The organism is Sphingomonas eleionomae, from assembly GCF_049889035.1.
Lineage (GTDB): Bacteria > Pseudomonadota > Alphaproteobacteria > Sphingomonadales > Sphingomonadaceae > Sphingomonas.
Window position 1 is genome coordinate 623,672 of the sequence record NZ_JBLTWP010000001.1, and the last position, 57,494, is coordinate 681,165.

General features: G+C 64.0%; 51 protein-coding genes and 2 tRNA genes (2 of these 53 running past the window's edge). 24 read left to right on the forward strand and 29 right to left on the reverse strand.

The features are described from left to right. Positions 1-820: the start of an SIR2 family protein gene (locus ACNI3Q_RS02815; RefSeq protein ID WP_426273907.1), read on the reverse strand. The gene continues 1,553 nt to the left of window position 1, outside the view; 820 of the gene's 2,373 nt are visible here — the first part of the coding sequence; the start codon lies at positions 818-820; its stop codon lies off the left edge, out of view. A 1,100-nt stretch (positions 821-1,920) separates the two neighbouring features. Here ACNI3Q_RS02815 and ACNI3Q_RS02820 point away from each other — a divergent pair. From ACNI3Q_RS02820 to ACNI3Q_RS02835, 4 genes are all read left to right on the forward strand, one after another. Then, the gene (locus ACNI3Q_RS02820; RefSeq protein WP_426273908.1) at positions 1,921-2,376 is read left to right on the forward strand and encodes a BglII/BstYI family type II restriction endonuclease; all 456 of its coding nucleotides are present in this window, start codon (positions 1,921-1,923) and stop codon (positions 2,374-2,376) included. 2 nt (positions 2,377-2,378) lie between these two features. Then, positions 2,379-3,686: a hypothetical protein gene (locus ACNI3Q_RS02825; protein WP_426273909.1), complete on the forward strand. Its 1,308-nt coding sequence runs from the start codon at positions 2,379-2,381 to the stop codon at positions 3,684-3,686. Between the two features lie 76 nt (positions 3,687-3,762). Continuing rightward, complete coding sequence (locus ACNI3Q_RS02830; RefSeq protein WP_426273910.1) at positions 3,763-5,508, forward strand: DEAD/DEAH box helicase; 1,746 nt, start codon at positions 3,763-3,765, stop codon at positions 5,506-5,508. Further along, the gene (locus ACNI3Q_RS02835; RefSeq protein ID WP_426273911.1) at positions 5,505-6,365 is read left to right on the forward strand and encodes a protein NO VEIN domain-containing protein; all 861 of its coding nucleotides are present in this window, start codon (positions 5,505-5,507) and stop codon (positions 6,363-6,365) included. Before ACNI3Q_RS02830 ends, ACNI3Q_RS02835 begins: the two co-directional genes overlap by 4 nt. Here ACNI3Q_RS02835 and ACNI3Q_RS02840 read toward each other — a convergent pair whose 3' ends face one another. The 3 genes from ACNI3Q_RS02840 to ACNI3Q_RS02850 form a co-directional block, all read right to left on the reverse strand. Continuing rightward, positions 6,366-7,991: a DNA cytosine methyltransferase gene (locus ACNI3Q_RS02840; protein ID WP_426273912.1), complete on the reverse strand. Its 1,626-nt coding sequence runs from the start codon at positions 7,989-7,991 to the stop codon at positions 6,366-6,368. A 118-nt stretch (positions 7,992-8,109) separates the two neighbouring features. Then, complete coding sequence (locus ACNI3Q_RS02845) at positions 8,110-9,033, reverse strand: HEPN domain-containing protein (RefSeq protein WP_426273913.1); 924 nt, start codon at positions 9,031-9,033, stop codon at positions 8,110-8,112. A 52-nt stretch (positions 9,034-9,085) separates the two neighbouring features. Continuing rightward, positions 9,086-9,316 carry a hypothetical protein gene (locus ACNI3Q_RS02850; protein ID WP_426273914.1) on the reverse strand — a complete coding sequence of 77 codons (231 nt, stop codon included), beginning with the start codon at positions 9,314-9,316 and terminating at the stop codon, positions 9,086-9,088. 414 nt (positions 9,317-9,730) lie between these two features. Between ACNI3Q_RS02850 and ACNI3Q_RS02855 the strand changes: the two genes are divergently transcribed. Beyond that, positions 9,731-9,931, forward strand: coding sequence for a helix-turn-helix transcriptional regulator (locus tag ACNI3Q_RS02855; RefSeq protein ID WP_426273915.1), 201 nt, complete (start codon positions 9,731-9,733; stop codon positions 9,929-9,931). A 179-nt stretch (positions 9,932-10,110) separates the two neighbouring features. On the opposite strand, the gene ACNI3Q_RS02860 is transcribed toward ACNI3Q_RS02855, so the two are convergent. From ACNI3Q_RS02860 to ACNI3Q_RS02885, 6 genes are all read right to left on the reverse strand, one after another. Beyond that, positions 10,111-10,186 (reverse strand) — tRNA-Lys (locus ACNI3Q_RS02860). A 102-nt stretch (positions 10,187-10,288) separates the two neighbouring features. Further along, positions 10,289-11,401 (reverse strand): rod shape-determining protein RodA, encoded by a 1,113-nt coding sequence (gene rodA, locus ACNI3Q_RS02865; protein WP_426273916.1) that lies wholly within the window; start codon positions 11,399-11,401, stop codon positions 10,289-10,291. Further along, positions 11,398-13,356: a penicillin-binding protein 2 gene (gene mrdA / locus ACNI3Q_RS02870; RefSeq protein ID WP_426273917.1), complete on the reverse strand. Its 1,959-nt coding sequence runs from the start codon at positions 13,354-13,356 to the stop codon at positions 11,398-11,400. Before mrdA ends, rodA begins: the two co-directional genes overlap by 4 nt. After that, on the reverse strand, positions 13,353-13,865 hold the full coding sequence (mreD, locus tag ACNI3Q_RS02875; RefSeq protein ID WP_426273918.1) for a rod shape-determining protein MreD: 513 nt from the start codon (positions 13,863-13,865) through the stop codon (positions 13,353-13,355). Before mreD ends, mrdA begins: the two co-directional genes overlap by 4 nt. Beyond that, positions 13,862-14,752 (reverse strand): rod shape-determining protein MreC, encoded by an 891-nt coding sequence (gene mreC / locus ACNI3Q_RS02880; protein ID WP_260019559.1) that lies wholly within the window; start codon positions 14,750-14,752, stop codon positions 13,862-13,864. The genes mreD and mreC overlap by 4 nt, the downstream gene beginning before the upstream one ends. A gap of 16 nt (positions 14,753-14,768) precedes the next feature. Continuing rightward, complete coding sequence (locus ACNI3Q_RS02885; protein ID WP_260019558.1) at positions 14,769-15,812, reverse strand: rod shape-determining protein; 1,044 nt, start codon at positions 15,810-15,812, stop codon at positions 14,769-14,771. A 150-nt stretch (positions 15,813-15,962) separates the two neighbouring features. Between ACNI3Q_RS02885 and mutL the strand changes: the two genes are divergently transcribed. The 3 genes from mutL (at position 15,963) to ACNI3Q_RS02900 (ending at position 18,555) form a co-directional block, all read left to right on the forward strand. Continuing rightward, on the forward strand, positions 15,963-17,774 hold the full coding sequence (gene mutL, locus ACNI3Q_RS02890; protein ID WP_426273919.1) for a DNA mismatch repair endonuclease MutL: 1,812 nt from the start codon (positions 15,963-15,965) through the stop codon (positions 17,772-17,774). An 89-nt stretch (positions 17,775-17,863) separates the two neighbouring features. Continuing rightward, positions 17,864-18,094, forward strand: coding sequence for a 50S ribosomal protein L31 (rpmE, locus tag ACNI3Q_RS02895; protein ID WP_260019556.1), 231 nt, complete (start codon positions 17,864-17,866; stop codon positions 18,092-18,094). A 122-nt stretch (positions 18,095-18,216) separates the two neighbouring features. Next, the gene (locus ACNI3Q_RS02900) at positions 18,217-18,555 is read left to right on the forward strand and encodes a PilZ domain-containing protein (RefSeq protein ID WP_426273920.1); all 339 of its coding nucleotides are present in this window, start codon (positions 18,217-18,219) and stop codon (positions 18,553-18,555) included. 15 nt (positions 18,556-18,570) lie between these two features. On the opposite strand, the gene ACNI3Q_RS02905 is transcribed toward ACNI3Q_RS02900, so the two are convergent. Together ACNI3Q_RS02905 and ACNI3Q_RS02910 are read right to left on the reverse strand one after the other, a co-directional pair. Continuing rightward, positions 18,571-19,305, reverse strand: coding sequence for a sulfite exporter TauE/SafE family protein (locus tag ACNI3Q_RS02905; protein ID WP_426273921.1), 735 nt, complete (start codon positions 19,303-19,305; stop codon positions 18,571-18,573). A gap of 31 nt (positions 19,306-19,336) precedes the next feature. Next, positions 19,337-19,426 (reverse strand) — tRNA-Ser (locus ACNI3Q_RS02910). Positions 19,427-19,548: 122 nt separating this feature from the next. On the opposite strand from ACNI3Q_RS02910, the gene ACNI3Q_RS02915 reads away from it, so the two are divergent. From ACNI3Q_RS02915 to mazG, 10 genes are all read left to right on the forward strand, one after another. Next, positions 19,549-20,568 (forward strand): lytic murein transglycosylase, encoded by a 1,020-nt coding sequence (locus ACNI3Q_RS02915; RefSeq protein ID WP_426273922.1) that lies wholly within the window; start codon positions 19,549-19,551, stop codon positions 20,566-20,568. Position 20,569: 1 nt separating this feature from the next. Further along, complete coding sequence (locus tag ACNI3Q_RS02920; protein ID WP_426273923.1) at positions 20,570-21,460, forward strand: SPOR domain-containing protein; 891 nt, start codon at positions 20,570-20,572, stop codon at positions 21,458-21,460. A gap of 37 nt (positions 21,461-21,497) precedes the next feature. Next, positions 21,498-22,658: a D-alanyl-D-alanine carboxypeptidase family protein gene (locus tag ACNI3Q_RS02925; protein ID WP_426273924.1), complete on the forward strand. Its 1,161-nt coding sequence runs from the start codon at positions 21,498-21,500 to the stop codon at positions 22,656-22,658. Positions 22,659-22,662: 4 nt separating this feature from the next. Then, complete coding sequence (gene tmk / locus ACNI3Q_RS02930) at positions 22,663-23,310, forward strand: dTMP kinase (RefSeq protein ID WP_426273925.1); 648 nt, start codon at positions 22,663-22,665, stop codon at positions 23,308-23,310. Then, complete coding sequence (locus ACNI3Q_RS02935) at positions 23,307-24,299, forward strand: DNA polymerase III subunit delta' (RefSeq protein WP_426273926.1); 993 nt, start codon at positions 23,307-23,309, stop codon at positions 24,297-24,299. Before tmk ends, ACNI3Q_RS02935 begins: the two co-directional genes overlap by 4 nt. 39 nt (positions 24,300-24,338) lie before the next feature. Beyond that, complete coding sequence (metG, locus tag ACNI3Q_RS02940) at positions 24,339-25,895, forward strand: methionine--tRNA ligase (RefSeq protein WP_426273927.1); 1,557 nt, start codon at positions 24,339-24,341, stop codon at positions 25,893-25,895. Further along, complete coding sequence (locus ACNI3Q_RS02945; protein WP_426273928.1) at positions 25,892-26,674, forward strand: TatD family hydrolase; 783 nt, start codon at positions 25,892-25,894, stop codon at positions 26,672-26,674. The genes metG and ACNI3Q_RS02945 overlap by 4 nt, the downstream gene beginning before the upstream one ends. Continuing rightward, entirely contained in the window at positions 26,671-27,438 is a 768-nt protein-coding gene (locus ACNI3Q_RS02950) for an MBL fold metallo-hydrolase (protein ID WP_426273929.1), read from the forward strand. The genes ACNI3Q_RS02945 and ACNI3Q_RS02950 overlap by 4 nt, the downstream gene beginning before the upstream one ends. Further along, positions 27,435-28,037: a retropepsin-like aspartic protease family protein gene (locus tag ACNI3Q_RS02955; protein ID WP_426273930.1), complete on the forward strand. Its 603-nt coding sequence runs from the start codon at positions 27,435-27,437 to the stop codon at positions 28,035-28,037. Before ACNI3Q_RS02950 ends, ACNI3Q_RS02955 begins: the two co-directional genes overlap by 4 nt. Before the next feature lie 139 nt (positions 28,038-28,176). Next, positions 28,177-28,920, forward strand: a complete 744-nt coding sequence (mazG, locus tag ACNI3Q_RS02960; protein WP_426273931.1) for a nucleoside triphosphate pyrophosphohydrolase — start codon at positions 28,177-28,179, stop codon at positions 28,918-28,920. Positions 28,921-28,930: 10 nt separating this feature from the next. Here mazG and ACNI3Q_RS02965 read toward each other — a convergent pair whose 3' ends face one another. From ACNI3Q_RS02965 to recR, 3 genes are all read right to left on the reverse strand, one after another. Beyond that, a complete protein-coding gene (locus ACNI3Q_RS02965) occupies positions 28,931-30,397 on the reverse strand; it encodes a DNA recombination protein RmuC (RefSeq protein WP_426273932.1) in 1,467 nt (488 codons plus the stop codon). Positions 30,398-30,500: 103 nt separating this feature from the next. Further along, positions 30,501-31,028 carry a peptide deformylase gene (def, locus tag ACNI3Q_RS02970; RefSeq protein WP_426273933.1) on the reverse strand — a complete coding sequence of 176 codons (528 nt, stop codon included), beginning with the start codon at positions 31,026-31,028 and terminating at the stop codon, positions 30,501-30,503. A gap of 31 nt (positions 31,029-31,059) precedes the next feature. Next, positions 31,060-31,656 (reverse strand): recombination mediator RecR, encoded by a 597-nt coding sequence (recR, locus tag ACNI3Q_RS02975; RefSeq protein ID WP_426273934.1) that lies wholly within the window; start codon positions 31,654-31,656, stop codon positions 31,060-31,062. 51 nt (positions 31,657-31,707) lie between these two features. Between recR and fmt the strand changes: the two genes are divergently transcribed. Both fmt and truA read left to right on the forward strand, forming a co-directional pair. Next, positions 31,708-32,616 (forward strand): methionyl-tRNA formyltransferase, encoded by a 909-nt coding sequence (gene fmt, locus ACNI3Q_RS02980; protein WP_426273935.1) that lies wholly within the window; start codon positions 31,708-31,710, stop codon positions 32,614-32,616. Then, positions 32,613-33,353 carry a tRNA pseudouridine(38-40) synthase TruA gene (truA, locus tag ACNI3Q_RS02985; protein ID WP_426273936.1) on the forward strand — a complete coding sequence of 247 codons (741 nt, stop codon included), beginning with the start codon at positions 32,613-32,615 and terminating at the stop codon, positions 33,351-33,353. Before fmt ends, truA begins: the two co-directional genes overlap by 4 nt. Here the strand turns inward: truA and ACNI3Q_RS02990 are convergent. From ACNI3Q_RS02990 to ACNI3Q_RS03040, 11 genes are all read right to left on the reverse strand, one after another. Continuing rightward, positions 33,344-34,552, reverse strand: coding sequence for a class I SAM-dependent RNA methyltransferase (locus ACNI3Q_RS02990; RefSeq protein ID WP_426273937.1), 1,209 nt, complete (start codon positions 34,550-34,552; stop codon positions 33,344-33,346). The two genes, truA and ACNI3Q_RS02990, sit on opposite strands and share 10 nt — an antisense overlap. A gap of 145 nt (positions 34,553-34,697) precedes the next feature. Next, a complete protein-coding gene (locus ACNI3Q_RS02995; protein ID WP_426273938.1) occupies positions 34,698-37,730 on the reverse strand; it encodes a TonB-dependent receptor domain-containing protein in 3,033 nt (1,010 codons plus the stop codon). 41 nt (positions 37,731-37,771) lie between these two features. Beyond that, positions 37,772-38,770: a glycosylasparaginase gene (locus ACNI3Q_RS03000; protein WP_426273939.1), complete on the reverse strand. Its 999-nt coding sequence runs from the start codon at positions 38,768-38,770 to the stop codon at positions 37,772-37,774. Continuing rightward, entirely contained in the window at positions 38,767-39,279 is a 513-nt protein-coding gene (locus ACNI3Q_RS03005; protein ID WP_426273940.1) for a glycosyl hydrolase family 95 catalytic domain-containing protein, read from the reverse strand. The genes ACNI3Q_RS03000 and ACNI3Q_RS03005 overlap by 4 nt, the downstream gene beginning before the upstream one ends. Before the next feature lie 450 nt (positions 39,280-39,729). Then, the gene (locus ACNI3Q_RS03010) at positions 39,730-40,113 is read right to left on the reverse strand and encodes a hypothetical protein (RefSeq protein ID WP_426273941.1); all 384 of its coding nucleotides are present in this window, start codon (positions 40,111-40,113) and stop codon (positions 39,730-39,732) included. Further along, entirely contained in the window at positions 40,100-41,821 is a 1,722-nt protein-coding gene (ilvD, locus tag ACNI3Q_RS03015) for a dihydroxy-acid dehydratase (RefSeq protein ID WP_426273942.1), read from the reverse strand. The genes ACNI3Q_RS03010 and ilvD overlap by 14 nt, the downstream gene beginning before the upstream one ends. An 11-nt stretch (positions 41,822-41,832) precedes the next feature. Continuing rightward, positions 41,833-42,567, reverse strand: a complete 735-nt coding sequence (locus tag ACNI3Q_RS03020) for an N-formylglutamate amidohydrolase (protein WP_426273943.1) — start codon at positions 42,565-42,567, stop codon at positions 41,833-41,835. Beyond that, on the reverse strand, positions 42,564-43,298 hold the full coding sequence (locus tag ACNI3Q_RS03025; RefSeq protein WP_426273944.1) for an enoyl-CoA hydratase/isomerase family protein: 735 nt from the start codon (positions 43,296-43,298) through the stop codon (positions 42,564-42,566). The genes ACNI3Q_RS03020 and ACNI3Q_RS03025 overlap by 4 nt, the downstream gene beginning before the upstream one ends. Before the next feature lie 144 nt (positions 43,299-43,442). Beyond that, positions 43,443-44,273 carry a 4-(cytidine 5'-diphospho)-2-C-methyl-D-erythritol kinase gene (locus tag ACNI3Q_RS03030; RefSeq protein ID WP_426273945.1) on the reverse strand — a complete coding sequence of 277 codons (831 nt, stop codon included), beginning with the start codon at positions 44,271-44,273 and terminating at the stop codon, positions 43,443-43,445. Between the two features lie 3 nt (positions 44,274-44,276). Then, positions 44,277-45,815, reverse strand: coding sequence for a tetratricopeptide repeat protein (locus tag ACNI3Q_RS03035; protein ID WP_426273946.1), 1,539 nt, complete (start codon positions 45,813-45,815; stop codon positions 44,277-44,279). A 64-nt stretch (positions 45,816-45,879) separates the two neighbouring features. After that, positions 45,880-47,541 carry an electron transfer flavoprotein-ubiquinone oxidoreductase gene (locus ACNI3Q_RS03040; RefSeq protein WP_426273947.1) on the reverse strand — a complete coding sequence of 554 codons (1,662 nt, stop codon included), beginning with the start codon at positions 47,539-47,541 and terminating at the stop codon, positions 45,880-45,882. A 118-nt stretch (positions 47,542-47,659) separates the two neighbouring features. On the opposite strand from ACNI3Q_RS03040, the gene ACNI3Q_RS03045 reads away from it, so the two are divergent. The 3 genes from ACNI3Q_RS03045 to moaB are packed head-to-tail and all read left to right on the forward strand — an operon-like array spanning position 47,660 to position 50,677. Continuing rightward, the gene (locus tag ACNI3Q_RS03045) at positions 47,660-48,385 is read left to right on the forward strand and encodes a uracil-DNA glycosylase family protein (protein ID WP_426273948.1); all 726 of its coding nucleotides are present in this window, start codon (positions 47,660-47,662) and stop codon (positions 48,383-48,385) included. Continuing rightward, a complete protein-coding gene (locus tag ACNI3Q_RS03050) occupies positions 48,346-50,160 on the forward strand; it encodes a lytic transglycosylase domain-containing protein (RefSeq protein ID WP_426273949.1) in 1,815 nt (604 codons plus the stop codon). The genes ACNI3Q_RS03045 and ACNI3Q_RS03050 overlap by 40 nt, the downstream gene beginning before the upstream one ends. Then, complete coding sequence (gene moaB / locus ACNI3Q_RS03055) at positions 50,150-50,677, forward strand: molybdenum cofactor biosynthesis protein B (RefSeq protein WP_426273950.1); 528 nt, start codon at positions 50,150-50,152, stop codon at positions 50,675-50,677. Before ACNI3Q_RS03050 ends, moaB begins: the two co-directional genes overlap by 11 nt. Here moaB and ACNI3Q_RS03060 read toward each other — a convergent pair. Next, entirely contained in the window at positions 50,611-51,939 is a 1,329-nt protein-coding gene (locus ACNI3Q_RS03060) for a hypothetical protein (protein WP_426273951.1), read from the reverse strand. The two genes, moaB and ACNI3Q_RS03060, sit on opposite strands and share 67 nt — an antisense overlap. 136 nt (positions 51,940-52,075) lie before the next feature. Here ACNI3Q_RS03060 and ACNI3Q_RS03065 point away from each other — a divergent pair, with 136 nt between their 5' ends. Beyond that, on the forward strand, positions 52,076-53,146 hold the full coding sequence (locus ACNI3Q_RS03065; RefSeq protein WP_426273952.1) for a PA0069 family radical SAM protein: 1,071 nt from the start codon (positions 52,076-52,078) through the stop codon (positions 53,144-53,146). On the opposite strand, the gene ACNI3Q_RS03070 is transcribed toward ACNI3Q_RS03065, so the two are convergent. Next, a complete protein-coding gene (locus ACNI3Q_RS03070) occupies positions 53,147-54,754 on the reverse strand; it encodes a long-chain fatty acid--CoA ligase (protein WP_426273953.1) in 1,608 nt (535 codons plus the stop codon). A gap of 16 nt (positions 54,755-54,770) precedes the next feature. Next, on the reverse strand, positions 54,771-57,494 hold the 3' portion of the coding sequence (gene dnaE / locus ACNI3Q_RS03075) for a DNA polymerase III subunit alpha (RefSeq protein ID WP_426273954.1). The gene runs 777 nt beyond the window's last position; only the last 2,724 of its 3,501 coding nucleotides appear in the window; its start codon lies off the right edge, out of view; the stop codon is at positions 54,771-54,773.

A 57,494-nucleotide genomic window follows, 5' to 3' on the forward strand; every position in this document is an offset into this window, starting at 1 on the left:
TCGGCGCGAGCGAGCGGAAGGATCGCAAACTGTCGAGTGTGGGAGCGGTGGAGCGCGGAGCGTGCGCAAGCGCTTCCGCGAAACCGTCAGTTCCGATAAACATCGTGCGCCCGTACTGGGCGGTACGTCGCACGAACGTCTTGTTGGGATCGCGACCTTGGATGAAGATCGTCCGCTCAGCCAGCTTCGGATTGGCCATCAGCAGGCCGGCGATGTGGTAGTCGGCGAGGCTGTAGCCGACGATGTATAGGGCGCTAGCGAAGGCGAGATCGCGTTGGAACTGGTCGTACCACGGCGAGCGGACGACATACTGATTCACGTAAGAACCCTCGCCGAGAACAAGGCTCTCCATCACGTTCTCGGGCGTGATCAACCGGATACTGCCGTGGAGATGCACGACCGCCCCATGAGGTAGTTTGTTCGGAACTGCCTCCGAGACGTCGAATGCGTTCGGGGCTGCCTTTTTGTTTAACCGGTGCAGCTCGACTGCATCATCATAGTTGGTCGAATAGATGCGCCGCCACGGCTCGTTGAGGACGGCCGTCTGTCCGGCGGTCAGTTTGGTCAGCCGAAAAATCCTGTAGAGTTCATCGCGAAGCTTCCGCGAATCATCCTCGGCGAACTCCTCGCTGAGAACTTGAAGATCATAGTCCGTATCCGCCGGCAGCTTGAGTTGCTCGATGAAGTGGCGACGCAGCCCCTTCCCATTCGGCGGGCTCGCTTGCGCGATGCTCGTGGCGCCGAGGCTGAATCCGGACCCAAGGAAAAGGATTGAGGATTCTGGATCGACCTCTCCAAGTTCATCAATATCCCGTGCCATTATCCCCCTTTCGCACGATAGTGTGACGTATTGTTCGCGACCGCAACTCTGCCCCTCAATCGTTCCTCCGCGCGGTCGACAGCCATTCCAAATTAGATGCGAGATCGTCACTTCTTTGAAGTCGGGCGGAGTCCGCTTCAGCGTGACCGCATCCCAACAACCGCCCGACGGTTTCCGGCCCATCCGCGGTCATCATTGGTCCCGTTTTCGCTGACCTTGAATGACCAGTTTCAGCGAAACCGGGCATCTACATGCACCATAGCGATCGGCGGCTGTTTCATTTTTTTAGGGGATTGATAGATTTGCGAGGTTTGAGGGATGGTGTGTTAGCGGGTGTGGTTTTGTTTTCATAGCGGCGCTGATCAGCTTTTCTGTTGATTTTTCGATCGGCTTGGGTCTTGGCTTGAGTACGATGCTATCTTTTCTCAATTTGTTTAAAGTCAATCTTGCACGCAAAATTTGCCTGGTTTTAGAGTGTAGCGTTAATACGTAACAATCCGCGCGTTTCAACAGTTAAGTAAATCATCATTACCGTTCCGGTTTGGCAACGATAACTGCCTTAGTCGAGCTTGAGTCTGGCGAAGAGTGGTAGATGGTTGGCGACCTTTGTGCCGTCATCTTTATATATGACCTCAATTTCCGTAACGCTATTTGGCGATACGCGACCTTGCACAGTCGTGTTGACGAGAAGCTTGCTGTCTAGCCGGAGGTCGGTAGCGGTATGACGGTGCAGTGCTTCGACGAGCAAGCCATGTCGGCAGATGGCGCATAGTTGAGTCTGGCCGCTCTCGTTATTTGATAGACCGGCCTGACGCCGTGATCGTGAAAACCGTGATCTGGGACTTCTCGCTACCGAGGCTCGCCGGGACCGCTAAACATCAATCCCATCGTCGCCGACAATTTTGCGATCGGCGAGACGATTGCCAGCTCCAAAATATTCTGACCTGCTTCTAATAACATCAACTGCTAGAGGGCCTAGTGCACATTGATGTGTTGAACGCCGTTGACCTGCGCTACGTCATTTCACATTGGAGGTGATACGTCACATGATTCTGTAGACGCCCGCCCTCCTTGGGCACATTTTTCAGTCGGAAGACATGATGAAGGTTTCGCTGCACAGTCACTGCGCCGGTACAGAACGTATCCCGCGTTACATATTGGATGATGTCCTCGTGGCGGCAGCGGCGGTCGAGGTTCGTGTCGAGCGCGGCGCGGCGCCGCGCATTCGTGATCATTTTGTCGCGGCGCTTCGGTCGAGAGGCTGGTCAAGCGAAGTGACCGTCTCGCGCGGTTCCGACATGAGCATCACCTCAATGCGAGAGAATTTTGGCCTCTGCCTCCAAACCGGCAATATGGCGCGTATGTATGCGGATTTGATGAAGCTTCAGACGATGTATCTAAATGATGCCATCGAGGGCGCGGTTTTCGTTCTGCCGTCCCAGCCTGTCGCGTTGGCGATGGGCGACAATATCGCCCAAGCCGCGCGGCTCGAGCGCGAACTCGAGATTTTTCGCAAGGCCTATTATGTTCCGACGCTGATCGTCGCATTGGAGTGAATATGCCGGAGATGGATTTGCCCGATACGCCGAAAGGGTCGCGGTTCGGTTGGCCGCGTCCTGCCCGCCTTGAAGAGTTCGAGGCTCGACTGCAAATCAAGGGCCTAGCAACGGACCGAGTGGTGTTTCAGGGCCTGAATCAGGACCTGCCGATCATCCGCATTCCGATCGATCTCCCTAAATATCGCTTGGTCAACGGGCGAACAGCCTCGCTGCAGGTCGAGCATCTCGCCCTCAATCCGGATCTTCGCTCCGATCTTTTCTCCGGTGATCCCGAGATGTGGGACGCTCAAGAGGCTCAGCATGAGCTCCTGCTGAAACTCGGTCGCTTGTCAGATTTGGATGGCTATTTCGAAGATGCGGCCCGGAAGCAGGTGAACCCGTTGCTACTCGACGAGGCAGGCTTCGTCGTCAATGGCAACCGCCGCCTGTCGATGTGGCGGCAGCTCCTGCACGACGATCCTGAGAAATACGGTCATTTCGAGCATATCGAAGTGGTCGTCCTTCCCCACGCGACGGAGAAAGACATCAACCGTCTGGAGGCGCAGCTCCAGATCGAGAAGGACATTCGGGCTGACTATAGCTGGGATGCTCAGGCCAATATGATGCTTGCGAAGATGGAGCGCGACAACATCAAGGCGGAAGAGCTCTGTAATCTTTACAAAATGAAGGACACCGAGTTCGCCCAGCTGCTCGACATGCGCGCATATGCAGACGAGTATCTCAGGTCGCGGGACAAGGCGAACAGGTGGTCCGAAGTCTCCGGCCAGGAGCACACCTTCCAGCGTCTTGCTCAGAGCCGATCGAAGCTTACGGGCGTTGGACGGAAGGAAATTTTCAAGGAAGCCGCTTTTGCCTTGATCGACGATCCGGCCGCGGTTGGCCGTCTCTACATTGCGATCCCGGAATTGGCGGCCAACCTCGACAAGGTCGTCGAACGGCTCGCCAGTGAAATGGACCTGGATATGACAGCGCCGGATGACGGTCTGGGCGACTTGTTTGGAGACGAAAAAGGTGATGAAAGCGATGTCCAGCAGACAGCGCTGATTCAGGCCCTGCGAAATCCCGATCAACGCATACTGGCCCGCGAAACGATCGGCGAGGTTCTGGAGACCGAACGACAGGTCAAAAAGGATGTGAAGAAGGCGGGGTATCTCTTGGACCAGTGCGCCAGAGCGAACAGCTTCCTGACGGCAGCCGCAAAGGAAGGGCTAAGACCCGAATCCAAGATCACCGGCGTAGCCAAGCAGCTCGATGAGATCGAAGCACGTGCCGCCGCTATTCGCGCGTATTTGGTCACACGTGCTTAACATTGCTTATCGAGCGAAGGATGGCCGGGCCGTCTTTACCTGGGACGCAGGTGGGAGCTTTAGCAGTTGGACGGCCATGCTCACGCGCGTCGCCTATGACGCGAGCCAGGACGCGACGCTCGAAGGCGTTGCAGGCTTTTCCCTCCCTTGGTGGGCTTTCGTCGGGTCCCGGGACCAGTTCCTGCAGGTATTCCGCGCAAACGAACTGAAACTCGGAACTGGCCTCTTCATTTCCCCTGAGGCCACCGCCCTTTTGCAGCAATCCCAACGGGCAGCTGCAAGTTATCGGGGCGCGTCGGGCGCCGCACCATTGTCACTCGACATGCTGAGAGCCTCGCTTGAAATCTCGGGCTTCGGCCGCTCCCTTTCAGAACACCAGTGCGCGAATGTAGCGCGCCTCGCCGCCTTGCCGGCGGCCGCGACCTTTTCGGTGCCGGGCGCCGGAAAGACAACCGAAGCGCTGGCCTTTTTCACCCTTCGCGCACAGCGAGGCGATCGGTTGCTCGTGATCGCGCCGAAAAACGCCTTCGCGGCATGGGATGAACAGATTCAGGAGTGCCTGGGGGACGCCGCTGGCAGCTTTGTCCGTCTTCGCGGCGGACGCGACCGCATACGAGCAAGTCTTGCGGACGACCCGCCGCTGATGCTGATGACCTATCAGCAGCTTCCGCGGGTCCAGGATTTGATTGCCCAGCATCTGGCCCGTTATCGAACCTTTGTGTTTCTGGATGAAAGTCACCGTATCAAGTCGGGTGTGAGCGGCGCCAGTGGACGCTCGATTATAGAGCTATCCCATCTGCCGGTCGGCAAGCTCATCATGAGTGGTACGCCAATGCCCCAGTCGGTTAGCGACCTGATCCCTCAGTTCCAGTTCCTCTATCCCGAGGTCCGGGCCGAGGAAGAGACTGTCGTCGATCTGGTGCGGCCGATCCATGTGCGAACCAACAAGAGGCAACTTGATCTTCCCGAGGTCACTCGCAATCTCATCTCCTTGCCGATGGCACCGGTCCAGCAAGAGCTATACGAGCTGATGCGTCGGGAAGTCGCGCGGGAGGCTTCGGTCATGCTCGATGCCCAAGGCAAGCAGACTTTCAGGGCCCTCGGCCGCTCCGTGTCCCGCCTACTTCAGTTCGTCTCCAACCCCTCGCTTCTCGCCGCCCAGATCGGCTTTGCTCACCACGACCTTCTGGCGGCCGTGCTCGCGGAGGGGGAAGGTCCCAAGCTCGACTATGTGCTCCGGCGAGCGCGCCAACTTTCACGCCAGGGGCACAAGGTGCTGATCTGGTCGTCCTTCGTCCGCAATGTCGAGTATATGGCTTCGCGGTTGGCGGACCTCGGCGCGGTCTACATCCACGGCGGGGTGGACGCTGGCGACGAAGACGATGCCGACACTCGCGAAGGGAAGATCAAGGCGTTCCACGACGATGAAAACGTCCGCGTGATGGTGGCCAATCCGGCTGCGGCCAGCGAGGGGATTAGCCTCCACCGCGTCTGCCACCACGCGATCTATCTGGACCGCACTTTCAACGCTGCACATTATCTGCAATCGGAAGACCGGATTCACCGGTTCGGCTTGGGGAAGGACGAGGAAACGATCATCGAGATCGTCGAGTGCGCCGGAACGGTTGATGAAACCGTCCGCTCCCGGCTTGGGTTCAAGATTGGCGAGATGGCCAAGGCGCTCGATGACTCGTCGCTTGCTCCAGATCCCATTCCGATTGACCCGGTCCAGGTCGGCACCGCGGATGTCGAGGATTATGTGACCGGCCTCCAGGTAGATGACATCCGTGCGATCGCGGCCGATCTCGGTTCCCCGCAGTGACGCTCGCCCTGTCGCCCGGCCTGGCTCAGGCGGGCATTGCCCTTCTCGACCTGCTGCAAAGGCGGCCCCTGTCGGCAGCAGACCTGCTTTCCGGCCTTCCCAAGGTCGGCGGCATGTCGTCGGCCTCCGCCCTATCTCTGGCGGAAGCTCTGGCTTGGCTGGACATAAATGAAACGGGTGAGTTACAGGCGTCAGCGGCGGGATTGCAGGTCTGCGGCGCCGACGGATATGAAGCCGCCCTGCGCTCTATCCTGCTGCATTATGTCGACACCCAAAATCCCGATTGGCTTCAGAATGCGACCTATGGCCGTTCTCGGGTTTTGAACTTCTGCCCCGTCGGTGTGCGCCAGGTCTTCGTCGAGGCAGGCCTGGCCGGCGCGCTGGACGACGAGGTGGTAGCCTTCTGGGACTGGCTTGCAGCGATTGCCCGAGGACTTCAGAAGGATCAGCTCGTCGCCATCGGGCGTGAAGGGGAGCGATTGACCCTGATCCATGAAGAGGCTCGCACCGGAGCCAAGCCGCGCTGGATAGCAATTGACAGCAATCAGGACGGCTACGACGTTCTTTCGGTCAGGGCGGCAGACGATCGCACTTTTCTCTCTATCGAGGTCAAAGCCAGCCGCAGCGGGAGGAATGGGTCGCTGCACCTCACCCGTCACGAATGGGAGATCGCACTCGATCGCCCTTTTCATCTGTTTCACCTCTGGGATTTATCGTGCGCGCCGCCCAAGCTCGCGAGCGTCGGAATGGACGAGATGGGGACGCATGTTCCAGTCGACGCCGGTGCAGGAGGTTGGGAAATGGTGGAGGTCCCATTTAAGGCCTTCGAAAGCCTTTTCGGCCCGGCCTTGATCTGACTAGGCTGCGGACTTCTCGAGGCGATGCCAGGGTAAGGTGTTGAACCAAGCACCGACCAACATGCCGCTCAGGATTGCGAGCGCGTGCGTAGTGAGTTTTTTCGATCCGGGGATGCTGTCGCCTTCCTCGACCTCGGCCGCTGCCTCCATGACATAGCCGATAACAGCGTGCTGATCATCGATCGGGGCGGAGCGGAGCCGCTCGTGGACCCTATCGGCCAGTTCGCCAAGAAAATCCGTGACCTGATAGGGTCGAAGCCCGCTAGCCCGGTGCGACCATGCCGCCTGGAGATCATCCGGAGTGCTCGCCTGCAGGATTTGTTCGATCTTCGCGAATTCGACGCCCAGCGCCATCGTCATGGTCCGGATCAACGGCGAACTGCGGAGCTCGCGCAACAGTTCGCCATCGAGGATAATCTCACGAATATCGACCGATGGCCCGTAGAAAAATCGCACTTGCCAGTCCCGCTCCCGCCCCCGTCCGTTGGCAAGCTCGAACCTCATGCCGCTCTTGAAACGCAGGCCAGGCAAAGCGGCCCGGAAACTACGCCCAGCGGGGTAGGTGCGTCCTTGCGCCGTCGGCGGAGTTACCGGTGCCGTCATCTCGGGCGGCCGCAGGTCCGAGCCGACACTCGCATATGGGGGCAGGTCATCAAACGAGACCCCTTGGCACGCCCGAGCGACCAGATAAGTGAAGGTGGGCGGAATGGCGTTGCCGACCATCTTTGCCTTTTCCGGGAAGGAGCGGGCATAGAATTGGTAGGTGATCGGGAAGCCCTGAAGGCAGGCGCGTTCCCGGATGCTCAGCCGGCGGAAGCCTTGGGCGCTATCGCCGATGACGATGCTTTCGCGCGAAACGCGGGTGCAGGTCGCTGTAACGGTCCGGGCCGGCAAATCCATGCCATCGGGGAAGGCCATATTGTTGTAAACCGGATGATAGGTCTTGGCCTCCCGGTTCATGCGAAGCTCTTCCGCGTTTAGGACGCCTTCGTTTTCCCGCTCCGTCACCGTCGCCGTCGCGAGCGCGCAACCCCAGACGGGATCGACGATAGTCTCGTCAGACGCGATTGCTGAAACAACATCGCCGAGGGTCCGCCGCGGCAGGCGCGGCTGGTAGGCTTTGATCAGATCAAATGGGATACTTCCCGCGATGCAGCGCCGGCGCGACTGCGGCGTCCCGTAATCGGAGAAGTCGATAATCTCGATCTGCATGCCGAGGTTGCGGAACCGATAAAGCGGATGGTCCGGATCGGCCATGCCTCGCTCGAGCACCTTCGCCACGCGGGGCACATTCTCTAGCGCCCAGAACCTCGGCTTCACATGTGCGACGACTTCCAGAAACCGGATGAGGTCCTTCAGCCCCTCGTCGAGGTCGCCGCCGCCGCCGCGGTTCGAATAGGAAAATTCGGTGCAGGGCGGGCTGCCGACGACAAGATCGATATCCGGCGGCAAATCTTCGACCTGCAACTGGCGAACGTCAGTCGGCTTCAGAGCGCCGCCGTGATTGCCATTATGCGTGTCGACCGCAGGTTGCCACCACTCGTAAGAGGCAACGACCTCGACGCCAGCCAGACGCAGCCCGAGACTCCACCCTCCGATGCCGGCGTAAAGATCAATTGCCCGCACTCGCGATCACCCCAGCGCGACTCACGCGCAACTTTCAAAGTAGAGCGATCATTTAGCAAGCTGAGAGCAAACTGCAAAATCTACCGCGCAATGACCGATACTGAGGCGCAAATTGCTGCTAATTTGCTTGTTCTGGTCCCGGCTCAGCTATCCGCTCACAGCACACCGCATGCACCACGCGGCCCAGCGCCTCGACCCGCTCGCCAAGCCAGCGCAGTTCCTCCTCGCTGATCCGGTAGTGCTTGGAGTAGCGAGCCTTCACATAGGCCTCCTTGAGCTTCTCCCAGGCGCGCTGCTCGAACCGGCGATCGGCCGGCCAGACATCCACCAGCCGCCGGTCCAGCCGCTCGGCCTGGGTCCGCAGGAACCCGATATTGTGAACATGCGGCGTGTAGAAGGTCACCACCAGCAACAGGCAGTGATAGAGACGCTCGGTGGCTTGGTGAAGGTCGAAGGCAGCCTTCTTCGTATCGCCGTCCCCTAGCGCGTATTGATAGCCGCGAAAGAAACTCTGTGCCGTCGGCATCCACTCCTCGAAATACTCCTTCGCCATGACGAGCGCCTGTTCGGGCGTCTTGGGCTTGGGGGTGTGGAGCTCGGTATCGTCGAATTGGTAGAGCGCGATGCCGTCGCGGGCGATGTCCATGAAGAAGTAGCGGCCATGGGCAAGGCCGTCGTTCACCTCCTGCAGGGTATGGACGATGAAGTTGACCGGAGTGTTGAGCGTCCGGGTGATGCCTAGCTCGCGGTTCAGCCGGTCCTGCAGCTTCAGCCAGTAGCTGACCCGGTCGGTGAGGCGCTTGTCGTTGACGATGACCAGCAGGTCGAAGTCCGACTTGTAGCCCTTGGCGGTATGCGGCTCATCGACCCAGCCGCCTCTGGCGTAGCTGCCATAAAGGATGACCTTGAGGATGCGGCCCTTCTTTTTCCACTCATGCTTGGCCAGCGCCAGCGCATCGTCGAATTCCTCGAACAGGATCTGCACCACCCGCTCAAGCTCGCGCTGCTTGGCCGGGGGTAGATGATCGATATCGCTGCGCATGGTCTCCTCACCCTGTAGGGCCTGAACGTGGATGGCAAGTCATTGGCATAGCTCACCATGGCCAGAGACGCCGCCAGAATGGATCGGGTTCGCGCCCGGCCTCGATGAGACGTTTCAGCCCCTCGACCAGCGCGGCCTCCACTCTGGCAACGCTGATCACGAACATCTTCGCCAGCGCCTCGTTGCTGAGCGAGGGGTCGGCACGCAGCGCCAGGATGAGCTGTCGCGCCAAGGGTGACATGCGCCGCAGTGCCTTGCGATCGATCCGGTTCGCTTTGCCCATGACGTCCTCCTGCGAGAACCGCCCAAATCCAGTGCCGGGATGGCCGGGGGGCGGCAGGAGCAGGCCCGCAAGCCCCGACGGCAAGGGCGGGGCGCACCCGCCAGGGCAGCAACGAAGTGGATGACCCCGGCACCGCCGGGGTTGCGCACCGTCCGGGCGGGGCTAGCAGCCAGCGACGACCACCGGCATTCCGGTATAGCAGAGGCGGTTGCTGTGAGGGCAGGGGACGACCGCGTGGGCTCGTGCTGACCAGCGGCAAAAATATTTGGTCGCAGTCCGGAAAGCAATGGCGAAGGCCAGCCAACGACGGGTCATCGCAGCGTAGAATCCTCAGAATCTCATCGCATTGACGGCTGCTCGCATCATCCGAAAGCTGCCCGGAACAGGGCATCACGACGATTGGATGATCAGCACATGACCCAGACCACCCCGGACCGTATCCTTCGCCTGCCCAAGGTTCTCGAGCGCACCGGCCTGTCGCGCGCCACCCTTTACCGGAAGATCAGGAGAGGGACCTTCCCGAAGCAGATCAAGATCGCGGAGCGTTGTTCCGGCTGGCGGGAATCAGCCATCAACGAATGGCTGCACAACCCGATCTATTGGGGGATGGATTAGGCGTGACCAATCGATTCCCGGCAAAAACTCACGACAGAGTGGTGCGTGGGAGTTCTGCTGGCCGAAGCAACAACAGCTTGGCGTTAAAAAGTGTCAGAGCGTCTCAGAGCGTCCGCTACCTAAAACGCTACCTTGACGATAGAACTGACCTTGCAATTAGCCCTAAGTCATTGAAAATATGGTGGACGCACTTGGGCTCGAACCAAGGACCCGCTGATTAAGAGTCAGCTGCTCTACCAACTGAGCTATGCGTCCATTCGCGGATGACTTGAGCCGGTCGAGGCCGGTCCCGTCAAGCGAGAGCGGGCCGTTAGCATCGGGTTTGGTGCTTGGCAACACCGGATGGCACAAAAAATGTCAGGGGCGCTTTCGATCGGATGCCGAGCGGTCGATTCCCATCATGATTCCGATACAGATCATCACGGTCATCAGCGCCGACCCGCCAAAGCTGATAAAGGGCAGGGGAATGCCCACCACCGGGGCAAGGCCCATGACCATCGCCATGTTGATCGACGCGTAGAAGAAAATTGTGGCGGAAAGCCCCGCGGCGGTCAGTTTTCCGAACCGTGTCTTCGCCTTCATGCCGACATGGATGCCCCAGCCGATCAGCAGGGTAAATCCGATGATCAGCATGACGCCGCCGGCAAGGCCCCATTCCTCCATCATCGTCGCCAGCGCGAAATCGGTGTGCCCTTCCGGCAGGTAATCCAAATGGCTTTGCGTGCCATTGAGGAACCCCTTGCCGAACCAGCCGCCGGAACCGATCGCGATCTTTGACTGGCTGATGTGATAGCCGGTGCCGAGCGGATCGCTTTCCGGATCGAGGAACGTCAGCACGCGGTTGCGCTGATAATCGTGCAACAGGAAATTGACCGCAAGGGGGACTGCCAGCGCAACACCCAGCCCGCCGCCGATGAACAGTCGCAGCGGCACCCCCGCAAGGAACATGACGGCGATTCCGCCAAAGGCGATCATAAGCGCAGTGCCAAGGTCCGGTTGCAGCATGACCAGCCCCATCGGCACGCCGATCAGCACGGCCCCCGGCCAGATGCCGGCTATCCGCCGGGTTTCGACGGGTGGCAGCATTTCGTAAAAGCGGGCGAGCGCCAGCACGATGCAAGGCTTCATCAATTCCGACGGCTGCAACCGGATGAACCCCAAGTCCAGCCATCGTTGCGCCCCGCCGCGCACTGCCCCCAAGAGTTCGACAAGGATCAGCAGGATCAGGATGCCAGCATAGCCCGGCAGTGCCCAGCGGGACCAGAAGGTCGTCGGTATGCGCGAAATGCCGATCGCCAGGCCAATAAAGGCGACCAGCCGGATCCCCTGGGACTGAGCCCATGGGCTGACGCTGCCGCCGGCTGCGGAATAGAGGACCAGAAGGCCGAACCCGCCCAGCATGATGACAAGCAATAGCAGGCGCCAGGGCAGGTCCGCGATGGTCGACGGGACGATCTCGTTCACCTTCATTGCGGAGCGCCCGCTACCGGGGCGCCGCCGCTGGCCTGTGCCCGACGTTCGGCATCGCGCTGAAACAGCCATGCGGCCTGTTTTTTGGCCATGCGCTCGGCGATGGTGCCACCCCATTCGGTTTCGAGTGCAGTCAGGGTCGCCATCGCCTTTTCCCGGTCGAACAACCAGGTGATGACATCGCGCGCCACCGGCGCTGCCGCTCCGGAGCCCGACATGCCATGTTCGATGACGACGGCAACGGCATATTGCGGATTATCGACGGGCGCGAACCCGACGAACAGGCCATGGTCGCGATATTTCCACGGCACGTTGAGGCCGCCGCGAGCGCCCCCCTCAATCCGCCGCACCTGCGCCGTACCCGTCTTGCCACCCATGCGGATGCCGTCCAGCTGAAGCCGGCTGCGGCCCGCCGTGCCGGCCCCGTTCACCACTTCGTCCATCCCCGACCGGATCAGGTTCATGCGGTCGGGCGGCACGTCCAGCGATGGGCCGACAATCGGTTCATCGGCAAGAATCCGGGGCACCAGCGCCCGGCCGGATGCGATCCGCGCGACCTGAACCGCCAACTGCAACGGACTGGCAAGCAGATACCCCTGACCGATCGATGCGTTCAGCGTGTCGGCCGCTGTCCATGCCTGTTTGTACTTTTTCAGCTTCCATGCCGGATCGGGCACAGTGCCATAACGCTGGGATGGAAAGGGCAGGGGGTACTCCGCGCCCAGACCAAGCTGCCGCGCGGCATCCGCCACCGCCTCCATCCCCGCCTCTCGCCCGACGGTGTAGAAATAGGTATTGCAGCTCTTGGCGATGGCACGGTGCAGATTGACCGGCCCGTGCCGCCCCAGACAGCGGAAGAAGCGGTTGCCAAGCTGATACCCGCCGGGGCAGTTCACGGTGCGTTCGGGATCGATGCCGGAACGCAGCGCGGCAAGCGCCGTTGCGGGCTTGAACGTCGATCCGGGCGGATACAGGCCCTGCAATGCCTTGTTGGTCAGCGGCAGGTGGTCGTCCGCCGTCAGAAATCCCCATTCGGCCCGGCTGATGCCGTCGGAAAAGGCATTGGGATCATAGGCAGGCATGGACGCAATCGCGAGGATGCCGCCAGTGCGGGTGTCGATGACCACGACCGCACCGGATTCGTTGCCCAGGCGCCGGGCGGCATAATCCTGCAGCCCCAGATCGATGGTCAGTTTCACCGTCTGGCCCGGCGTGTCGGGCCGGGTGGCGAGTTCCTTGACTAGTCGGCCGCTGGCGGTCACTTCCACCCGCTTCGCCCCGGGCTGACCCCGAAGGCGGGTTTCCAGCACCTTTTCAATGCCGTCCTTACCCAGCTTGAACCCCGGCGTGACCAGCAGGGGATCGCGTTCCTTCTTGAACTGTTCGGCACTGGCGGCACCGACATAGCCGATCAGGTGAGCAACCGCCGCGCCATTCGGGTAATGGCGCGCAAATCCCCGCGCGGGCTCAACGCCCGGCAGTTCGGGCAGGCGGACATTGACCGCGGCAAAGCGTTCCCAATCCAGATTTTCCGCAACCTGTACAGGGCGGAAACCGGACGCGCCCTTAAGGTCGTCGCGGATCCGCTGCATATCGTCCGCGGTCAGCGCCAGAAGCTGCTGCAACAGGCCAAGCGTCTGCTCGCCGTCCTTCATCCGGTCGGGGATCAGGTCGACGCGAAAATCCGTGCGGTTGGACGCGATCGCTGCGCCGCTGCGATCGACGATCCAGCCACGCCGCGGCGGCACGAGCGTCAGGTTGACGCGGTTGCTTTCCGCCAGCGTCCGGTACCGCTCATTCTCTGCAACGGACAGCCATGCCATGCGTCCGGCCAGCACGACACCGACGCCCGCCTGCAACCCGCCCATCAACAGTGCGCGGCGCGAAAAGCTGAACGCCTGCTGCGCCTCGGTCATCAGCTTGGTGGACCCGCCAAGCAGGTTATCGGCCTTCATGCGACCACTCGCTTGAGATCGAGCCAAGCCGCGATGCGAAACACGACGGGCAGCAGGACAATGGACGCCGCAATCTGGATCATCAGCGCGGTATCGACATGAGAGGAGATCGGCGCGGCAAAGATCCGCCCTCCGATCAGGCAAAAGGCGACGACGCTCGATGCCACCAGCCAGTCCTGCCAGAAACTACGCCACATCAGCCGCGTATCTAGCACGTCGATGCCCAGCAGGCACAGGGTCCACAGCACGACGGCACTGCCGACCGGCTGACCGCTGACCAGATCGTCGAACAGGCCAAGCGGCAGGGCAAACCACGCGGGCACCTTGCCCGGCATCAGGAAGCGCCAGCCGATCAGCAGCATCAGGCCAAAGGGCGGCAGCAGGGGGGCCGTTGCGACCAGCGGTAACAGCGACAGCAGGGAACCGACCATCACCGCCGCCGGCATCAGCCAGCGCCGGCTGTGCACCCGTTCATCGGCGCCAAGCAGGCTGCGGCCGCTCGGCGTCATTCCGCCGCGCCCGCATTTTCGGGCGGCGTTTCGTCCGGCCGGGCAAGTTCAGGGACATATGCCCGCTGGACCAGCGCAAAATCGAGCGCATCGGGATTGGCGAACGGCCGGCCGATCACTGCGTCGCGGCCACTGGCCAGCACGCGCGCAACGGGAATGCCGGGCGGGTAGATGCCGCCGGCGCCCGATGTGATGAAGCTGTCCCCGGCCTTGAGCGGCGCGTTGGACACATTGGCGACGCGGATATCAACCATGCCATCGCCGCGCCCGTTGATGATCGCCGGCATCCCGTCGCGCGTCCGCTGCGCTGGCACCACGCTGTCCGGATCGACGATCAGCAGGACGCGGGCGCTATTCGGGCCGGTTTCGATCACCCGCCCGATCAGTCCCTCTGGCCCGCGCACCGGCTGGGCACGGTTCACGCCTTGCATCGAGCCTGCATTCAGGATGGCATAGCGCCGGGTGCTCGACGCGGATGAAGCGACCAGCCGGGCCGCAATCACTGGCTCGATCGCCCGCTCGCGCAGCTGTGCAATGGCGCGCAGTCTCTGATTTTCGACGGTCAGGGCACGCGCCCGCTGCAACAGCAGGCGATTGTCCGCCAGTTCGCGCTTCAACCGCCGGTTTTCGCTGACCGCGCCGAAATAGGCGCCGATCCCCTCCGGAATGGCGCTCAGCTGTCGCCGGGTCCAGTGCGTGCCGGTGGCAAAGGGGGTCGTCACCTCTCGCACCGTGCCGCGCAGCACGCCGAATGCCTGCGGGTCCAGAATGGACAGCAGCAATGCAGCCGCGCCGATAACGACCCCGGAAACGGCGATCACATAGCCGATGAACAGCGAATATTGCGCCCGTTTGGAAAAGCCGGGGCGGTTTTTCGGCGGTGCCATGACCGCGCTCCCTGGATCAGCCCGCGAGGAGCACGCCGCGATACACCGGATCCTCCAGCGCGCGGCCGGTACCCAGCGCAACGCAGGTCAGCGGATCTTCGGCAACGGACACCGGCAGGCCGGTTTCGTCGCGCAGCACCTCGTCCAGCCCGGCCAGCAGCGCGCCGCCGCCGGTCAGGACGATGCCCTGATCGACAATGTCGGCCGCCAGTTCGGGCGCAGTGTTTTCGAGCGCGATCCGCACGCCCTCGACAATCGCACCAACGGGTTCGGACAGTGCCTCGGCGATCTGGCCCTGATTGATCTGGATTTCCTTAGGCACGCCGTTGACGAGGTCGCGGCCCTTGATGTGGATCGTCTGGCCAATCCCGTCGAGCGGCGGCTTGGCTACGCCGACCTCCTGCTTGATCCGCTCCGCCGTCGCTTCGCCGATCAGCAGGTTGTGGTTGCGGCGGACATAGGAGACGATGGCTTCGTCCATCTTGTCGCCGCCGACGCGCACACTGGTGGAATAGGCAAGACCGCGCAACGACAGCACGGCAACCTCGGTCGTGCCGCCACCGATGTCGACAACCATCGAACCGATCGGCTCGGTCACCGGCATGTCGGCACCGATCGCGGCCGCCATCGGCTCCTCGATCAGCCATACCTGGCTCGCACCCGCATTGCTGGCGGCATCGCGGATCGCGCGGCGCTCGACCTTGGTCGAACCCGAGGGCACGCAAATCACGATCTGGGGCCAGCGCATCATCGACTTGCGGCCGCCATGCACCTTTCGGATGAAGTGCTTGATCATCTCTTCTGCCACATCGATGTCGGCGATGACGCCATCGCGCAGCGGACGGATCGCCTCGATACTGCCCGGGGTCTTGCCCATCATCAGCTTGGCATCGTCGCCAACCGCCTTGACGCGGCGCTCGCCATTGCGGGTTTCCACCGCGACCACAGAGGGTTCGTTCAGCACGATGCCGCGTCCACGCACATAAACCACGGTGTTCGCCGTGCCCAGGTCGATCGCCATGTCGTGGGACATGAAATTGAAAAGTCGGGAAAAAACCATGAACCCCTACCGCCCGATACCGTGATCCTGAGCGCCTTGCGGCTGCCCGTTGGCCCTCAATTCCCCGCCCCACAGGGGTGCTCGCCCTGGCAGAGATTTTCATGCCGATGCGGGTCGCGGAAAGCAGCCGCTTGGGCTAGAGCCGGGGTCATGTCAATACGCCGCCTGCCGGAACATCTGGTCAATCGTATCGCTGCCGGTGAAGTGGTGGAAAGGCCCGCCAGTGCGCTGAAGGAACTGGTCGAGAACGCCATCGACGCAGGGGCCGGGCGCATCTCCATCCGTCTGTTTGGCGGGGGCATCGACCTGATCGAGGTCAGCGACGATGGCTGCGGGATGACGCCGGCAGAGATGCGGCTGGCGCTGGAGCGTCATGCAACGTCGAAACTTCCCGAATCGCTGTGGGACGACGGCGCGATCCAGGGTGTCACGACGATGGGCTTTCGGGGTGAGGCGCTGCCTTCCATCGCCAGTGTCGCCCGGCTGACCATCGAATCCCGTCCGCGCGGGGCCGATGGCTGGTCGGTCGTGATCGACAATGGCGCACAAGCGGGGGAGGGGCCGGCGGCGCTGCCCCCCGGCACGCGCGTGCGGATGGAGGCATTGTTCGAACGGGTGCCCGCACGGCGCAAGTTCCTGCGTTCGCCGCGTGCTGAATATGCCGCCTGCATGGATGTGGTGCGCCGGCTGGCCATGGCACGGCCCGACATCGCCTTTTCGCTGGACCATGACGGGCGCAGGACGCTGGGCGTGCAGGCGGACGAGGATCGCCCGGCCCGGGTGGCGGCGCTGACCGACCGCGCGCTGGCGGAGAACAGCGTGATCGTGGCGCTGGAACGCGACGGCTACCGGTTGGGCGGCGTGGCGGGGATCCCGACGTTCAATCGGGGCGTTGCCGACCATCAATATCTGTTCGTCAATGGCCGCCCGGTTCGCGACCGGCTGCTGATCGGCGCAGTCCGCGGTGCCTATGCCGAAATGCTGGCGCGCGACCGGCATCCGGTGCTGGCATTGTTCCTCGACCTGCCGACCAGCGAGGTGGACGTGAATGTCCATCCGGCAAAGACGGAGGTGCGGTTTCGCGATCCCGCGCTGGTCCGCGGTATGATCGTCAGCGGCCTTCGCCGCGCGCTGGATGCGGCCGGCCATCGCAGCATCCAGGCGGCACAGGCCGGGGCAATGGCGAACTGGCAACCCGGCGGAGCATCCCCTGCGGCGCAAATGCCACCGATGGCGCAATGGCCGGTTCCTGCCAGCGCCCCCGGCCTCTTCGGTGCCGAGGCGGTCGGCAATTCAGTGGCGGATTCTGGACTGCGGTTCTTGTCCGAACCACCCCGGGCGCGGGCCGAGGCGGCCAGCGACCCTGTGCCGCAGGCGGTTTCCTATCCGCTGGGCGTCGCGCGGGGTCAGGTCGCCCGCACCTATATCGTCGCAGAGGCGGAGGATGGGCTGGTCCTGGTCGATCAGCACGCGGCGCATGAGCGGTTGGTGCTGGAACGGATGCGCCGCGCCATGGGCGAGGGCGGGGTCAAGGCGCAGGCGCTGCTGCTGCCCGAGGTGGTCGAGCTGGATGAAACGGGGTGCGACCGGATCGAGGCACGGGCGAAGGAACTGTCGGCGTTCGGGCTGGAGGTCGAACGGTTTGGCCCGCGTGCCGTGCTGGTCCGGGCCGTGCCGGCCATGCTGGGCACGCGGGATGTGGCCGGGCTGGTCATCGACCTGGCCGACGACCTTGCGGCCTATGACGAGGCGCTCAGCCTGAAGGAAAAGCTGGATCATGTCGCCGCGACGATGGCGTGTCACGGATCGGTCCGTGCCGGGCGGGCGCTTTCGGTCGCTGAGATGAACGCCCTGCTGCGCGAAATGGAGGTCACCCCCCATTCCGGCCAGTGCAATCACGGCCGCCCGACATGGGTGAAATTGGCCCATGGGGATATCGAGCGGCTGTTCGGCCGGAAATAGTCGCCGCCTTGCCTTTTGGGACGGACGAGGCTATCGGCCGCGGCTTGTTTCCAAGGCTGGTCGGAACCAGCCGCATCCGGAGCTGACCCATGAAGGCCGATACCCATCCCGATTATCACATGATCAAGGTGCAGATGACCGACGGCACCGTGTTCGAAACCCGCTCCACCTGGGGCAAGGAAGGCGACACGATGCAGCTGGACATCGATCCGCTGGCGCATCCGGCATGGACCGGCGGCAACCAGCGTCTGCTGGATGCGGGTGGCCAGGTTGCGCGCTTCAACAAGCGCTTCGGCGGCCTGTCGCTCGCCAAAAAGTAAGCGAGCGGGCGATCCCCGAACGAAATACGGCCCGGCGGACGATGGTTCGCCGGGCCTTTTTCATGCGTGATTTCGCAGGATCGTTAATCGCCTGTTAGCCATCCCGGGTTAGCCTCCGGGGTATGACCATAGCAGCACGCCAGCATCGTTTTGCCGCCGAGTTCGAACCCGCCATTCTGTTCGGCAGCCGCCGTGCGGCCCGCACGCCGGTTTCGCTGGATGCCCGGATCGGCCGCGGCGGCCTCGACCGGGCGCTGTGCCGGGTGACTGACCTGTCCCGCGAGGGTGCCAGGCTGGAAACCTATAGCGCGCTAACGCTTGGTGCGCTGATCTGGCTGACCATTCCGACCATCGGCCCGCGGATCGCTGAGGTCCGTTGGACCGACGAATTTGCCGCCGGTGTGCGGTTTCAGGAGCCCCTTGCTGAAGACGAATATGAACGGATGATCGGGCTCGACTGAGCCGGACGGCAGACGTCAACCGAAGATGAGTTTCAGGCCGGCGATCAGCAGGACCAGCGCCAGCAGCCGCTTGATCGCCTGATGGGGCAGGCGGTTGCTGCCGAGCCATGCGCCAACCCCGCCGCCGATGATGACTGCCGCAACCAGTGGCCAGATGAAATCCGGCAGACTGCGCGTTGCCGACAGGTTGCCCGCCAGTCCGGCGGCAGAATTAACCAGGATGAAGGGTACCGAGACGCCCGCCGCCTGTTTGGTCCGCGCCCATCCGGTCAGGATCAGCAGCGGGGTCAGAAAAATGCCGCCCCCGGTGCCGGTCAGTCCGGCAAACAGGCCCAGCACCCCGCCCGACGCGAGTGCAACGGCGCGGCGCGGCGGCCGTCCCTCCCGCTTCTCGGCAGGGCGCAGGATGAGGTTGGCGGAGGATAGGAGCAACACCACCCCGATCGCGATTTTCAGATAGTCGGCGGGCAGCGCAAGCCAGCCCCCCAGGTACGCCATTGGCGTGGCCAGCAGGGCAAAGGGCCAGAACAGGCCCCACGAAAAATGCCCCGCGCGCCAGAATTGCCAGGTACCGATGCTGGCCACGATGATGTTCAGTACCAGCGCAACGGGCCGAATTTCGGCGGGTGCCAGCCCTGCCAGCGTCAGCACGGCGATATAACCCGATGCGCCCGCATGGCCGACGGATGAATAGAGCAGCGCAACAATCGCAATGACCGCGATCAGCCAGGTCAGGCCTTCACCCGTCAATGCATTCTCCGCCGCTGATGCCATCGGTCGTTGGCGGAGAGGGTGGGATTCGAACCCACGGTGAGCGTGAACCCACGGCGGTTTTCAAGACCGCTGCCTTAAACCACTCGGCCACCTCTCCGCGCGGCACTCCCCTTAGCAGCGGCAACAATTCTCGCAAGCCGCGCCGCCGGGCGGAAAAATGGGGCCTTGTGGCGAAGCCGGGGGTTCCATCGTCCGCCTTGCCTGTGGCACAGCACGATCATGTTGCTTCGTCTGATGCTTGCCCTGTCGCTCCTGTTCTTGGCCACCTATCCGGCCCGGGCGCAGGACGAAGTGGGGTTTCAGGCGTATCTGCGCGAATTGCGCGCGCAGGCGCTGGCAGAGGGCGTCCGGCCGCAAACGGTGGACAGCGTGTTGGCGGGCCTTACGCTCAATCCGCGCGTGATCGAGTTGGATCGCGGGCAACCGGGCGGCGTGACGACCAACAGCATTCCGCCCTTTGCCCCTTATCGCAACCAGCATGTCACGCCGGCGCTGATCAATCGCGGGCGCAGCGCCTACCAGGCGAATCGGGCGCGGCTGCTGGGGATCGAGCGGGAAACCGGGGTGCCAGAGGCGATCATGGTCGCCATCTGGGGCCATGAGACAAGTTATGGCGCGGTGATGGGCGGGTTCGATCTGCCGCGCGCGCTGGCGACGCTGGCCTATGACGGTCGCCGCCGCAGCCTGTTTGCCGGCGAGTTCGTGGCTGCGCTGAAGATGCTGGATCGCGGCGTTCCGCGGGATCGGCTGATGGGCAGCTGGGCAGGGGCGACGGGCGGGCCGCAATTCCTGCCATCCGTGTGGTTGCGGCTGGCGCGCGACGGCGATGGCGACGGCATGGCCGATATCTGGCGCAGTGATGCCGACACGCTGGCGTCGATCGGGAATTACTTCGTCAATGCTGGCTGGCGACCCGGTCAGCCCTGGGGCATTCCGGTCAATGTGCCCGCAACGTTCGACCGGTCGGGCATCGCCAACCGGCTGGTATCGCCGCGTTGCCCGCGGGTGCACGAACGCCACAGCCAATGGCGGACAATGGCTGAATGGCGTGCGCTGGGTGTCGTGCCGCAGCGGGGCGTATGGCCGGCTGATACGGTGCAGGCGACGTTGCTGGAACCGGATGGTCCCGGACAGACCGCCTATCTGCTGACCGGCAATTATCGCGTGATCCTGGATTACAACTGCTCCAACTTCTACGCCCTGTCGGTCGGGTTGCTGGCGGACGAAGTGGACAATTGACGTGAGCGGTGGGGAGTTGCCGGTGCATTGGCTGATGGGGGGAATGGCGATGCTGGCCGTGGCCGGATCCGCCGCTGCGCAGGATCAGGGTCCGCCTCCCGCGCCGGCCGATGCGCCGCAGGGTGTTTCGGGCAGCGGTGATGCGCCCGCCCGCATCGATGATGTCGGATATGCCATCGTCGCCACGACGGCATCGGGGACGGCCAGCATCAGCCACCCGGTCCTGCCCGCAGGCAGCGTTGCAGAGGTAACGTCCATCGATACGGGCAAGACGGTTCTGCTGACGGTGGTGTCCGGCGGCAGTGCCGCATCGTTCGAACTGTCCACCAATGCGGCGGCCGCGCTAGGCATCACGCTCGGCGGACGCGCGCCGGTTCGGATCCGTCCGGTCAATGCGGCGGGGCAGGAGATTGCCGTGCTGCGCGCCGGATCGGCGCCGCAGCGGCTGGATGCGCCGCCTGCCCTGCTGGCCGGCCTGCGCAAGCGATTGCCGGTGTCCAGCGCCGCGGCGGCGGCCGTCGCTCCGGTTACAGCAGCCAAGCCCGCCACCTCACCGCCAAAGCCTGAGCCCAAGCCAAAGCCGGCCCCGCAACTAGCCGTCGCAAAACCCGCGGCGCCCGTTCCGTCATCCGCTCCGGCCCCGCTTGCCAAGCCAAAGCCAGTGATGGCACCGAAACCAGCGACGGGGACCTATTTCGTACAGGTCGCCGTGTTGTCGGCACGCGACCGGGCGGACAAGCTGGCGGAAAGCATCGGCGGTCAGGTAAGCCCTGTTGGCACGTTGTTCCGTGTGCGCACTGGCCCGTTCGCCGACCGCGCCGCCGCCGATAAATCCCGTGCCAGTGTCGTTGCGCGCGGTTTCCCGGATGCGCGCGTCGTCGAAAGCCGCTAACCCCTTTCCGTCCACCCCATTTACCATCGTGAGTGCCATGAAGCGTCTGATCCTGCCCAGCCTGCTCCTGATTGCCGTTACCGCCCCTGCGCCCGCGCAGACGCCGCCGTTCGAAACGCCCGCGCCAGTCGCCTATCTGGTCGACCTGTCCTCTGGCGCGACGCTCTATGCCAAGGACGCTGATCGCCGGATGCCCCCGGCGTCCATGGCCAAGATCATGACGGCCTATGTCGCGTTCGACCTCATAAAAAAGGGCGAACTGAGCCTGGACAAGAAGATCGAGGTGCGGCCCGAAACCTGGCGGAAATGGCATTCGCAGGGGTCGACCATGTTCCTGGCGGTGGGCGAGCAGCCAACCGTCGCCGATCTGCTGGACGGCATCATCACGCTTTCGGGCAATGATGCCTGTGTTGTGCTGGCCGAGGGGATTGCAGGCACCGAAGAGGCGTTCGTCGCCCTGATGAACGCGCGGGCCAAGGAAATCGGACTGACGGGTAGTCAGTTCGGCAATTCCAATGGCTGGCCGGACGAGGGGCGGACCTATACGACGGCACGCGATCTCGCCAAGCTCGCCACTGCAACGATCGAGCGGTATCCCGACCTATACAAGCGGTTCTACTCCAAACCCGATTTCACCTGGGGCAAGCAGCTGGGGTCCGGCAATGCCATCACCCAAGCCAATCGCGACCCCCTTCTCGGCCGCGTCCGCGGTGCGGATGGATTGAAGACCGGCCATACCGAAGAGGCCGGCTATGGCTTTACCGGTTCGGCTGATCAGGATGGACGTCGGCTGGTCATGGTGATGGCTGGCCTCACCGGCTTTAATCAGCGGATCGAGGAATCGGTGCGTTTCATGCAGTGGGGCTTTCGCGCGTGGCAGGCGCGGCCGCTGGTCGCAAAAGGTCGCCGGGTGACGACTGCCGAGGTGCAGATGGGCACTGCGGGCGAGGTCGGCCTGGTCGCCCCGCGCAACCTGACGCTGACCGTTCCTGCGGGCACCAGCCCCAAGTTTCAGGGCAAGGTCGTCTATGACGGCCCGATCAAGGCACCGATCAAGGCAGGTGACCATGTCGCCGATCTGGTGGTGACGCTGCCCGGTGGACAGACGCAGACGCTGCCGCTGGTGGCAGAGGCGGATGTGGCCGAAGCCGGCTTTTTCGGCCGCATCTGGGCCGGATTGATGTCGTTGTTCGCCTGATCCCATGCAGCCGGGCGTCTTTATCTCGTTGGAAGGTGGGGAGGGGGTGGGCAAATCGACCCAGGCCCGGCTGCTGGTCGCCGCGATCGAGGCGGCGGGCCGCCGCGTCCTGCTGACCCGTGAACCAGGCGGCAGTCCGGGTGGTGAGGCGATCCGAGCCCTGTTGATGCAGGGCGATATCGGGCGATGGAGCGCGCGCGCCGAAACATTGCTGTTCGCCGCGGCCAGGGCCGATCATGTCGAACGGGTGATCCGGCCTGCACTGGCCGAGGGAAAGGTCGTCATCTGCGACCGGTTCATCGATTCGACGCGCGCCTATCAGGGGGCGCAGGGCATGGACGATGCCGCGATCCTCGCGCTGCACGCGTTCGGCAGCGAAGGGCTGATGCCCGATCGAACGCTGTTGCTCCATCTTGCCGGTCATACGGGCATGGCGCGGGCCAAGGCGCGCGATGGTGGCATCGCCGACCGGTTTGGTGCGCGCGATACCGATTTCCACCGGGCCGTGGCAGCCCAGTTCGAGCGGATGGTCGCGGCTGATCCCGACCGGTTCAGGTCAATCGAGGCATCCGGTACGCAGGAGGCTGTGCATCAGCGCGTGATGAGCGCCATCACGGATTTGCTCGACCGACCGGGCGAACTGGCACCATGACGTCACTGGTCGGCAATCGGCCGGCGCGCGAAGCCTTTTTCGATGCGGCGCGTGGCGGTTCGCTGCACCATGCCTGGCTGATCGCGGGACCAGAGGGGGTGGGCAAGGCCAGCTTTGCCACGCATGCCGCCGCCCGGCTGCTCGCCGCCAGCGGGTGGGGCATGGCGCCGACGGACGAACCGCTGGCCGAGGATCATCCCGTGGCGCGGCAGATGGCAGCCGCCGCCTACCCCGATTTCCGTCTACTGGCCCGCTTGCCTAAGGATCCCGAAAAGCCGGACGTCGATATTGCTAGGTCGATCACTGTCGATCAGGTGCGGGCGCTTGGCCCGATGCTTTCGACGCGGCCCAGCATGGGCGAACGGCGGGTCATTCTGATCGACGCGGTCGACGATCTGGCGCGCGAAGGGGCCAATGCCCTGCTGAAAAGCCTGGAGGAGCCGCCGGCGGGGACCATCTTTCTACTGATCAGCCATGCGCCGGGCCGGTTGTTGCCCACCATCCGGTCGCGCTGCCGTCTGTTGCGGTTCGATCCGCTGAGCGATGCGGAAATGGGCGTCGTCATCGACCGCGCCTTGCCGGACCTGAATGCAGAGGATCGCCGCGCCCTGATTGCCGCGGGTGCCGGATCGCCGGGGCGGGCAATTGCCTATGCCCATCTGGACATGGCCGAGCTCGAGCGCGCTTTTGCCAAGCTGCTGTCGGAGGGCGATGGCGATAACCGGATCCGGCTGCATCTGGCCAAGGCGCTGTCCGGCAAGGCGGCGCAGGAACGGTATGAGGCGTTTCTGGCGCGTGCGCCGTCGGTTGTGGCCGACCATGCCCGGCATCGGCGCGGTGAGCCGCTGCGGCAGGCACTGGATGCCTATGCGCGGGTCCGCGCGATCGCGTCGGTCGCAGTGCCGCAATCCTTTGATGCGGGAGCGACGGTGTTCGAGATCGCCGGCATCCTCGCGGGATTGGCGCTGGACGACCGAAAGGCCGCCTGAGCCCTTCAAACAGGCGACAAACCCCGCTAGAGCGCGGGCATGAGCGACCCTTATTACATCACCACGGCGATCCATTATCCCAATGGCCGGCCGCATATCGGCCACGCCTATGAAATGATTGCGGCGGACGCAATCGCCCGCTTTCAGCGTCAGGCGGGACGCGATGTGCGATTTCAGACCGGCACGGACGAGCACGGCCTGAAAATGGTGCAGACGGCGCGCAAGGCCGACAAGGAAACACGGGCGTTCGCTGATGAAATGTCGTCCTACTTCATAGAGATGGCGGACAAACTTCACATCAGTCATGATCGTTTCATCCGCACCGTCGAACCGGATCACCACCGCGCCAGCCAGGCGATCTGGCAAGCGATGGCCGATGCAGGCGACCTGTATCTCGATCGCTATGAGGGGTGGTATTCGGTCCGCGACGAAGCGTTTTACGAGGAAAAGGAGCTGACCGAGGGGGAAGGCGGCATAAGGCTGTCCCCGCAGGGTACGCCGGTCGAATGGACGGCAGAGGAAACCTGGTTCTTTCGCCTGTCGAAGTATCAGCAGCCGCTGCTCGATTTCTATGCCGCCAACCCGGAATTCATCCGTCCGGAAGGGCGCCGCAACGAAATCCTGCGCTTTGTAGAAGGGGGTCTGGTCGACCTGTCGGTGAGCCGCACCAGCTTTGACTGGGGTGTCGCCGTGCCGGGCAGTCCGGGCCATGTCATGTATGTATGGGTCGATGCGCTAACCAATTACCTAACCGGTGCCGGCTATCCCGATGCACCGCAGGGGAACCGATACTGGCCCGCCGACCTGCACCTGATCGGCAAGGATATTGTTCGCTTTCACGCGGTGTACTGGCCCGCCTTCCTGATGTCGGCCAAGCTGCCGTTGCCGAAACAAGTGTTCGGGCACGGATTCCTGCTGAACCGCGGCGAGAAGATGTCGAAATCCACCGGCAATGTCGTCGATCCGATCGCGCTTGCCGACCTGGTCGGGGTGGATGCGCTTCGCTACTTCCTGCTCCGCGATATCAGCTTTGGTCAGGACGGGACGTTCAGCGACGAGGCGATTTCGACGCGCGCCAATGCCGATCTGTCCAACAGCTTCGGCAATCTGGCCCAGCGTACGCTGAGCTTCATTGCGAAGAACCTGGATGGCGCGCTTCCCGAACCCGGTCGCGCCGATCCCGCCGACGCCGCGCTGATCGCCGATGTGCGTGCGGGGTGCGCCCGCTTCCGTCAGCAATTCGAAGAGTTGTCGATCGCCCAGGCACTGGAAAGCTGGATGAGCGCGGTGTTCCTCTGCAACGCCTATATCGACGCTCAGGCGCCCTGGGCATTGCGCAAGACCGATCCGGAGCGGATGCACGCCGTGCTGGGCACGCTGGTCCGCGTTATCGGCGACCTTGCCGTGCATATCGCGCCGGTCGTGCCGACATCGGCCGCTCGGTTGTTGGCGCAGATCGGGATCGAAGATCTGAGCTTTGCCAGCGTGCAGGACCATGGCTGGTACGACCGGCTTGCGGCACAAGGCTTTCGCATCGCGCCGCCGACCCCCATCTTTCCGCGCATCATGCTTGAAGCACCGGAGACTGCTGCGTGAAGCTGGCCGACAGCCATTGCCATCTGAACTACAAGGGGCTGGCCGAGGATCAGGCCGCAGTGATCGCGCGCGCACGCGACACGGGCGTCGTCGCCATGCTCAACATCTCGACCCGCGAACGCGAATGGGACGATGTGCTGGCGGTCGCGGAGCGGGAGCCGGACGTCTGGGCGACGGTCGGCATCCATCCGCATGAGGCGGACAGCCACCCTGATGTGGATACTGACAAGCTGATTGCCCGCGCCGCGCATCCCCGCGTCGTCGGTATCGGCGAAACCGGGCTGGATTATTATTACGACCATAGCGACCGGGATCGGCAGAAATCCTCATTCCGGTCGCATCTGGCGGCATGCCGTCAGACGGGCCTGCCCGTCGTGGTGCACACCCGCGATGCCGAGGCGGACACCGCAGCGATCCTGCGCGAGGAGTTGGGGCAGGGGGTGTTTCCCGGCGTAATCCATTGCTTCACCGCCAGTGCCGATTTTGCCCGCACGGCGCTGGGCCTTGGCTTCTATATCTCGATTTCAGGGATCGTGACGTTCAAGAACGCCCGCGATCTTCAGGAAACGGCTACGTGGTTGCCGGAGGATCGCCTGCTCATCGAAACGGACGCACCGTTTCTGGCGCCTGTGCCGCATCGTGGAAAGACGGGCGAGCCGGCCTTTGTCGCCGATACCTGCCGCTTTCTGGCCGGATTGCGCGGCGTTGACCCGGAAGCGTTGGCCGAGCGGACGCGGGCGAATTTCCATACCCTCTTCGCAAAGACGGTCGACGCGTGAAGATCCGTATCCTGGGGTGCGGCACCTCGTCGGGCGTGCCGCGCATCGGGAATGACTGGGGTGCCTGCGATCCCGACAATCCGCGCAATCGCCGGCTACGCCAGTCGGCGATCGTCAGCACGCGAACCACCCGCATCCTGATCGATACCGGTCCCGACATGCGCGAGCAGCTGCTGGCGGCTGAGGTGGAAACCGTGGATGCCGTGATCTGGACCCACGCCCATGCCGATCATTGCCACGGCATCGACGATCTGCGTCAGATGATGCACGCCCTTCGCCGCCCTGTCCGTGGCCTTGCCCGGCCTTTTGCAGCGGAGCAGATCGAAACGCGGTTCGATTATATCTTTCACGGCCGGGCCGGCTATCGACCCAGCGCAACGATGGAAGTGCTGCCCGATCGACTAACCATCGGGGACATCGAAGTGGCCGTGGTGGATCAGCCGCATGGCGGCATCACCAGTGCCGGCCTTCGCTTTACCGGGCCGAATGGCGGGACGATCGGCTATTCCACTGACTGCAATACCCTGACCGAGGCGATGGCCGCGACCTTTAGCGGCGTTGACCTGTGGGTTGTCGATGCGCTTCGCCGGGAGCCGCATCCAACCCATGCCCATCTGGCCGAAACGCTAAGCTGGATCGAGCATTGCCGCGTGCCGAATGCAGTGCTGATCCATCTGGACCAGAGCATGGATTATGCGACACTCTGTCGGGACCTGCCCCCTGGCGTCGTGCCCGGGTATGACGGAATGGAGCTCGCCGTATGACCGAGGGACAGGTGCTGGCGATGATATCGTCGATTGCCGTCCTCGTCCTGGCGGCTTCATCCCTGATCGCGCGGCGTGCCGAAGCGTCGCTGATGTTGAAATCCGTGCTTGGCTGGCTGGCAATCGGTGCAGTGATTGCGGTTGGCGTCGCCTTCAAGTCCGAGATTTCATGGTTTTTCAATGATGTCGGTGCAAGACTTGGCATGACGAATCAGCGGGTCGAGGGCGGCAATGTTCGCATTCCCAAATCCGGCGACGGCCATTTCTATGCTCTGGTTCGGATCAACGGTGTCGAACGGTCGATGCTGGTCGATACGGGCGCAACGACCACCAGCCTGTCGATGGAAACCGCCAAGGCGGCCGGGATCGAATTGTCGGATCGCGGACCCTTTACCCAGGTATCGACAGCCAATGGCATCGTGATGGCGCGCGAGGTGCGGATCGGCTGGTTTCAGCTCGGTGATCTGGAAACCGAAGACCTTGGCGCGCTGGTCGCGCCGAACTTTGGCGACGTGGACGTGCTTGGCATGAACTTTCTGTCGCGCTTGAACGGCTGGCGGGTCGAGGGCAACGACCTGGTGCTGGAGGCAGGAAACTGAGGCAGGAGGGCTCGGCCCGACACGACCGACTAGCCCAATATTTTACATAATGTATATTATCAGTCTTCTGGAATTTTGCGGTGGGGCGTCTGGTGCTGACGGCAACCGCCACCCCTTGCCCTTGGATGGAGAAAAATCGGTGATCGAACGGCTGGTGACGATCATGGCGCGGTTGCGCGATCCGGAGCATGGCTGCGAATGGGATCTGGCGCAGGATTTCGCGTCGATCGCGCCATACACCATCGAGGAAGCCTATGAAGTCGCCGATGCGTGCGAGCGTGGCGACATGGCCGATCTGAAGGATGAGCTTGGCGATCTGCTGCTCCAGGTCGTATTTCACAGTCGCATGGCGGAGGAAGCTGGCCACTTCGCGCTTCCCGACGTCGTCGCCGGGATCAGCGACAAGATGGAACGGCGCCATCCGCATATCTTCGGCCCCGACCAGCGTGGCGACCATCAGCTCTGGGAACAGATCAAGGCGGAAGAGCGCGGTGCCAAGGGCGCAACCGGGGCGCTGGACGGGGTCGCCATCGGCCTGCCCGCGCTGCTTCGCGCCGAAAAGCTGCAGAAGCGGGCCGCACGGACGGGCTTTGACTGGCCGGATGCCGATGGTCCGCGTGCCAAGGTGATAGAGGAGATTGCCGAAGTAGACGCCGCTCCGACCCCGGATGCCGTTGCAGAGGAGATCGGTGACCTGCTGTTCGCGGTCGTCAATTGGGCGCGGCATCGGGGCGTCGATCCCGAAGCTGCCCTGCGCGCCGCAAATGCCAAGTTCGAAGGGCGTTTCCGTCTGATGGAGGCGATGGCCAGTCCGCAATTCGCGGCGCTATCGCTGGATGACAAGGAAGCGCTGTGGCTGCGGGCCAAGGCGGCAACAGACTGACCGGCGACGGTTACGGGGTAACCGGGTCGACGGTCCCCTGCTCAGCGTCGGCGGACACAGATTCCGGCGCTTCCTCGCCCTTCCCCGCCCCAATCTGTGCGGTCTTTTCCGGCTCGACGTTCAGCTTGGTCAGCGGTCTTGGCGAATGGTCGATCACGGGCAGCGGCTCGATGGACTTGCCCGCCGTTTCGATGTTGAGCGTCTCGAACCGCTTGGCCGACGTCATCACCTGGGATTCAAGGCTGCCGACGAAGCTGTTATAGGCGCCCATAGCGGCGCCCAGATTTTTGCCCAGCCGCTCGACATGGCTGCCCATCGTCACGATGCGGCCGTGCAATTCCCGGCCCAGTTCCGCGATCTGCCGCGCTTCCTTGGCCAGTTTTTCCTGGCGCCACACGGCATCGACAGTGCGCGCGATCGCGATCAGATTGGTCGGCGTGGCGATCAGCACCCGGTGGTTGAACGCATAGTCCCAAAGTTCCGGATCATGGTCGAGCGCGGCGGACAGGAAATGCTCGCCCGGAACGAACATCACCACATAATCGGGCGCATCCTCGAACTGCTGCTGGTAATTCTTGCTGCCCAGCTGATTGATGTGGTTTTTCATCGACGCGACATGCGCGGTCATGTGCAGCGCCTTTTCGGCGTCTTCCACCGCGCCATGCGCATCCTGATAGGCGTTGAGCGATACCTTGGCGTCGATCACCAGCGACTTGCCGCCGGGAATGCGCACGATGGCGTCGGGGCGCAGCCGGTTGCCGTCGCTTTCGACGCTGACCTCCATCTCGAAATCCGTATGTTCGGCAAGGCCGCAGGTTTCGAGCACGTTGCGCAGCTGCTGTTCGCCCCATCGGCCGCGTGCCTTGGGCGCCGAACGGAGGGCATTGACGAGTTTAGATGCCTCGGCCCTCACCTCGTTCTGGCCCAGTCGCATCTGTTCGATCACGCCGGCCAGATTGCCGAAATCGGTCTTTCGCTCTGCCTCGATCCGCCCGACTTGCTCCTCATACCGCTTGAGCGAGGTTTCGACCGGTTGCAGCAATGCACGGATCTTGGCCTCGTTGCTGTTGCCCGCTTCGGCAAAGCGCGCATCGGCCCGCTTGAGAAACTGGTCCTGCGCCTCCTGCAACGTCTTGGCGGCGACTTCGGAAAACTGGGTGCGAAGCTGTTCCTTCGCAGCTTTCAACTCGTCGATCACGCCCTGCGCCGCGCGCAGATCGGAGCGGATCTGCACCAGTTCCAGCCGAGCGACGTCCCGTTCCTCACGAAACTGTTCCAGCGCGCCGCGCAGTTCCGGCACCTGCCGCGCTTCGCTGGACGCCTCGGCCAGTTCGGTGATTGCCCGCTTGAACTCCGCCTCTCGCAGATCGCGTTCCGCACGGGCCTCCGCGATGCGGCGCTCACCGGCAAACCACCCGGCGGCAAGCCCCACCGCAAGCGCGACGACGACCAGCAAGACAATAATCAACGGATCCATGATCACCCAATCCCCGGAACGAAGCGGGAACTTAAACCATGGTTATCGGCGGCACAAGAGCCGGACAGGACCCCCTGCCCCGCCGGTGACTCCGCCTGGCCGATCAGGCAGCTGCCTTGCGCGCCTTGGCGAGTTTTTTCAGGATCATCTCGCGCTTCAACCGCGACAGGTGGTCGATGAACACCACGCCCTGAAGATGGTCCATCTCATGCTGGATGCATGTGGCGAGCAAACCCTCGAACACCTCGTCATGCGCATTGCCGTCCTCGTCCAGCCACTTCACGCGGCACCGGGCGGGACGTTCGACATCCGCAAACTGTTCGGGCACCGACAGGCAACCCTCGGTATAGACCGACTGATCGTCCGACGGATCAAGGATTTCGGGATTAATGAAGACGCGGGGGTGGCGGATCGGCTTGCCGTCCTCACCCTCTTCTTCCTGCAGGTCCATCACGATCACACGCTTCGGCACGCCGACCTGGATGGCGGCAAGGCCGATGCCCGGCGCATCGTACATAGTATCGAACATGTCCGCGATCAGTGCGCGCAGATCGTCGTCCACCGTGTCCACCGGCGTAGAAATGGTGCGCAGGCGGGGATCGGGAACCTCGATGATCGGAAGAATAGCCATGGCGGTGATTTAGGTTCAGGCCCGGTGCCGGTCAAGCGACCGGCCGCCGCGCCCTCAACGCCTGTGCCAGCGTGCCTTCGTCCAGATAGTCCAGCTCGCCGCCGACCGGCAGGCCATGGGCAAGCTGGGTCACGCGCACCGGGAACTGCTCCAGCCGCTCGGCCACATAATGGGCCGTCGTCTGTCCCTCCAGCGTCGCGTTCATCGCCAGCACCACCTCGTCCACGCCGCCGCCCTCGATCCTGCGGACGAGCAGATCGATGGTAAGATCCTCGGGCCGCACCCCGTCCAGCGCCGACAATCGGCCGCCCAGCACGTGAAAACGGCCGGGGAACAGCCGCGCCCGATCCAGCGCCCACAGGTCGGCCACCTCCTCCACCACGCAGATGGACCGGGCATCGCGGCGCGGGTCGGAACAGATCGCGCAGGGATCGCTGGTGTCGATATTCCCGCACTGGCTGCATGGCGTCAGCGCGGCCGAAACCGAGGACAAAGCCCGCACCAGCGGCTCCAGCACCGTCTCCCGCCGTTTGAGCAGGTGGAGCACGGCGCGGCGCGCTGACCGGGGGCCAAGCCCGGGGAGGCGCGACAGGAGCTGGGTGAGCGTTTCGATCTCGGACGAGGCCATGACTGACATTAAGGGCTTGCGCGCCGGGCTGCCAAGGGGTTGAGACGGGATATGCGGATCATCTTCATGGGCACGCCGGCCTTTGCCGTTCCGGTTCTCGACGCGCTGATCGATGCCGGTCACGAGGTTGCGGCGGTTTACAGCCAGCCGCCCCGCGCGGGAGGGCGTCGAGGCAATGCCCTTACCCCCTCCCCCGTCCATGCCCGTGCCGAGGCGCTGGACATCCCGGTAAGCACGCCCGTGTCGCTGAAGGCAGAGGCGGAGCAGGCCAAGTTCGCCGCAATCGGCGCAGAGGTCGCGGTGGTTGCCGCCTATGGCCTGATCCTGCCGCGCGCGGTGCTGGATACGCCGCGGCTTGGCTGTCTGAACGTCCATGCTTCCCTGCTGCCGCGCTGGCGCGGGGCCGCACCCATTCAGCGCGCGATCCTCGCCGGAGACGTCGAAACTGGCGTGGGCATCATGCAGATGGCGGCCGGACTGGACACCGGCCCTGTCCGGTTGGAGGGGCGGACGATCGTTGACGGCAAGACCGCGGGTGAGCTGACAACAGAGCTGGCGGCGATGGGCGCGCGGCTGATGGTGCAGGTGCTGTCCGACCCCGCCGCCTATCCCCCGGTAGAACAGCCGCTGACCGAAGTGACCTATGCGGCAAAGATCGAAAAGGCAGAGGCCAGGATCGACTGGACCGCCGGAGCCATCGCCGTCGAACGACAGGTGCGCGCGTTCAACCCCGCGCCGGGGGCGTGGTTCATGCTGGGCGATGAACGGATCAAGCTGCTGGCGGCAACCCCGGTGGAGCGGGATGGTGCGCCGGGCGAGGTGCTGGACGATGCGCTGACGATCGGCTGCGGCACTGGCGCCATCCGCGCGCTGACCGTGCAGCGGGCCAGCCGGGGGGTGACCAGCGCCGCCGATCTGCTCCGCGGCCTGTCCATTCCGGCGGGCACCCGGCTGTCGTGACGCGCTTCGCCTTTACCGTCGAATATGATGGCCGTCCCTTCATGGGCTGGCAGCGTCAGGCGCATGGGCCCAGCGTTCAGGCATCGATCGAGCGGGCGATCCATGCCGTGACGGGCGAGGCGGCGACGGTCCATACCGCGGGGCGGACCGATGCGGGCGTTCACGGCATCGCGATGCGGGCTCATGCCGATATCGACCGGGAGATCGCGCCCTTTCGTCTGATGGAAGGGATGAACGCCCAGCTTCGGCCCGATCCGGTGGCGATCCTGGATTGCATCGTCGTCCCGGATGACTGGCATGCGCGGTTTTCCTGCATCGGTCGCAGTTACGAATACCGGATCGTCAACCGCCGCGCGCCGCTGACCTGGGAACGCGGCCTTGCCTGGCGCGTGCCCCAGCCACTGGCCGAAAGCGCGATGGCTGAGGCAGCCGGGCACCTGATCGGACGGCATGACTTTACCACCTTTCGGTCCGCCCATTGTCAGGCGGACAGCCCGCTGCGGACACTGGATCGGCTCGACGTGGTCCGCGATGGCGACCGGGTGATTGTTTATGCCGCCGCTCGATCCTTCCTCCACCATCAGGTGCGCTCGATGGTCGGATGCCTGGCACTGGTCGGCATGGGCCGCTGGCATCCGGATCAGGTGGCCGCAGCGCTGGCCGCTCGGGACCGGTCGGCATTGGGCCTGAATGCCCCGCCCGACGGGCTATACTTCGTTGCGGCCCGTTATCCCTGACGCGAAAAGCGCGATGCCAGCTCGACATGCGTCGACCAGCGGAACTGGCCGACGGGACGCACCCAATCCAGCCGATAACCGCCTTCGCACTGCGTTTTCGCATCTCGCGCGAAGCTGCTGGGATTGCACGAGATATAGCTGACGATCCCGGCGCCAGATTGGGCGATCTGGCCCACCTGTTCGCGCGCACCGGCGCGGGGCGGGTCCAGGATGATGGCATCAAACCGGCCGCAATCCGCCGCCGATACCGGGTTTCGAAACAGGTCGCGGTGATCGGCCGCGATGGCTATGCCCGCAGCGCCTGCTCCCGCCTTCATCGCCAGCACGGCATCGCGCGCCGCCTCGGCTGCATAGACGCGGCGTCCTGGCGCCATGGCAAAGGCAAAGGTGCCCAGTCCCGCGAACAGGTCGGCAATCATGCGCGCATCGCCCACGGCCTCTCGCGCGGCGGCGATCAGCGCTGTTTCGCCATCTGCCGTCGCCTGCAGAAAGCTGCCTGCCGGCATCGGTACGGGCACCCCCGACAGGGTGATCGTCACCGCATCCGGTTCCCACCGGGTTTCTGGGCCGAACCCTTCATCCAGGCTCAGCCGGGCAAGCCCGTGCGCCTCCGCAAAATCGGTGATGGCCAGCGCGGATTCCAGCCCGGTACTGGCAAATCCCTTGATCAACACGTCCGGCCCCTGATCCGTCAGGGTCAGGTGAAGGTCGGCCCGCCCGCGTGCAGGCATGATCCGGGACAGCAGCCCCCGGATCGGCTCGATCAGCGCAAACAGCCGGGGATGCAGGATCGGACATTCGGAAAGGTTGATCAGCCGGTGGCTGCGCTCTGCGCTGAACCCGATCAGCACCGTTCTGCCGCGCCGTTCGACGTGCAGCGCAGCGCGCCTCCGGCTGGCGGGCGGCGACAGATGCGGCACCAGCAGCTCGGTCTCAAGCCCTTGTGCCGCCAGTGCATCGCGCACCCGCGCCGTGACAAAGCCGGCATAGCTTTCGTCGTCCAGATGCTGAAGCTGACATCCGCCACAGGCCGGAAAATGCCGGCATGGCGGCGACTGATGGTGCGGGCCGGGCAGGATCGTGCCGTCCGACGTCACCCGGTCGCCGGGCGCGGCTAGCGGCACCGCCCGCCCGGATGCAGTCATGCCATCGCCGCGCGCCGCAACCCGGACGATGGTTTCCGTCGGGGTGTCGGACATTCGGCAAGGGCTTTCAGCAGAGATGGGATCCGGTCATCGGCGGCCATGGCCCCCGCGATGCGCAGCCATACCCCGTCTGCCGGGCCATGCAAGCCAGCCCCGCAGTCGCAGGGGCTGGCCTGCCTGTCCCCGACGCTATGCCCGGTCAGTACCGAACCGTCACACCGATCGCGATCTGCCGCCCCAGCCCGTCGTATCGCGCGGAATTGGTGTTGTTGCGCGACAAGGTCAGGTCATAACTGTTCGGAAACAGCGGCGGCGTTGTGTCGAGCAGATTGTTGGCCAGCAGCCGCAACGTCATCCGCTTGTCGATCACCATGGTCATGGCCAGGTCGAAATAGTCATACGCCTCGACCCGGTTGAACGTGGTGCGCGCATCCGCTTCGGTATAGCCGATGCCCGGATCGTTCGAATTGAGCGTCAGCGTCTGCGGCCCGATATAGCGCCAGTTGAGCGACAGGCTGAACACATCGTCGGCCGTGGTATAGGTAGTGCGCAGGCCATGCTGCCATTTCGGGAACGAAACGCCGCAGCGCGGTCCATAAAACCCGACGCAGTTACGGGGCAGGAACTGCGTCACGCCATTGGCATCCACATACTGGGGCGCATCCTGACCGCCGACATAGGTGGTGCGAGTACCGTTGAACAGGAAGTTTAGCCGCCCCGCCTGATTGAGGGACAGGTCATATTGCGCCTGAACGTCCCAGCCATGCGCCTTTGACTTGTAGAAGTTGGTCGTGCCCTGGCGGAAATATCCGGCCGTGGGATTGCCCGCCGCGGCGTTGAAAAGGATCGAGCTCGTCGGATTGCGCACAACGCCGGAACAGAAAAAGGGCTGACCGGTGGCAAGGCAGCCGTTCAAATAGTAGCTGGCGTCATTGTACCCGATCGAATCGTCCAGATCGATCAGATACCGGTCCACCGACACGGTCAGGCCGGGCAGGAAACGCGGCTTCAGGATGACGCCGAACGTCTTGGTATAGGCGGTTTCCGGGCGGATATCGAACCCGCCATTGCGGGTGGTGCAGTTCCCCTCCGGACAAGCCAGCGCCTCGCTGCCATAGAGCGCATCGGCTAGGCCGGTGTTGCGGCACTGCGCCAGCGTTGCGGTCGGCGCGACCAGATTGCCATTGGGGTCGCGCGTGCTGGCGCACGGATCCTGCAGCAGCACCTGCCCATAGGTCAGGTTGGTCGCCTGGGCGATCTCGATCACCGTTGGCGCGCGCTGCGCCTTGTTGATCGAACCGCGCAGGGTGATGTCGGGGATCGGGGCCCAGACACCCTCTGCCTTCCACGTGGAGAAGCCCTTGTCGTTGCTGCTGTACTTGGAATAGCGATAGCCGCCGTTCAGCTGAAGCAGGTCGGTCCACGACTGATCCTCGACCAGCGGAACCTGCACCTCGACATTGGCCTCTCGCGCCGACTGGCGGAAACTGGCGTCATTGCCACCATTCTGGTCCCGGAACGCCTGATCGGCGAAGCTGCGGAAATTGTCCTCGCGATATTCCAGGCCAAGGGCGATCGCCACGCCCTGCTTGGCAAAGGGTGACGTGATGCCATAGGTGCCAAGGTCGCCGTTGATCGTCGCAATGACGTCATACAGCTTGCCGATACTGGTGTTCTCCCCCCCTTCCAGCGCGAACAGATAGTTGACCAGATCGGCGGTGCCGGAATTGGCGCGGAAGGCATCGAATGGGATACAAGCGGGATCGGTGCCGTCGATGACCGATGCACAGGTCGGCACGCCGCCGACCGATACCACGTTCAACGACCGGTTGACCTGATCGAACCCCGGCAGGATCGACGGCCGGTAATCCTGACGATTGCGGGAATAGACGCCGCCGACGTCATAGCTCCACCCTTCGGCAAAGCTGCCCCGGACGCCGCCGGTAATCCGCAGCGCCTGGTTGATATAGGTGTCCTCGACATCGGGCGAGTTGGCAAAGCGATACCGGACGTCGAGCGGCGCCAGCACGCCCGTGCCGGCCGCCGCGCCGCAGATTGCGCTGGCCTGTGTCTGCGACAGGAACGGATTGTTGCAATTCACCTGAAATGGCTGATCGCCATAAACCGTGAACGACAGCACCCGCGACGGAAACGGGTTGGTCGATCGGTCCCGGAACCACAGGACATTGCTGTACAGCTCGGCCGCGTCGGACAGCTTCAGCGTGGCAAAGCCGCCGGCATTGTACCGTTCCAGCTGCCGCTGGTACGACAGGCCGTCAAACGGGTTGGCAGCATTGCCCGGTCCCGCGCCATAGGTCACGAAATCCCGCGTCCCGGCCGGATTGTTGACGAACCCTGCCCCGTTGTTCGGCCCCGAACGCGGCGAGATATAGCCGCTGGTGGAATAGGTCGACAGCTGACAGCTCAGCGGCCCGTCCGGTGTCAGCTGCTGCAAGTAACAGGGGGAGTTCGACCGGGCACGATACGGAACCAGTTCCGCCTGACGATAGCTGAAAAAGCCCGTAACGCTCAGCTTGTCGTCAAAGAACTTCTTGCCCAGCGTCAGCGTCAAATCCGAACGGCCACCATCCGTGCCGCCGGAGGTGGATGGGGAAAACCCGGACGCCTCCGCCACCGGGCTAGCCAAGGTCCGTTTGTTATCATGGAGATAGAAGTTATAGTTCGCATCCAGCCGCACGCCTTCAAAGTCGCGGTCCATGATGAAATTGACCACACCGGAAATCGCATCCGACCCGTAAACCGACGACGCCCCGCCCGACAGGATATCGACCCGCTTCAGCAGCGTTACCGGGATGATCCCCGTATCCTGGGCATTCTGCGTGCCAAGCCGCAGGCCATCGACCAGCACCAGCGTCCGTTCAAAGCCCAGGTTGCGCAGCTTGATCCGCTGACGCCCATCCGAATCCTGATAGCTTTGCTGGGCATCCGGCGAGATCTGGGGCAGGCGGTTCAGCACCTCCTCGACCGAGATCGGCGCCTGCGCCTTGATCTCCGCGTCTGTGACGGAAGTGATCGGTGCCGCCGCATTGGCATTGGGGCGAAGGATGCGGCTGCCGGTTACGACAATTTCGCCGGGATCGACTTGATTGGGCTGTTCCGGCGTTTCCGGCTGCTCTGTCTGTGGATCGGCGGCATCCTGCGCTGCCGCTGCGGCGGGCAGTCCGGCCGCCAGAATGGAGGTGGCCAGCAGCCATCCGGTCATCTTGATCATGCTACGCTCCCTTACCCGGCGCCGTCCCCCGGCGCCTTTACTCACTTCTTTTCAGGCTCCATCGATTTCGCCTGATGCACCGACGTCCGGCCCGACTGGTCGGTCACGGCATAGGTAAAGCCGGGCAGCAGCGACCCGGCACCAACGCGCCCATCGCGGCCGATCGCCAGAAACGCCACCTGCGTGCCGTTCAGCTTGCTGCCACGCAGCCGGGTCAGGTGATTCAGCGCCTCGCGGCACGCCGCTTCGGGCGAGAGGCCGGCGCGCATCGACGCGACCACGCGTGCACTGCCGGCAATCCGCGTCACTTCTTCGCCCAGTCCTGTCGCTGTTGCGCCGCCAACCCCGGCCTCTACAAACAGGCCGCAACCGACTTGCGGGCTGTCTCCGATGCGGCCGTGCATCTTGAACGCCATTCCTGATGTTGTGCAGGCACCGGCCAGTCGTCCGTCGCGGGACCGGCCAAGCAGTCCGATAGTGTCGTGATCCCGCGCGTCTCCCTGAATTGCCTTGCGATTTTCAATATTTGCGATCGGTTTATAGCGTGCGGTTTCAAGCCATTTGCGCCATTCCGCCTCGGCTTCAGGCGTCAGCATGGTCGTCCGGGGGAAGCCGCAGTCCATGGCAAAGCGGGTTGCCCCTTCTCCCACCAGCATCGTGTGCGGTGTGCGATCCATCACCGCCCGCGCGACAGATATGGCGTGCATGACGTGTTCCAGCGCCGCCACCGCGCCGACATTGCCCGCATCGTCCATGATGACCGCATCCGTCGTCACCCTGCCGTCCCGATCGGGATAGCCGCCATAGCCGACGGAATGGTTCGTCGGATCGGCCTCCGGCACCCGTGCGCCCGCCTCCACGGCATCAAGCAGGGAGCCGCCTGCAGACAACGTCCGATACGCCGCATCATTCGCCGCAGCGCCAAAATCCCAGGTCGACAGGAACATCGCCGGCGCGTCTCGCCGAATGGCCGCCTGCGGCGCTAGCGGAGTGGCCGCAACCGCGCCCAGAAGATGCCGCCGGCTCATCCCGATCGTCATGCTACCCCCCGCTTCGTTATGATCCGGGTGACGCGCCCCGCTCGCAAATTGTGCCCGATGACTTGGTTGACGCCCGTATGCGCCACTGCAAAGCGGTGACAGGGAAGAGGCGTCACCCAGCGCATAACGGTTTTGGCCAGGTTACAGCATTCCGCCGGCCAGTGGTTCATCACCATCTTGATGTTCTTCGTGTGATTGCGGCTCCACGGCGGCCGGGCCTTATCGTTCCCGATCCCGTGAAGGATTGCCGGCTGCGTCCCCGGACGGGAGGAGGCGATCAGCAGATAGCGGCCGAAGTTGAATGACTGGGCCGAAAGCGCCGGATCCGGCGTCATGCAATAGGGCGCGGGTCGATAAATACTGTTATCGCCTGGATGCACGGGGTCGAGGATCAGATCGCCAAGCGGCTTGCACCTGCCACGGTATAGACCCTGCATCGACCGCGAAGGGGCGTCCAGCCATTGCGCTGCAGACCGACCAAGCAAAAGATGATGGGCCTCGTCCGCCATCGTACAGCGATCGTGGCCCACGGCAGCTGCGGGCGGTTGGCGTGCCGGAACATCCATCGTTGCGAGAGCGACGGCGGACCTTCGGTTGATACCGGCGCCGTCCATGCCTCGCAGCATATCAGTCCCTGTACCGGTCAACGGGCGGCGGCTTCGTTCAAGCTGACGAGCCGAGCCGGCTAGCGGGGGCGGCCATCGCGACCATCCGCCTGTGGCACCCTATTCCCGACACCCCTGTCATTTGTCAGCCCCTCAGCCCGCGACATGCGCCAGCAGTTTCATATGCGAAAGCGAATGTCCGTCATACAGGCGAACGCTTCCGGTCATCGCAACAACGGCAATGTTCGTCGGGCCCGGAACAATTCGTTCCGGCCCGACTGGATCAGACGAGCGGTGCGGTGGGATAAGCGTGATCGGTGGTTGCGCGCGATCGACTGTCGGCGCGGCGATGGACTATGGCGTCGGGGACAGTGCGCTGGCCGGGATGCGGTAACGGGCATTGCCAATGGTCACGTCCTGATCGCCATTCGATGCCGGTGTGACGCGGGCCGGTTCGGCGCCATCGGCAGCAGTCAGGGTCCGTCCGCCCTGACCCAGGCGAAAGCGGTGGAACCCGCCATCGGGCAGCCGCGCGGTCAGCACGACGCCCTCTGCATCCACTGTCCGGTCGAGCAGGCACTGACGCGAAAACGCTGTTTCGCCGGGCGACGCGCACTCGATACCATTGGCCGCCTGTTCGGCGTCCGGCTGTTCCTGCGCTACCTTGCCGGGTTGCGGCTCGCTCCCGCCACACCCGGCCAGCATCAGCAACAGGGCAACGGCGCTAGATATCCGCATAGACATGACGTTCGGCCTTCGCCCCCGGATGCGTTACCGCGCCCTTGTAGGCCGGACCGACCGTCTGTGAATAGCGATACAGCGCACCGGACTGATAGTCATTGATCCGCGGTTGCCAGCGCGCACGGCGCTCGGCCAGCACCGTATCGTCGACCAGCAGGTCGATTGTCCCCGCCTCTGCATCAATGCGGATGGTGTCGCCATCCTCGACCAGTGCGATGGGCCCGCCATCCGCTGCCTCCGGCCCGACATGGCCGATGCAGAAGCCGCGCGTGGCCCCCGAAAAGCGGCCATCCGTGATCAGCGCGACCTTCTCCCCCATGCCCAGGCCATAGAGCGCGGCGGTGGTCGACAGCATCTCGCGCATGCCCGGCCCGCCCTTTGGCCCTTCATACCGGATAATGACAACGCAGCCCTCGGCAATGTCGCGCGCCTCGACGGCTGCAAATGCGTCCTCTTCCCGGTCGAAACAGCGCGCCGGCCCCTCGAACTGAAGGCGCTTCATGCCCGCGACCTTCACGATCGCCCCTTCGGGCGCAAGGGAACCGCGCAGGCCGACGACACCGCCGGTCGCCGTGATTGGCGCTTCGACCGGATAGATCACCTTCTGATCCGGGTTCCACGTCACCTCGTCGATATTCTCGCCCAGCGTCTTGCCGGTCACCGTCATGCAGTTTCCGTCCAGGAATCCGCCGTCCAGCATCGTCTTCATCAACATATAGACGCCGCCGGCCTCGTACATGTCCTTGGCGACATATTTGCCGCCCGGTTTCAGGTCAGCGATGTAAGGCGTTGATTTGAATGCCTCGGCAACGTCATGCAGATCGAACTCGATCCCGGCCTCATTCGCCATGGCGGGCAGGTGCAGGGCGGCGTTGGTCGACCCGCCGGTGGCGGCCACGACGCGCGCTGCGTTGATGAATGCCTCCCGCGTACAAATGTCGCGCGGCCGCAGGTTCCGTTCGATCAGGGTCATCACCTGCTCGCCCGCCGCAATCGCTACCTCTTCCCGGCTACGATAGGGCGCGGGCACCATGTTGCTGTTGGGCAGCGACAGGCCGATCGCCTCTCCGACACAAGCCATGGTGTTCGCCGTAAACTGGCCGCCACAGGCACCGTGACCGGGACAGGCGACCTTTTCCAGCGCGATCAGTTCGTGCAGGGGGCAGTTGCCGGCAGCATACTGGCCGACCGCCTCGAACACATCTACCACGGTGACGTCGCGGTCGTGATAGCGGCCGGGCAGGATCGACCCGCCATAGACAAAAATCGATGGCACATTCAGGCGCAGCATTGCCATCATCATGCCCGGCAGCGACTTGTCGCACCCGGCAAAGGTGACCAGCGCGTCATAGCAATGGCCACGCACTGACAATTCGACCGAATCGGCAATTACTTCGCGGCTGACGAGGGATGACTTCATCCCCTGATGCCCCATCGCGATCCCGTCGGTAACGGTGATCGTGTTGAACCGGCGCGGCATCCCCCCGCCCTGGATCACGCCAGTGCGCGCGGCATCCGCCTGAATGTCCAGCACAGTGTTGCACGGCGCAGAGTCATTCCCTGCACTGGCAATGCCGACAAAGGGCTTGGCAATATCCGCCTCTTCGATGCCCATGGCGTAGTAATAGCTGCGGTGCGGTGCGCGCTCCGGCCCCATGGAAACATGGCGGCTGGGCAGACGGTTCTTGTCGAAACGATTGGTCATGGCGCGCAAGCCTATGTCGTCAAATGCCCCCCTGACGCAACCCTGTTACGCAATGTGGCGATCATTTCGCCCAAATGACCCGCCCAGGCATCGATCCCGGCGGGTGTCAGCAGTTGATCGTTGCGGACTTCGATGGCGATTCCGGCAATCCCCGCGGCCTCGGCATGGCGGTTGATCGTCGTGTTGAGATCGCGGCCCGAATAGGGCTGATTATCGCCGGGCGACAGGCCCTGTGCCGTCAGCGCAGCCAGCGCCGCCGCTCCGGTCCACCGATCCCGGTTGTACAGAACGCCAATCGTCCATGGCCGGTACACCGGCGCAGTCTCAAGCTCCGGCGTAAAGCTGTGGATCGCTACGATCAGATCGGGGCGATATTGGCGGACGGCGCTGGCCACGGCGCGGTGATAGGGGCGGTGAAAGCGCGCGATGCGCTGTGCGGCATCCGCATCCCTGTTTCCGGGGACCTCATGCCCATCCGATGCTATGGGGATCAGCCCCAGCCGGTCCGGTTCGCGGTGCAGATCGATGACCAACCGGGAAACAGTGCCCAGCACCGCTGGCCAGCCCATGCTGGCAGCCAGAGTGCGGGTTAGCGCGCCCGCCCCGATATCATAGGCGATGTGTAGATCGAGCAGCGCCGGATCGATACCAAGATCAACGTCGGCGGGCACATGATTGCTGGCATGATCGCACAACAGCAGCGCGCCGCCCGCCGCACCATCAATGCACTCCGCTGCCTCGTTCATTGGCGACCCAGCCCCGACCGGGCAGCGTTCAACCGCGCCGTGAAGGACGGGGCGCCGAACCGGTCGAGAAAGCCGGCCCCGTCATCCGCCGCGTCGGGATCGGCGATCCTCTGCTTCAGCAGCGCCATCGCCGCGCCGTCGTTTGCAATCATGGTCTGTGCCATCGCCTCCGCCGCTACCTCCGGGCGTTCCGCCACCTGATCGACAAGGCGCAGTCGCAACGCTTCATCCGCCGCAATCCGTTCCGCTGCCAACAGCAGGCGCGCAGCCCCGCCCGGTCCGGCCCGTGCGGTCAGGCGGCGAACATCCGCCACCGGATACGTCAACCCGATCCGTGCCGCCGGGATGGAAAAACGGGCCTGTCGCCCGGCCAGCACGATATCGCACGCCATCACCAACGCGACGCCTGCGCCATGGCATTCCCCATCCACCACCCCGATCACGGGAAGGGGCATCGCCGCCAGCCCGTCGATCGCCGCCCGCATCGCGACCAGAAATGAATGGCGTGCCGCAGGATCGTCGGCCAGCGCCGGAAACTCGTTCAGATCGGCACCGGCGCAGAAACAGCGGGGATCGGCGGACCGCAACAGCACGACCTGTGCATCGCTGTCCGCAAAGGCTGCAACCGCCTCCGCCAGCCGAAGCCAGTGCCGTGTGGCCAGCGCGTTTCGCGCCTCGGGCCGGTTGAGCGTCAGGATGGCGATGCCGCCGAGATGCGCGACGTCGATCATCGCGGCATCCGCTGGCGTAAAGGATGGCGCTCGCCCTCGGACTGGGGCCATCGGCGGACGTCCCGCTCCCGGCGTCTGATCCGCTGTGGCCGGATTGCCCCCGGATCGGTCATTTTTGGGTTCAGGACCATGGTAAAGCCGGCATTAGGGCCGAAGCCGCGTCGGACAGACCCACCATCCAGCCTGAATGGATGCCCGTTCGGCCGCCGCCAACATTCGCTCCTCGCTGTCGAACAGCGCAAAGCATGTCGCCCCGGATCCCGACATCCGCGCCAGAACCACCCCCGGGGACGCTTCCAGCAGCGCAAGCGGCGCATCAATGCCGGGAGCGACCAGCCGGGCGGGCGGATACAGGTCGTTTCGGCCATCCAGCGCCGCCTCCATGACGTCATCCGTCCGCAACGGCCCGCGATCCACGCCATCCCACCGCGCAAACACCGCCGCCGTCGACACCGCGATGCCCGGATTGATCAGCAATACCGGCCGTCTGGCCGCTCCGATCAGCGGTTGCAGCTGCTCGCCCCTGCCCCTGCCCATGGCCGTTCGACCGAACAGACAAGCCGGCACGTCGGAACCAAGCCCGTCGGCCAGGTCATGCAATCGGGCGTCATCTGCCCCTATACCCGTCATCCGCGCCAGCGCACGCAGCGTCGCGGCGGCATCCGCCGATCCACCGCCGATACCGGATGCGACCGGCAGGTTCTTGACCAGTTCAATCGCGACAGCTGGCAGGCCAAAGGCCGCCCGAAACCGATCCCGCGCCCGCGTTACGAGATTATCGGATTCGGCATCCAGCGCTGCGCCAAACCGCCCACAAATGCGAAATTCGTCGCGCTCGGCAGGCTCCACGGACACGACATCCCCTGCCTCGACAAAGGCGAACAGCGTTTCCAGTTCATGATAGCCGTCCGGGCGGCGCGCGCGGACATGCAGGGCCAGGTTGATCTTGGCCGGGGCCGGTTCCGTTATCCGCATGGATCAGTTGCCCTTCAGGCCAGCCTCGATCTTGGTCGACAGCCGCGCCGCCTCGTCCGTGTCGGCATAGACCGCCGCGGCACGCCACGCATATCGTGCCTCGTACCGGCGACCCAGCTGCCAATAGGCGTCGCCCAGATGCTCCTGAATGGTCGTGTCCGCCGGCTCGGCACGCGCCGCCTTTTCCAGCAACGGCAGCGCCCGTTCCGGTTCGCCGCCACGGTAATAGGCCCAGCCAAGCGAATCGACGATGGATGCATTGTCGGGGCTCAGCATCACGGCCCGCTCCAGCAGCTTGCGCGCCGCCTTCACATTTTCGCCACGCTCGATCTGTGCATAGCCCAGATAGTTGAGCGCCAGCGGCTCGTCCGGCGCCAGTTCGACCGCACGCTTCAACAGGGACAGCGCCTCGCGCCATCGACCGCCCCGCTCCAGAGCACCGCCCTGTTGCAGGGCCAGCGCCCATTCCGGGCCGGCGCCGCGCTTTCGCGCCTCGCCATAGGCTGCGGCAGCGCCAAGTTCGTCACCCGATGCGCTCAGCAAATCGCCCAGAACCTGATAATCATTGCCGTCCGCCCCGGCCCGCGCGGCAACCTTTCGGGCATCGACCAGTGCCTCGTCGATGCGACCAGCGGCTTGCAGGATCGCGATGCGGGCACCGGGGACTGCAGCGGCAAAGGGGCTGTCCGGTTCGATCCGTCCAAGCTGCGCCAGCGCCAGATCGGGCGTCCCCTCCCGCGCTAGGTTATCGGCCAGGATCAGCTGAGCCCGGCTGTGCGCGGGATCAAGGATCAGCGCCGCCCGCGCAAGCACCATGGCCAGGGGCTCCGTTCCCCCCATCGACAATTCGCCGCCTAGCCGGGTGAACAGCCGCGAAATGCCGAACCGGGCATCCAGCTTGCGCGGCGCGGCGTGGCGCGAACGATAGGCGACCAGCACCGGATCGTTGCCGGTCAGCAGCAGCGTGGCAAGATCGGGCCGGCTGCCCGCCAGCAAATCGACCGCGGCGATGCGGCTGTCCATCGCGCTCCGCCCCGTCTGGCCCAGCGCAAGCAGCTTCTGCATCCCCTTTTCCGGCTGACCCTGGTCGATTTCCATCAGCGCAGCGGATTCGGTTGCGTACCGGCGGGCGATCGCGGCCGGGGGCGGGACCGACATGGCGGCCAGCGCGGCGCCTGGATCGGTATCATACTGGATCCACGCGGCAATCACCGGCGCCATGAAATCGAGCGGGGTCGATTTCAGCGAGGCGAGTGTTGATGCCGCCGCCGCCTTGTCACCCCGCGCCAGATGATCGGCCAGCACGATCAGCGCGGCATCGGCCGGCTGCCCCTTGGCCCGGGTCATCGCATCGATGGATGCCAGCGCGAGTTTGGTGTCGCCGGACGCAATAGCCTCGCGATAGGCGCGAACCGCGATCTGTTCGTCCTGGGGCAGCTGCGCCAGCGCGGCGGCATAGCCGGAAACGGCGGTCGGCACATCTCCGCGTGCATCGGCCGCACGGGCGCGGGCATACGCACTGATGGTTACGTCAGATGCCATTGCGGCGCCCGGTGCCGTCATCGCCAGCGCCGCGATCAGAACGGCGACGCGCGGCCCGCTATGGTTACATGTTCGGATAATTCGGTCCTCCACCGCCCTCCGGCGCAACCCAGACGATGTTCTGGGTAGGGTCCTTGATGTCACAGGTTTTACAGTGAACGCAATTCTGCGCATTGATCTGAAAGCGCGGGCTGCCGGTTTCCTGTCCGACAACCTCATAGACCCCGGCCGGGCAATATCGTTGCGCCGGCTCGTCATACAGGGGCAGGTTGTGTTCGATCGGAACGGCTGGATCCTTGAGCTTCAGGTGGACCGGCTGGTCCTCCTCATGATTGGTGTTGGACAGGAACACCGAGGACAACCGGTCGAACGAGATCACGCCATCGGGCTTCGGATAATCGATTTTCGGGACCAGATCGGCGCGCCACAGGCTTTCGTGATCCGGGTGGTGGCCCATCGTAAACGGCAGGCGCAGGCCCAGCTGTTCCGCCCACATCGCCGCCCCGGCAAGCCCGGTGCCGATCGTATCGCCAAACTTCTTTACCAGCGGCACGGCGTTGCGCACGATGCGCAATTCCTTTTCCACCCAGCTGGAACGATAGGCGTCGGCATAGGCGGTCAGCTCGTCGCCCGACCGGTCTGCTGCCACGGCGTCAAAAGCGGCATCGGCGGCCATTATGCCCGTCTTCATCGCGGTATGGCTGCCCTTGATCCGGGGCACGTTCACGAACCCGGCCGAACAGCCGATCAGCGCGCCGCCCGGAAACGTCAGCTTTGGCACCGACTGCCAGCCGCCGTCATTGATCGCCCGCGCGCCATAGGACACGCGCTTCCCGCCCTCCAGGATCTCGCGGATCGCCGGATGCGTCTTCCATCGCTGCATTTCGTGAAACGGCGACAGATGCGGATTGGAATAATTCAGCCAGGTGACAAATCCCAGCGCCACCTGGCCATTGGCCTGATGATACAGGAAACCGCCGCCATTCGACCCCGCCGTCTCGCTCAACGGCCAGCCCTGGGTGTGGATCACGCGGCCGGGCACGTGCTTGTCGGCCGGAATATCCCACAATTCCTTGATGCCGATGCCATAGACCTGTGGCTCGCTGTCGGCCGCCAGATCATATTTCGCGATCAGCTGCTTGGACAGGTGACCGCGAACCCCCTCGGCAAACAGGGTGTAACGCGCGTGCAGCTCAAGGCCAGGCTGATAATCCGGCTTGTGCGATCCATCGCGCGCCACGCCCATGTCGCCGGTGGCGATGCCCCGCACCGATCCGTCCTCGCCGAACAGCACCTCTGCCGCCGCAAATCCCGGAAAGATTTCGACGCCGAGCGCCTCTGCCTGTCCCGCCAGCCAGCGGCACAGATTGCCCAGCGATCCCGTGTAGCAGCCATTGTTGTGCATGAACGGCGGCAACAGGAAATGAGGAAACTCGCGCTTGCCCTTGCCCGACAGGACCCAGTGATGGTTTTCCGTCACCGGCACCTCTGCCATCGGGCAATCGAGCGTGCGCCATTCGGGGATCAACTCGTCCAGGGCGCGCGGATCGAACACCGCACCCGACAGGATGTGGGCGCCAACCTCCGACCCCTTTTCGATGACGCAGACGGACAGCTCGCGACCCTCCGTCTCCGCCCGCTGCTTCAGCCGGATCGCGGCAGACAGCCCGGCCGGTCCAGCCCCCACGACCACGACGTCATAGTGCATGGATTCCCGCTCGCTCATCGATCGTCCTCTTCCTTTGCCATCCGGCGTGCCTGTTGATCGTTGATCGGCAACGCCTGAACCGGTTCTTTCGTTCAAGCAGATTGACGGCAGGGTCAACCCGGCCTTTGGTGCTGGCATGGGGGCAGATACCGACCATCGATGGCATGACGTTGCGGCAAGCGCGCTTGAATGGTGGGCGGATGCCGGCGTCGATCAGCTGGTCGAAGAGACGGCGGGCGGCTGGATCGCCCCGCCAGTCCCGGCAATGGCCGCCGCCCCTGCCGCACCAGCGGCCATCCCGGTCAGTGATTCGCCCCTGCCCGGCGACTGGGCATCGTACATCGCATGGCGGCTGGGTCCGGATGCCCCGGATGCGGCATGGCCCGGCCGCATTGTCCCGCCGTCCGGCCCGGTCGATGCGGAATGGCTGATCCTCAGCGACGTGCCGGAAAGCGAGGATGTGGATGGGCCCTTGTCCAGCGGAGCGGTCGGCCGGTTGACGGACAATATCCTGGCCGCAATCGGCATCGACCGCACTACGGCCCATATCGCTACGCTGGCGGTGAAGGCTCCGGCGACCGGACAGATCCCGGCCGAACAGCTCCCCGAATTCGGGCGAATCGCGCATCATCTCCTCGCGATCAGCGGAGTTCGACGGGTCTTGGTTTTCGGCCAAGCGACGAGCCGTGCCTTGTTCGGGATCAATGATCGGTCGGAACGTGGACGTTTACGCGCGGTTAACCATGATGCCCGGAAACTGGCCATTGTTGCCACCCACGCCCCCCGCTTCATGGTCGAACGACCGCGCGTGAAGGGTGAGGTGTGGCGCGATATCCAGTCCTTGATGCGGGGGTTGCAATGAACGGCGCGGTGAAGGGAGTGGCGGTAGCAATCACCCTCCTGCTGTCCGGCAATGCCCTGGCGCGTGAGGGCGCGCCCGCCGATGAAGGCGTGCCGCAGCGCGAAACGCCCGGTATGGCGGCACCCGCAATCCTGACGCCAGAACAGGGCGCATCCTATCGCGCGATCCTGACGGCGATCCGGGCGGAACGCTGGACCGACGCGCAATTGTTGATCGACGGCATGACGCCGGGCGTCCTGCACCCGGTGATGCGGGCCGAACTCTACACCGCGCGCAATTCTCCAAAGGTCGAGATGCCGGCCCTGCTGGCGCTGCTGAACGAGGCACCGGAACTGCCGCAGGCGGAACAGATCGCCCGGCTGGCCGTAAGCCGCGGTGCCACCGCCCTGCCCGACTTGCCTGCCCATCAGCGGCTCGTCTGGTACGATGCCCCGCCCAGCCGCCAGCGTGCCCGCGCACTCAGCGATGCGGCCTCTGCCCAGCTGGCAGAGGCGATGAAGCCGTTTATCAAGGCGGATGACGGCGTTTCTGCTCGCGCGTTGCTGGACCAGCATCGTGGGCGGTTGACGCCCGAGGCACTGACCGAGTGGCAGCAAAAGATCGCATGGATCTTTTACGCCGCCGGGGACGACGAAAACGCAGCCTTGATCGCGAGCGAAGCAAGCCGAGGGGTTGGCCCGTGGCAGGTCCAGGGTGATTGGGTGCTTGGCCTTGCCAGCTGGCGGCGCGAGGATTGCCGGACGGCTCAGGCCGCGTTCGAGCGGGTCGGCCGCAACGCGCCCGATGTCGAGATGCGTTCGGCGGGCCTGTTCTGGGCCACCCGCGCGGACATTGCGTGCGGAGAGCCGCAGCGGGTTCAGGCGCGGCTGCAATCGGCCGCGCAGTATCGCGAAACCTTTTACGGCCTGCTGGCTCGGCAATCGCTGGGGCTGACGGACAACACCGCCAATGCCAAGGTGCTGGGCGCGTTGCCACTGGGCGATCTAGAGCGCCGGGCAAACGTACGCGTGGCCGCCGCACTGGTTCAGATCGGCGAACTCAAGCTGGCTGACGCAGTGCTGCGGCATCAGGCAAAGATCGGTCCACGCAACGAACACGCCGCATTGATCACGCTGGCTGGTGCGCTCGACCTGCCGCAAACGCAGCTCTGGCTGTGCCACAACGGCCCGGCGGGCGTGAACCTGGTGGCGCAAGCGCGCTATCCGGCCCCCAGATGGAAGCCGAAGGGCGGATGGCGCGTCGACAAGGCGTTGGTCTATGCCCACACGCTTCAGGAATCCCGCTTCAATCCCGACGTGGTCAGCCCTGCCGGCGCCTTTGGCCTGATGCAGGTGATGCCGGCCGCGGCCATTGATGTCGGCCGGACCAAGGGGATGAAGATCGAACGCGCGGACCTTGCCCAGCCATCGGTAAACATGGAGGTTGGCCAGACCTATCTGGAACAGCTGCGCGACCGCCCGTTTACCGCCGGGCTGCTGCCAAAAGTGATCGCCGCCTATAACGCCGGTCCGACGCCCGTTGAAACGTGGAACGCAACCGTGCGCAGCAAGGGCGATCCGCTGCTCTACATCGAAAGCATCCCCTATTGGGAGACGCGCGGCTATGTGATGACCGTGCTGCGCAACTACTGGATGTACGAACAGCATGAGGGCCGCACCTCGGCCAGCCGTCACGCGCTGAGCCAGGGGATGTGGCCCCGCTTTCCCGGCATGGTCGGCGCGCCTGCGGTTCGCATGACGGATACCAGCGCCGGACGGATCGTCGGTGCCAATTGATCAGGGGCGGGCCTTCATTCCCGTCCGCATTGCCGTCCTCACCATCTCCGACACGCGGACTGCGGCCGATGACCGGTCGGGCGATACGCTGGTCGAACGGCTGAAGGATGCGGGCCATATCCTTGCCGCACGCGGCATCTTGGCGGACGATGTCGCGCTGATCGTCGGTCAGCTGAACGAATGGATCGACGATCCGTTGGTCGATTGCATCCTGACCACCGGCGGCACCGGCGTTACCGGCCGCGATGTCACGCCAGAGGCGATCAAGCAGGTCCAGGACAAACCCATTCCGGGCTTTGGCGAATTGTTCCGCTGGCTCAGCTTTCAGACGATCGGCACGTCAACCATTCAGTCACGCGCTTGTGCCGCCGTCGCGCGCGGCACCTATCTTTTTGCATTGCCCGGATCGACCGGCGCGGTTCGCGACGGCTGGGACGGTATCCTGCGCGATCAGCTCGACAGCCGCCACCGCCCCTGCAACTTCGTCGAACTGATGCCCCGGCTGCGCGAACGCTGAACCAGCCAGACAAGGCCAAGCCCCGCCCCGATCATCAGGAACGGCATGGCGGGATAGTGATACCGGGTCTGTCCGGTAAACACGAACGCCAGTGCCGTCGTCAGCACGGGCACGGCCAGCGCAACCGCCATGGGCGACTGATCCAGTCGCCGCCGCCACAATGCCGCGACGCTGGGCGCAAAGCCGATTGCCGACAGGCCCAGGATCGACAGGTACACCAGCTGATTACCAGCCTGCGCAACCCGCCACAGGCCGGACCGGTCCGGATAGCTGGCGTGCAGCGACCAGAAGGCGTCGGTGTCTTTTGCCCATAACAGGATCACCTTGCGCACCCCCAGCATGGCCCAGTCGGCCGGATGCTGAACGATCCAGTCGATCGCCATCCGTTTCAGACGCGCGTCCATCTCCACCTGCCGCTCGATCCGCTGATCGAACGACAGTCCGGTCTGTGCCCACAGGGGCGATTTCTCGACCTGAAAATAGCCACCCGTGGCCAGATCGTTCGCACCGGCCTGTAACGCGATGCCGCCATTCGTGGATACCAGCACCGGCGCGCCAAGCTGTTGCTGATTGCGCATCGTCCACGGGGTCACCACCACCGCCATTCCCGCCACCGCCAGCAGCATCGTTGCCAGCGCCCGCCGCCAGCCAAACGCACGAAGCGACAGCCACATCGTCGGGATCAGCGCCATGCAAACGAACATCGATTGCGGCCGCATCAGCGTGGCCAGGCCCAGCAGCAGGCCCGCGAACACCGCCATGCCGGCCCTGCCCCGACCAAGGATCAGCGCAGCCACCCCCGCCATCAGCACCGTCGTGCTGGTCGTTTCCGCCGCCAGCACGCCGGTATAGACGATATGCGCCGGATAGACGGCATAGAGCAGCATCGAAAGCACCGCTGCCTCCCGCGCTGCGCCCAGCCCCCGCGCCATCGCCCCGATCAACGCGGTGATGGCCGCAGAAGCCATCAGGTTCACGATCAACGGTCCGGTCAGGTTCGGGCCAGTCAGCATCAGTGCGCCTGCCAGCAGCGCCGGATAACCGACAGGCCAGAACGCAGTAGGATGCCCGCGCTCCTGATATCCCATGCCAGCCGCCATTTCCTGAGCGCGCAGCAGATACCAAGCCCCATCCGAATCCGGTGTCACTGGCACGGCCAGGATAAAGATTGCCCGCAGGATCACCGCCAGCAGGATGGCGACAACGAACGGAGCCGTGCCCGTCGCCCAATCCCTGCTCAACCGCGATGAACCATGCAGCATGATTGTTCCTTCGCAGCAGATCCTATCGGGCAGTCCCATGCCGGGCGAGCGTCGCGCAGCGTCGGATGGTTTCAGGTCGGGACATTAACGACGAATCTGCCTTGCCCGGCCGTGATGTTCTATCTATGTTCCCCCCATGACCAGGCGCAATGCGCGGGGCGCAACCCACAACCCTGTCCCCAGACGGTTCGGCTTGGCCGACCGGCAGGCAGACGGCGACTGGCTCGATAACAGGGCGCTGATCGACGGCGAACCCCGTCCGATCCGCACCTCCGTCACCGTGGAAAGTCCCCGGACGATCATCACCCGCAATCAATCGCCCGACGTCCCTTTCGACCGTTCGGTCAATCCCTATCGCGGCTGCGAGCATGGCTGCATCTATTGCTTTGCGCGGCCAACCCATGCCTTTCACGACCTGTCGCCCGGCCTCGATTTCGAAACGCGGCTGTTCGCCAAGCTGGACGCCCCTACCCGCCTCCGGGCGGAACTTGCGCGGACCGGCTATCAATGTCGTCCGATTGCGTTCGGTACCAATACTGACGCCTATCAGCCGATCGAACGCGAATGGCGGATCATGCGCGGGTGCCTGGAAGTCCTGGCGGAATGCCGCCATCCGCTGACGATCACGACAAAGTCCGACCGGTTGCTGCGCGACCTTGACGTGTTGCGGCCCATGGCGGCACAGGGCCTGTGCGCCGTCATGATCTCGATCACTTCGCTTGACCCGCGGATCACCATGACGCTGGAACCGCGCGCGCCGCATCCCGAAAAGCGGCTGGCCGCCATCGCAAAGCTGACGGAGGCGGGCATTCCCGTCTATGTCTCGCTGTCCCCCGTCATCCCTGCGATCACCGACGGGGAGATGGAAGCGATCCTGTCCCGCGCAGCTGAAGCGGGGGCACGCGCCGCATTTTTCATGCCCGTCCGCCTGCCGCACGAGGTGGCACCGCTGTTCCGGGCGTGGCTTGAGACGCATTACCCGGACCGGGCGGGCAAAGTGATGGCGATCATCAATTCGTTGCGCGGCGGGCGGGACAACGATCCGGAATTCTTCACCCGGATGCGGGGACAGGGCGAATGGGCCGCCCTGCTCCGCACACGGTTTCAGATCGCCAGTCGCCGGCTCGGCCTTACCAGTGAGCGGCTGGACCTTCGCTGCGACCTGTTCCGCCCGCCCGCCGGGCCACAGGGCGATCTGTTCGCCTGATCAAGCAGCGATCGAATATCCCTTGAACTGCTCGCGGATCGCGGTTTTCAGCAGCTTGCCGGTCGCCGTATGCGGCAGGCTGTCGACGAAATGCACCTCGTCGGGTAGCCACCATTTGGCGACGTGCTGCGTCAGATAGGCCTGGATCTGTTCCGCTGTCACCGTGGTATCGGGCTTGCGGACCACCAGCAGGATCGGCCGCTCCTCCCACCGCGGGTGGTGAACGCCGATCGCCGCCGCCTCCGCCACGCCGGGACAGCCGACAGCCGCGTTTTCAAGCTCGACCGAGCTGATCCACTCGCCGCCGGACTTGATGACGTCCTTGGACCGATCGGTGATCTGCATCGTGCCATCGGGATGCAGGATTGCGACATCCCCCGTATCGAACCAGCCATCGGGGGTCAGGCAGGGGCCGTCGCCATCCTTGAAATACTGCTTAATAACCCAGGGGCCCCGCACCTGCAGCTGCCCGGCCTGTTGTCCGTCACGCTCCAGTACGCGGCCCTGCTCGTCCACGATCCGCATCTCGACGCCATAGGGCACGTGGCCCTGACGGCACACCTGGTCGACCTGCTGGTCGAAACTCAGCTCGTCCCAATCGACCGAGCGCTGGCCGATCGTGCCGATGGGCGATGTTTCGGTCATGCCCCAAGCATGATTGACGCGGACACCCATCCGCATCAGCCGCTCGATCATGGACCGCGGTGCCGCCGACCCGCCGATGGTCACGACCTTTAGGTGACGCGGCTCCTCCCCGGTCGCATCCATATGCTGAAACATCGCGAACCACACGGTCGGCACTCCAGCCGAATGGGTAACCCGTTCCCGATTCATCAGTTCGCACAGCAGCGCAGGCTCGTTCACCGTCGAAAACACCAGCTTCAGCCCAACTGCTGGCGAAGCAAAGGGCATACCCCAGCCGACGGCATGAAACATCGGCACGATCGGCATGGCCACCGATCCGGCCTCAAGGTCAAAGACCGAAGGCTGCAATTCGACGAGCGCGTGCAACGTGGAACTGCGATGGCTGTACAGCACACCCTTGGGGTTCCCGGTCGTGCCGCTGGTGTAACACAGCATGCACGGGTCGCGCTCATCCCCCTCAACCCAGGTATAATCGCCGGTTTCCCGTTCGATCAGCGCCTCGAACCCGATATCGCAATCGGTGTCCGTCGGGGCGGGATCATAGCAGACATAATGCCGGATCGTATGCCAGTGCGGCTTCATCCGTTCGACCAGCGGCGCAAACGCGCGGTCGTACATCAGCACCACGTCCTCTGCATGATTGCCGATAAAGGCCAGCTGATCGGGGAACAGGCGCGGGTTGATGGTATGGACGATGCCGCCCATCCCGATCGCCCCGTACCACGTCACCAGGTGGCGGCTGTGGTTCATGGCCAGCGTGGCGATCCGGTCGCCGGGCTTGCAGCCCAGTCTTTCCAGCGCCTGTGCCAGCCGCCGCGCATCCTGGGCAATCCCGGCCCAATCGGTGCGCTTCTCGCTGCCATCAGCCCAGCGGGTCAGGATTTCCCGCGACCCGTGTTCGCGTTCGGCATGATCGAGCAAGCGCATGACGCGCAGCTCAAAATCCTGCATCGATCCCAGCATCAATCCCTCCGTCCGGTTATCCCGCGACGGCGAGCCGTCCCGGTCTGGCGACTTCGATGGTCGCTCTCGTCACATCCTGCAGCGTCTCGATGGTTGCGGCAAGGCCGGGATCCAGCCGGAAGCCGGAACCGAGCCATAGGCGCGCGCTATTCCCGTCACTGGTCGGCACGGTCAGGTGAACTGCCGACTTGCCGCCCGTGGCAATGGGCATCAGCAATTCCTTCACCGCCTCCAGCGCCGCGATGCTGGTCAGCTCCACCTCCAGCATCAACCGCATATCGGCGGCCACCGCGTCGATCCGCCGGGCACCGCGGACGGTGACGCGCGGCATTTCCTCGCCCGGCTTTCGATCCAGCTCGACCGTCAGCAACGCGCAGCCGCCCTCGCGTGCAATCTCGCCCATGGCGTTGGCGGCATCCTCGTCGAAACAGGATGCAACGACCCCGCCAGAGGCATCGGACAGATTGGCCATGACATAGCGGTTGCCGCGTGCGGACGTGCGGGACCGGCAATCTTCGATCAGCGCGGCGACGATGGCCGTCCCCCGTCCGCCCTCGTCGATCTTCACCTCGCCCAGCGTCGCAATGGGTCGCGCGCCATTCAGCCGGGCCTGCGCCGCATATCGATCGGCCGGATGGGCGGAGAAATAGAAGCCGAACGCCTCCCGCTCGGCATTGACCCGCTCGGTCGGCGTCCATTTCGCGCTGTCGGGAAGCTGGATGTCCGGTTCGAACGCCATTGCCGAGCCGAACAGGCCGCCCTGCCCGCTGGTCCGCCCCTCATGCGTGCGTTGTGCCACCGCCATGATCGTTTCGGCAGCCGCCACGACCCCGGCACGGTTGGCGTTGAGTGTATCAAAGGCGCCCGCTCCGGCCAGCGTTTCCACTTGCCGCTTGTTCAACGCCCGCGGATCGACGCGCGCTGCGAAATCGTCGAGCGAGGCAAAGGGACCATTGGCCTCCCGCTCCTCGACGATCTGCTCCATCGCTCGTTCGCCGACACCCTTCAGTGCGCCAAGGGCATAGCGCACGGCCAGCGCATCGCCATCGACCTCTACCGAGAAATCGGCGCGGCTGGCATTGACGCTGGGGGGCAGCGCGGTGATGCCCAGCCGCTTCATGTCATCCGCGAAAATGGCGAGCTTGTCCGTCTGATGGATGTCAAAGCTCATCGACGCGGCAAAGAATTCGTGCGGGTAATGCGCCTTCAGCCACGCGGTCTGATAGGCAAGCAGGGCATAGGCGGCTGCGTGCGACTTGTTAAAGCCATATCCGGCGAACTTGTCGATCAAATCGAACAGCTCGTTCGCCTTGGCCGGCTTGATCCCGTTATGCTTGGCCGATCCCTCGACGAACGTGGCGCGCTGGGCGTCCATTTCCGCCTTGATCTTCTTGCCCATCGCGCGGCGGAGCAGGTCGGCACCGCCCAGCGAATATCCGGCCAGCACCTGTGCGGCCTGCATCACCTGTTCCTGATAGACAAAGATGCCATAGGTTTCCGCCAGGATCGGCTCCAGCAGCGGATGGGGATAGGTGATCGCCTCCTGCCCGTTCTTGCGTCGGCCGAAACTGGGGATGTTGTCCATCGGGCCGGGGCGATAGAGCGAGACGAGCGCGATGATGTCGCCGAAATTGGACGGTCGCACGGCGGACAGGGTGCGCCGCATCCCTTCGGATTCCAGCTGGAACACGCCGACCGTGTCGCCCCGCTGCAGCAGGGCATAGGTATCGGCATCGTCCCAGGACAACGCGTCGAGATCGACCGATATGCCCCGCAGCGACAACAGCCGCACCGCTTCCTGCAGCACGGACAGGGTTTTAAGGCCCAGAAAGTCGAATTTTACCAAACCCGCCTGTTCGGCATATTTCATGTCGAACTGCGTCACCGGCATGTCCGACCGGGGATCGCGATAGAGCGGGACCAGCTCGGCCAGCGGCCGGTCGCCGATCACCACGCCGGCGGCATGGGTCGAACTGTGCCGGGGCAATCCTTCCAACCGCATCGCCAGGTCGAACAGGCGGTGGACCTGATTATCGTTCTGATATTCGGCGTGAAGTTCGCTGACCCCGTTGAGCGCGCGCTCCAGCGTCCAGGGGTCCGTCGGGTGATTGGGCACCAGCTTGGTCAGCCGGTCGATCTGGCCATAGCTCATCTGAAGCACCCGGCCGGTATCACGCAGCACGGCGCGCGCCTTCATCGTTCCGAACGTGATGATCTGCGCCACCTTGTCTGCGCCATAGCGTTCCTGAACATACCGGATCACCTCGCCGCGGCGAGTTTCGCAAAAGTCGATGTCGAAATCGGGCATCGACACACGTTCCGGGTTCAGGAACCGTTCGAACAGCAGGCCCAGCTTGATGGGATCAAGGTCAGTGATGGTCAGCGCCCACGCGACAACCGATCCAGCGCCCGATCCGCGCCCCGGCCCGACGGGAATCCCCTGTGCCTTCGCCCATTGGATGAAATCCGCGACGATCAGGAAGTAGCCGGGAAAGCCCATCTGGATGATGACGTCCAACTCGAACGTCAGCCGTTCCCGATAGGGCGCGGCCCAATCATCGGTGACAGCGCGTCCCTCCAGCTCGGCAATGCGATGCAGCCGCAGTTCCAGCCCGGACTGCGCCTGTTCACGCAGCATCGCCGCCTCGCCATCCCGGTCCCCGGCCAAGCTGGGCAGGATGGGCTTGCGCTTGGGTGCCGCAACGGCGCAACGCTGTGCGACCACCAGCGTGTTGGCAAT

Bases quoted from the DNA above. Each gene is read 5' to 3' on its own strand.
- ACNI3Q_RS02845 (WP_426273913.1), bottom strand. From the start codon at position 9,033: ATGCGCAGCGATATCGATCATCTACCCCCGGCCAAGCAGCGCGAGCTT.
- ACNI3Q_RS02925 (WP_426273924.1), top strand. From the start codon at position 21,498: ATGAAGCGTCTGATCCTGCCCAGCCTGCTCCTGATTGCCGTTACCGCC.
- ACNI3Q_RS02885 (WP_260019558.1), bottom strand. From the start codon at position 15,812: ATGGTTTTTTCCCGACTTTTCAATTTCATGTCCCACGACATGGCGATC.
- ACNI3Q_RS02900 (WP_426273920.1), top strand. From the start codon at position 18,217: ATGACCATAGCAGCACGCCAGCATCGTTTTGCCGCCGAGTTCGAACCC.
- ACNI3Q_RS03010 (WP_426273941.1), bottom strand. From the start codon at position 40,113: ATGCGGATATCTAGCGCCGTTGCCCTGTTGCTGATGCTGGCCGGGTGT.
- mreD (WP_426273918.1), bottom strand. From the start codon at position 13,865: ATGACGCCGAGCGGCCGCAGCCTGCTTGGCGCCGATGAACGGGTGCAC.
- tmk (WP_426273925.1), top strand. From the start codon at position 22,663: ATGCAGCCGGGCGTCTTTATCTCGTTGGAAGGTGGGGAGGGGGTGGGC.
- mrdA (WP_426273917.1), bottom strand. From the start codon at position 13,356: ATGAAGGCCGATAACCTGCTTGGCGGGTCCACCAAGCTGATGACCGAG.
- ACNI3Q_RS02990 (WP_426273937.1), bottom strand. From the start codon at position 34,552: ATGTCCGACACCCCGACGGAAACCATCGTCCGGGTTGCGGCGCGCGGC.
- ACNI3Q_RS03040 (WP_426273947.1), bottom strand. From the start codon at position 47,541: ATGAGCGAGCGGGAATCCATGCACTATGACGTCGTGGTCGTGGGGGCT.
- ACNI3Q_RS02935 (WP_426273926.1), top strand. From the start codon at position 23,307: ATGACGTCACTGGTCGGCAATCGGCCGGCGCGCGAAGCCTTTTTCGAT.
- def (WP_426273933.1), bottom strand. From the start codon at position 31,028: ATGGCTATTCTTCCGATCATCGAGGTTCCCGATCCCCGCCTGCGCACC.
- rodA (WP_426273916.1), bottom strand. From the start codon at position 11,401: ATGAAGGTGAACGAGATCGTCCCGTCGACCATCGCGGACCTGCCCTGG.
- ACNI3Q_RS03020 (WP_426273943.1), bottom strand. From the start codon at position 42,567: ATGAACGAGGCAGCGGAGTGCATTGATGGTGCGGCGGGCGGCGCGCTG.
- ACNI3Q_RS03035 (WP_426273946.1), bottom strand. From the start codon at position 45,815: ATGGCATCTGACGTAACCATCAGTGCGTATGCCCGCGCCCGTGCGGCC.
- ACNI3Q_RS03045 (WP_426273948.1), top strand. From the start codon at position 47,660: ATGGGGGCAGATACCGACCATCGATGGCATGACGTTGCGGCAAGCGCG.
- ACNI3Q_RS03070 (WP_426273953.1), bottom strand. From the start codon at position 54,754: ATGCTGGGATCGATGCAGGATTTTGAGCTGCGCGTCATGCGCTTGCTC.
- mutL (WP_426273919.1), top strand. From the start codon at position 15,963: ATGTCAATACGCCGCCTGCCGGAACATCTGGTCAATCGTATCGCTGCC.
- ACNI3Q_RS03065 (WP_426273952.1), top strand. From the start codon at position 52,076: ATGACCAGGCGCAATGCGCGGGGCGCAACCCACAACCCTGTCCCCAGA.
- ACNI3Q_RS03030 (WP_426273945.1), bottom strand. From the start codon at position 44,273: ATGCGGATAACGGAACCGGCCCCGGCCAAGATCAACCTGGCCCTGCAT.
- metG (WP_426273927.1), top strand. From the start codon at position 24,339: ATGAGCGACCCTTATTACATCACCACGGCGATCCATTATCCCAATGGC.
- ACNI3Q_RS03060 (WP_426273951.1), bottom strand. From the start codon at position 51,939: ATGCTGCATGGTTCATCGCGGTTGAGCAGGGATTGGGCGACGGGCACG.
- ACNI3Q_RS02995 (WP_426273938.1), bottom strand. From the start codon at position 37,730: ATGATCAAGATGACCGGATGGCTGCTGGCCACCTCCATTCTGGCGGCC.
- ACNI3Q_RS02850 (WP_426273914.1), bottom strand. From the start codon at position 9,316: ATGGGCAAAGCGAACCGGATCGATCGCAAGGCACTGCGGCGCATGTCA.
- ACNI3Q_RS02855 (WP_426273915.1), top strand. From the start codon at position 9,731: ATGACCCAGACCACCCCGGACCGTATCCTTCGCCTGCCCAAGGTTCTC.
- recR (WP_426273934.1), bottom strand. From the start codon at position 31,656: ATGGCCTCGTCCGAGATCGAAACGCTCACCCAGCTCCTGTCGCGCCTC.
- ilvD (WP_426273942.1), bottom strand. From the start codon at position 41,821: ATGACCAATCGTTTCGACAAGAACCGTCTGCCCAGCCGCCATGTTTCC.
- mreC (WP_260019559.1), bottom strand. From the start codon at position 14,752: ATGGCACCGCCGAAAAACCGCCCCGGCTTTTCCAAACGGGCGCAATAT.
- ACNI3Q_RS02830 (WP_426273910.1), top strand. From the start codon at position 3,763: ATGCTCACGCGCGTCGCCTATGACGCGAGCCAGGACGCGACGCTCGAA.
- ACNI3Q_RS02955 (WP_426273930.1), top strand. From the start codon at position 27,435: ATGACCGAGGGACAGGTGCTGGCGATGATATCGTCGATTGCCGTCCTC.
- ACNI3Q_RS02820 (WP_426273908.1), top strand. From the start codon at position 1,921: ATGAAGGTTTCGCTGCACAGTCACTGCGCCGGTACAGAACGTATCCCG.
- ACNI3Q_RS03005 (WP_426273940.1), bottom strand. From the start codon at position 39,279: ATGGCGGACGAGGCCCATCATCTTTTGCTTGGTCGGTCTGCAGCGCAA.
- ACNI3Q_RS03000 (WP_426273939.1), bottom strand. From the start codon at position 38,770: ATGACGATCGGGATGAGCCGGCGGCATCTTCTGGGCGCGGTTGCGGCC.
- fmt (WP_426273935.1), top strand. From the start codon at position 31,708: ATGCGGATCATCTTCATGGGCACGCCGGCCTTTGCCGTTCCGGTTCTC.
- ACNI3Q_RS03025 (WP_426273944.1), bottom strand. From the start codon at position 43,298: ATGATCGACGTCGCGCATCTCGGCGGCATCGCCATCCTGACGCTCAAC.
- rpmE (WP_260019556.1), top strand. From the start codon at position 17,864: ATGAAGGCCGATACCCATCCCGATTATCACATGATCAAGGTGCAGATG.
- ACNI3Q_RS02915 (WP_426273922.1), top strand. From the start codon at position 19,549: ATGTTGCTTCGTCTGATGCTTGCCCTGTCGCTCCTGTTCTTGGCCACC.
- ACNI3Q_RS02965 (WP_426273932.1), bottom strand. From the start codon at position 30,397: ATGGATCCGTTGATTATTGTCTTGCTGGTCGTCGTCGCGCTTGCGGTG.
- ACNI3Q_RS02825 (WP_426273909.1), top strand. From the start codon at position 2,379: ATGCCGGAGATGGATTTGCCCGATACGCCGAAAGGGTCGCGGTTCGGT.